Genomic DNA, 53,962 nt, shown 5'->3' with positions numbered 1-53,962 from the left:
TCATCCTCGGCCAGAACATCCCGCACCTGGACCAGCTGGGCTTGGACTTTTCCATCGTCGCCACCTTCGTTGCGCTGATCGCGCCGCTGCTGCGCAACCTGCCCACCGTGGTGTGCGTGGCAGTGTCGCTGTTCTGCTCGGTGCTGTTCAGCTATTGGCACTGGGAAACCGCCCTGGTGGCCGCCGGCCTGCTGGGCATGGCCGCCGGGTTCATCTGCCAGAAATGCTCCGGAGGCCGCTCATGATCTGGCTGCTGATCTTCGCCATGGGTGCGGTGGTGTTCCTCAACCGCTACGCCTTCCTCGAACCGCGCCTGCCCCTGCGCCTGAGCTCGAACGCCCGGCAGTTTCTCGGCTTTGCCGTGCCGGGCATGCTCACGGCGATCTGCGGGCCGATCATCTTCCTGCCCGGCCACCAACTGGAGCTGAGCCCGCTCAACCCCTACCTGCTCGGCTCGCTGGTGGCCATCACCCTGGTGCTGTTGACCCGCAGCGTATTGCTGAGCATGCTGGCGAGCATGTTGATCTTCTTCCTCCTGCGCAGCTGGCTGGCATGACCACGCCCCTGCGCGAGCAGACCCACTTGTGGCAGGCACCGGCGCTCGGTGATGTCGAGATGCTGCATGCCCGCTACCTGCAGCAGCGTTTCGCCCCGCATGTGCACGAAGGGTATGTGTTCACCGTGATCGAGTCCGGTGCCCAGCGCTTCTGGCACCGGGGCAGCGAGCACCTGGCCCCGGTGGGCAGCATGGTGCTGATCAACCCGGATGAATTGCACACGGGCGCTACCGCCCACGAAGCCGGCTGGCGCTATCGGGGCTTCTACCCCGAGCATGAACGGGTCACCCGGGTGCTCGACGAGCTGGAACTGGGCCGCCACGGCCTGCCGCGCTTTGCCGACAGCGTGATCCAGGATCCGGCGCTGGCGGCCGCGTTCAGCCAATTGCACCGGCTTTGCGAAAGCGGCGCCAGCGCGCTGGAGCAGCAGACCGCCTGGCGCCAGGCGGTACTGGCCCTGGTGCAGCGCCACGGCCACTGCGCCGAACCCGCAGCGCCAGGCAACGAGCCGCTGGCCGTGGCCCGTGCCCGCGAGCTGCTGGAAAGCCAGCTGGCCGACCCTCCGTCGCTGGAAGCGCTGGCAGCTGCGGTGAATCTCTCGCCGTTCCACTTCGCTCGGGTGTTCCGCCAGGCTACCGGCCTGCCGCCTCATGCCTGGCTCAAGCAGCGGCGCCTGGCACGGGCCCGGGAACTGCTGCGCAGCGGCCTGTCGGCGGTGGATGTCGCCCTGACGCTTGGCTTCGCCGACCAGAGCCACCTCAACCGGCAGTTCAAGCAAGCCTACGGGATTACGCCGGGGGTGTATCGCCAGGCCTGCCTGAACCTGTAGCGACAACATGCCTCAGGCAGCCCCCCAGGCCACTGCTACACTCAAGGGGCTGAACGGAGGATCCCACCATGTCCGAACGTGAAATCACCACCCTCCTGTCGCTGATGAGCCAGCGTCAGGCCTGCCTGAGCAGTGCCTGCAAGGAGATCGCCGACTGGATCGACCGCCAGGGCGATGTGCCCGCCGCCGGCAAGATACGCGCAACACTCAAGGCGCTGGAGGCCGAGGATGCGCAGGTGCGCAAGACCTTGACCTCGTTGAACATCGAACGGCCACTGCCCAAGTTTCGCAGTTGACCTCGATGGAGCGTCCGCAGCTGCGGTGCGACCCTATCGCTGGCAAGCCAGCTCCCACAGGGTCGAGCGCTATCGATGGGCAGATGCGCAGGAGACTGCGCGCGCTGTGCAAGCAGGTTGCCGGCATCAACGGCACCTAACGCGCCGCCCCATCGATCAATGGTTCATGTGCATATGGTCGTGCCCGCCGCCGGCTTCGGCGTTGAGCGCACGTACCTGCGCCTGGACCTGCAGCACTTCCTTCGCGCCCTTGGCATCCTCGAGGGTGAGCGTGAGCGGCACTTGCTCACCTTCTTTCACCTGCTGGTTCAAGCCCATCAGCATCACATGCAGGCCATTGGGGTCCAGCTTGACCGGCTTGCCAGCCGGCAGCTCGACGGCCTTGACTTCGCGCATGCCCATCACGTCGCCGTTCATGGTCATCTCGTGCACCTGCACGGTCTTGGCCACCGGTGAGGCCACGCCGACCAGCTTGCTGTCGCTGCTGGCGGTCAGGGTCATGAAGGCCCCGGTGGACTGCTGGTGCGGCACGCTGGCGCGCACCCAGGCGTCGCTCACCACGGTCTGGGCGAAGGCCGGCAGGGCCAGGCCCAACAGGGCCACGGCGGCCAGGGTGCGTTTGATCGGTTGCATCGACATTCAGCAGATCTCCATCAGGGTGAGCAGGTCTTCGGCACATTCCTTGGCGTTCAGCGAATGGCCCAGGCTCAGGCGCAGGGTGCCACGGGTATCGTAGACGTAGCTGGTGGACGAGTGAGAGATGGTGTAGGTGTCGCCGGCCGGGACCTTTTCGTAGAACACCTTGAATTCCCGGGCCACCTCGGCGATTTCCTCGGGGGTGCCGGTCAGCGCGATGATCGACGGGTCGAACGCCTTGACGTAGGCATCGAGCACTTCGGGGGTGTCGCGCTCCGGGTCCAGGGTAATGAGCACCGGCTGGAACAGCTCGAGGTCACGGCCGCGCAGCAGCTTGCGGATCTGTACCACACGTGCCAGCGCGGTCGGGCAGACTGCCGGGCACTGGGTGAAACCGAAGAAGATCATCGGCATGCTGCCGTAGAAGCTCGACAGGCTGCGTTCGTTGCCTTGAGTATCCTTGAGCTTGAACTTGCGCCCGAGGATCTCGTTGCTCATGTTCTTGCCGTACTTGAAGTCCAGGCCACGGGCCGGGTTGCAACCCGCCAGCAGGCCAAGCCCCAGTACGCCCATCCCGGCGACTACCGCGCGCCGGGTCAACAGATCAGTCATGGAACCATCCTTTACAGGGAAGGTGCCGGCCCTTGGGGTGGGTCGGCCAGAAAACCGGGGCATTCTGGCATGACACCCCCAGGCCATCCACCCGACCTAGGGCGGATCGGGCTGCAGCCCTTTGAATACGGGGCGCGACCGGTTGTCGCAGGGGTTGAATCCGTAACACTTTGTTGCTAGGGCTCAATAAAAATCTTGCCATGCCTACAAACGCCATCGCCGGCAAGCCGGCTCCCACATGTGCAACCCTGTGGGAGCCGGCTTGCCGGCGATGAGGTCGGAACAAACGCCAGCTACCTGTCAGTAGTAAGCGTTTTCCTTCTGGCTGTGGTCGGTCACGTCACGCACGCCCTTGAGCTCCGGAATGCGCTCGAGCAGGGTGCGCTCGATACCTTCCTTGAGCGTAACGTCGGCTTGGCCGCAGCCCTGGCAACCACCGCCGAACTGCAGCACGGCGATGCCGTCGTCGACCACGTCCACCAGGCTCACGGCGCCGCCGTGGCTGGCCAGGCCCGGGTTGATCTCGGTCTGCAGGTAGTAGTTGATCCGCTCGTTGATCGGGCTGTCCTCGTTGACCATCGGCACCTTGGCGTTAGGGGCCTTGATGGTCAGCTGGCCGCCCATGCGGTCGGTGGCGTAGTCGACCAGCGCGTCTTCGAGAAACGGCACGCTGACGGCGTCCAGATACGCGGTGAAGCTCTTCAGGCCTACGGGCTCGTCGTCGGGTTTCTCTTCACCCGGCTTGCAGTAGGCGATGCAGGTCTCGGCATACTGAGTACCCGGTTGAGTGATGAAAATACGGATGCCGATCCCGGGCGTGTTCTGCTTGGAGAGCAGATCGGCCAGGTAATCATGGGCGGCGTCGGTAATAGTTATAGCGCTCATGGAAGTTCCTCACAGACTTGCCGGCAGTGTACGCCAACCCGTGCCTTGAACAAAGTCCTAGCATTTGACTCGGGATAACACCAACCCAGGTTCCGCGCCCGCAGGCGGCGCAATCCAGGCCTTGAGCCGCCAGTACAGGCCGCGTTCCAGCCATTGGTAGCTGAACCACGACATTAGTCCGATTGACGGCACGCAGATCGCGAACACGAGGTAAGGGTTCAGGCGCAGCCGTTCGCTGGCGAACAGGCCGGCATAGAGCACCAGCACGTGAATCAGGTACACCGAGTATGAGCAGTCGCCCAGCGTCTTGAGCAACTGGTTGCCCTTGAAGTACGGCTCCAGCGCGATGAACGCCAGCACCACCAGCGCGCTGGGCACGCCCCAATGCAGCAACCGCACCGAGGCGTCCAGGTGATACAGCGCAAAGCCCGCCAGCATCAGCAACCCCAGCGGTAGCCACCCCCCTTCGCGGATCAGCCCGCGACGGTAGAGCACGCCCAAGCCGATGCCCAGCAGGAACTCGTAGACGATGTCGTTGTTGTAGAAGCGACTGAGCACGCCCAGGCGGCCAAGCACTTCGCTGACCAGCAACAACGCCGCCGTCACCAGCAACAGGTGATGGCGTTGGCGTACCAGGAAGGCCAGGCCGAACAGCAGGTAGAAGAACATCTCGAAATTCAGCGTCCAGCCTACGTTGAGCGTGGGGTACAGCCCGTAGCCGCCCGGGTTCTCGGCTGGTATGAACAGTAGCGACAGCAGCAGGTGCTGCCACGCGAACACCTGGTGCGGCATCCAGCGGCTGGCGATCAGCATCAGCACCGCCATCAACAGGGTGTAGAACCAGTAGGCGGGGATGATGCGCAGGGCGCGGTTGAGCAGGAACTGTCCAGGGGCGATTTCCTTGTCGCGGGTCGACAGGTAGATCACCAGGCCGCTGATGACGAAGAAGATGTCCACCCCCACCGCGCCGCGGTCGGCGAGCAGTTGGCCAATGGGGCCGGTGGCGTGGAAGTCGAAGAAGATCTGCATGAAGTGGTGGCAGACCACCAGCCAGGCGGCGAAGGCCCGGAGAGCCTGAAGCGAATACAGCATGAAATACCCTGCGCTTGCGGTGCATTGAGGCTCTTGCTCATGCCCATCGCGGGGCAAGCCCGCTCCCACGCACTTGTGGGAGCGGGCTTGCCCCGCGATGGGCACACGCGGAACCACCTGCATGTCCGACCGCAGGATGCCGGGAAAGTCCCGGCCAATCGATCAGAGGTTCTCGTAGCGGTTCATGTCCAGTACGCCCGCCTCTTTCGGATCGGTCTCCTTGATGTAGCTGTTCAGGTCATGGAAGTAACGCCAGAACTCGGGATGGCTGCGGCGCACGCCCCAACGCATGACAACGCGCTCGAACTTGCCGGTGTCGTCGCGGGCCGCCTCCAGGTCCTCGACGAACTCCGGTACATCCTTGGCCGGCACGTTGAAGATGAAGTTGGGGTAGCTGCTCAGTACCCCCGGGTACAGCGTGAGGGTGTCCAGCCCCGGCTGGTAGCGATAAGCCTCGCCGAGCAGGAACGCCACGTTGCTGTGGGCACGGTTGCGCAGCAGGCTGTAGACCTGGCGCTGACCGCCCTGCCCTTCGATGCGCAGCATGGTCGCCTCGGGGAGCTGGCCGATCACCTTGAGGCCCGCGGCCGGGCGCGAGACCAGGCGGCTGAGGGACTGCTCGACATCGCGGAACTCTTCGCTCATCTGCGGCCGCGAGCAGTAGGCGCCCTGGCAACGGTTGATCGGGTCGGGGGCCGCATTCAGGCTGCCGGTACGCTGCAACAGCTTGAGGCCGAAGTCACGCTTGGGGTGGTGCTTGTCGAGCTTGAGCGCGCTGGGGGTATCGGTGTCGATGTCGGTGTAGTCCAGCCACATCTTCACCTTGCCGCTGTTCTGGTACCAACTGCCGAGTATCTCGCCGCGCTTGTCGGCCGGCATCAGGCGCAGGAAGTTCACTTCGGCGCCGTTGCGGATCAGGTCGAAGTACAGGCGGGTCTGCAACTGGTGCGAAACGTTGCCGTACACGTCGAAGTTCACCGCCAGCTGGTAGTAGGTGCGCTCGAACAGCGGGTAGTCGAACAGCCACATCGTCAGCGGCACATCGCCGATCAGGCCCTTGGTTACCGAGGCGCTGTCGAAGTGGCGGAAGATGCTCAGCAACGCGTTGTCATTGCCGGCCCATAGCGTCGACCAGCTCGGGGCCGGCTGCTCGGCGTAGGCTTCGCGGCGCAGCGCCTCATAGTCGTTGCGCTTGTCGCGATAGGCGTGCCACAGGCTCAGGACACTGCCGACGTCATCGATCTGCCCGGGCATGGCCAGCAAGGGCGTGGCCTCGCCCCGGTAATTGGCATCGGTGATGTAGAGGTCGTGAGCCGGCTCCTGGAACAGCGCCCAGAAGTTGTCGCGGATCACGTCGGTGGCGATCTGCCCGCGGCATACCGGGCCACGGATGAAGGTACGCACGAAGTATTCGGCGTTATCCAGCATGAACTGGTAGCGCGCCACCGCCGGGATCGCCTCGAAGGTCTCGAACGGGTTGGCGCGGTGGCGCGGGCCATAGCCGGGCAACGCGCTGGCGTGCCAGTCGCCGCTGTAGAACAGCTGCTTGACGCGCTTGAGCTTCTGCGGGCCCATCGGGTAGGTGATGTGGGTCTTGTGCACGATCACGCCCTGCACCGGGATCAGCCGGTAATAGAAGTCGGTACCGGGCGGGTCGTTGGGGCGGCGCGTGGCGATCAGGTCGACCGGCTGGCCACTCGGTGTGCGCGAGCGCACCCACTGGAAGAAGTGGCCCTGCTCGCCCCCTTTGAAATAGATGTGCGCGAGGAACAGGTGCTCGTACAACCAGCGGCCCACCAGGGCTTCGGTCGAACCCGGGCGATTGAGCAGCTCCTCCCAGTCGGCGATCTGCTGCGCTTCCACCGCACTGGGCTGGATGGCCGTCTTCTCCACCGGCGCGCCGGCCGCCAGCCAGCGCTGCAGGGTCTGGTACTCCTGGTCGGTCAACCCGGTGACCGCCAGCGGCATGCCTTCTTTGGGGTGGGCGCCGGCGTAGGCGTCGAACTCGTGGGGCATGGGGCACATGTTGTTGCGGTTGAGCCCCAGTACGATTTCTTCGGGCAATTTGGCGTTGGGTGTGAGTGGGGTCTTGTGGCCCAGCTCGAGCATGCGCGCCATCAGCGCGGCCTGGCTGCCCTGCTTGTCGAGCACCGAGTAGAAGCCCTGCTTGCGCCAGCCGGCCTCGTCACGGGCATCGTAGAACAGCCGCGTGGTGGGCACCGCCTTGCTGCGCTCGCCCTGGTAGACCGGCACTTTGGAGCCGCCGCGCTCGGCGCCCTCGGCGCTCCCCAGGTTGAGCTGGCAGGCGGCGTCGTTGCAGGCGTGGCAGGCCACGCACTTCTCGGTGAAGATCGGTTGGATGTCCCGGGTGTAGGAAACCGTCGGGCTCGATTGGGGGGGCTGCGCGAACGCGACGCCGCTGACGAGCAGGGCGAAAGCGCTGGCAAGAATGCGATACAGCATGTGCCGAATGTCCTGGTTACTTGAAGCCATCACGATGTGCCTGGCGGGTCCTGAGGTGTTGGGAGCGCGGCAGCAACATGAGCGTAATTCATGCAAATGGCTGGCACGCCTAAAATCCATGCAGCTTTGTTATTATTCGGCACCTTCTGATATTCGCCCGACCAGGTAGTCCTATGTCCGACCGCAGCGCTCGTTTAAAAGCACTCCAGAAAGCACTCAAAGAGCGCATCCTGATCCTCGACGGCGGCATGGGTACTATGATCCAGAGCTACCGCCTCGAGGAACACGACTATCGTGGCACGCGCTTCGCCGATTGGCCAAGCGATGTGAAGGGCAACAACGACTTGCTGCTGCTCAGCCGCCCGGACGTGATCGCCGCCATCGAGAAAGCGTACCTGGACGCCGGCGCCGACATTCTCGAAACCAACACCTTCAACGCCACGCAAATCTCCCAGGCCGACTATGGCATGGAAGCGCTGGTGTACGAGCTGAACGTCGAGGGCGCGCGCATCGCCCGCCAGGTGGCCGACGCCAAGACCCTGGAAACGCCCGACAAACCACGCTTCGTCGCCGGCGTGCTCGGCCCGACCAGCCGCACCTGCTCGATCTCCCCCGACGTCAACGACCCAGGCTACCGCAACGTCACCTTCGACGAACTGGTGGAGAACTACATCGAGGCCACCCGCGGCCTGATCGAGGGCGGCGCTGACCTGATCCTGATCGAGACCATCTTCGACACCCTCAACGCCAAGGCGGCGATCTTCGCCGTGCAGCAGGTGTTCGAGGAAGACGACGTCGAACTGCCGATCATGATCTCCGGCACCATCACCGACGCCTCCGGCCGCACCCTGTCCGGGCAGACCACCGAAGCGTTCTGGAACTCGGTGCGCCACGCCAAGCCGATCTCCATCGGCCTGAACTGCGCCCTGGGCGCCAAAGACCTGCGCCCGTACCTGGAAGAGTTGTCTGGCAAGGCCGACACCTTCGTTTCGGCGCACCCCAACGCCGGCCTGCCCAACGCCTTTGGCGAGTACGACGAAACCCCGGCGGAGATGGCCGCGGTGGTCGAGGAGTTCGCCGCCAGCGGTTTCCTCAACATCATCGGCGGCTGCTGCGGCACTACCCCGCCGCACATCCAGGCCATCGCCGAAGCGGTGGCCAAGCACAAGCCGCGGGCGATCCCCGAAATCCCCAAGGCCTGCCGCCTGTCAGGCCTGGAGCCGTTCACCATCGATCGGCAGTCGCTGTTCGTCAACGTCGGCGAGCGCACCAACATCACCGGTTCCGCCAAGTTCGCCCGGCTGATCCGTGAAGAGAACTACACCGAAGCGCTGGAAGTCGCCCTGCAGCAGGTCGAGGCCGGCGCCCAGGTGATCGACATCAACATGGACGAAGGGATGCTCGACTCCCAGGCCGCCATGGTGCGCTTCCTCAACCTGATCGCCGGTGAGCCGGACATCTCCCGCGTGCCGATCATGATCGACTCCTCCAAGTGGGAAGTGATCGAGGCGGGCCTCAAGTGCATCCAGGGCAAGGGCATCGTCAACTCGATCTCCATGAAGGAAGGCGTCGAGCAGTTCAAGCACCACGCCCGCCTGTGCAAGCGCTACGGCGCCGCCGTGGTGGTAATGGCCTTCGACGAGGTCGGCCAGGCCGACACCGCCGCGCGCAAGAAAGAAATCTGCCAACGCAGCTACGACATCCTGGTCAACGAAGTGGGCTTCCCGCCGGAAGACATCATCTTCGACCCGAACATCTTCGCCGTCGCCACGGGTATCGAGGAGCACAACAACTACGCCGTCGACTTCATCGAAGCCTGTGCTTTCATCCGCGATCACCTGCCCCATGCCCTGAGCTCGGGCGGTGTATCCAACGTGTCGTTCTCGTTCCGGGGCAACAACCCGGTGCGCGAGGCGATCCACTCGGTGTTCCTGTACCACGCGATCCAGAACGGCCTGACCATGGGTATCGTCAACGCCGGCCAACTGGAGATCTACGACGAGATCCCGGCCGCGCTGCGCGAGAAGGTCGAGGACGTGGTGCTCAACCGCACCCCGCACGGCACCGACGCCCTGCTGGCCATCGCCGACGACTACAAAGGCGGCGGTGCAACCAAGGAAGTGGAAAACGAAGAGTGGCGCTCGTTGCCGGTTGAAAAACGCCTGGAGCATGCACTGGTCAAGGGCATCACCGCGCACATCGTCGAGGACACCGAGGAGTGCCGCCAGCAGTGCGCGCGCCCGATCGAGGTCATCGAAGGCCCACTGATGAACGGCATGAACGTGGTCGGCGACCTGTTCGGCGCCGGCAAGATGTTCCTGCCCCAGGTGGTCAAGTCGGCCCGGGTGATGAAGCAGGCCGTGGCCCACCTGATCCCGTTCATCGAGGAAGAAAAGGGCGACAAACCCGAGGCCAAGGGCAAGATCCTCATGGCCACGGTCAAGGGCGACGTGCACGACATCGGCAAGAACATCGTCGGCGTGGTGCTCGGTTGCAACGGCTACGACATCGTCGACCTCGGCGTGATGGTGCCGGCCGAGAAGATCCTGCAGACTGCCCGCGAGCAGAAGTGCGACATCATCGGCCTGTCCGGGCTGATCACCCCGTCGCTGGACGAGATGGTCCACGTCGCCCGCGAGATGCAGCGCCAGGACTTCCACCTGCCGCTGATGATCGGCGGCGCCACCACCTCCAAGGCGCACACCGCGGTGAAGATCGAACCCAAGTACTCGAACGATGCCGTGGTCTACGTCACCGATGCCTCGCGCGCGGTGGGCGTGGCCACGCAACTGCTGTCCAAGGAACTCAAGGCCGGTTTCGTCGAGAAGACCCGCCAGGACTACGTGGAAGTGCGCGAGCGCACCGCCAACCGCAGCGCCCGCACCGAGCGCCTGAGCTACACCCAGGCCATCGCCGCCAAACCGCAGTACGACTGGGCCGGCTACCAGGCTGCCACGCCGTCCTTCACCGGCGTGAAGGTGCTGGACAACATCGACCTGCGCACCCTGGCCGAATACATCGACTGGACGCCGTTCTTCATTTCCTGGGACCTGGCCGGCAAGTTCCCGCGCATCCTCACCGATGAAGTGGTCGGCGAGGCGGCGACGGCGCTGTACCAGGACGCTCGCGAAATGCTCGACAAGCTGATCGACGAGCAGCTGATCAGCGCCCGCGCGGTGTTCGGCTTCTGGCCGGCCAACCAGGTCAACCATGACGACATCGAGGTGTATGGCGCCAACGGCGAAGCGCTGGCCACCCTGCACCACCTGCGCCAGCAGACCATCAAGCCCGACGGCAAGCCGAACTGGTCGCTGGCCGACTTCGTCGCCCCCAAGGACAGCGGCGTGACCGACTACGTAGGTGGTTTCATCACCACCGCCGGCATCGGCGCAGAAGAGGTGGCCAAGGCCTACCAGGACAAGGGTGACGACTACAGCTCGATCATGGTCAAGGCCCTGGCCGACCGCCTGGCCGAGGCCTGCGCCGAATGGTTGCACGAGCAGGTGCGCAAAGAGCACTGGGGTTACGCCAAGGATGAGCACCTGGACAACGAGGCGCTGATCAAGGAGCAGTACAGCGGCATCCGCCCTGCCCCGGGTTACCCGGCCTGCCCCGATCACACCGAGAAGGCCACGCTGTTCCGCCTGCTCGACGGCAGCGCCATCGGCGAGACCGGCCCGAGCGGCGTGTTCCTCACCGAGCACTTCGCCATGTTCCCGGCGGCGGCGGTCAGCGGCTGGTACTTCGCCCACCCGCAGGCGCAATACTTCGCGGTGGGCAAGGTGGACAAGGACCAGATCGAGCAGTACAGCGTGCGCAAGGGCCAGGACATCGCCGTGAGCGAGCGCTGGCTGGCGCCGAACCTGGGTTACGACAACTAAGCCTGTTTCGGCCCCATCGCCGGCAAGCCGGCTCCTACGAAAAGCGCGTGCGCCGTAGGAGCCGGCTTGCCGGCGAACACTCGCCTACACTGTCCCTGACTGCCTCTGACCCAAGGAGCCGTTCATGGACGACCGCACCCCAGGCAAACCACCCACCTTCTGGCAGATGCTGCAAAGCATCCTCGCCGCCGCCTTTGGCGTGCAAAGCGGCAAGAACCGCGCGCGCGACTTCACCTATGGCAAGGCCAGCCATTTCATCGTGATGGGGACGGTGTTCACGCTGATCTTCATCTTCGTGCTGATCGGGCTGGTGCAGCTGGCGATGCACTTCACTGCGCGCTAGCGACGAAGACCTTGCAGCCTTGATCGCCGGCAAGCCGGCGCCCACAGGGGCAGTGCACGCGGTCCCGGTGGGAGCAACTGACTTGCACCGCTTTTTTGTAGGAGCGGCCTTGTGTCGCGAATGGGGTGCGCAGCGCCCCCAGGATCTCGATTACACCGCAAGATCGCTGGGGCCGCTTTGCGGCCCTTTCGCGACACAAGGCCGCTCCTACAGGATTTATGCGAGCCACCAGGTGGTGGCCTTGCCGGCGATCAAGGCGACGCTGAACGCAAGCCGCCCGCGGATATCCCTTCCGCGGGCGGTTCAGGTGTGTTCACGGTCTCAGGTGGGACGGTCGCTACTGATGGCTGACCCAATACACTGCGGTGACCACCACCAGCACGATCAGGCACAGGATCGCCCAGGCGTCGACACTGCTGTCAGCTTTGCGGACCTTGGTAGAGTTTCCCATTGCATTGCCTCTTGTAGTGGTTATGGGAATGCACTTCACAAGGCAGTTAAGTCGAGCAATGTCCTTCTCTCAAGCAAGGTTTTTCAGTAGTCGACGGGTGACGTGAGGAAGGGGTAGCGGTAACTCGAGGGTTGGCCTTCGGCGCTGTAGCGCTGAAAGTCGATGCCATGGTCGTCCTGCTCCAGCAGCTTGAGCCAGTGCCGGGCCTTGGCCGGGTCGATCTGTTGCAGCACCGGGACCTGGTGTTCGCGCTGGCCATCGCGGTCCAGCGCCAGGCCTTCGGCGTCATCGTGCAGCATCACCATGGCCCAGCCACCCAAGGTGAAATGCCCGCCCATCAGCACGCTCAAACGCCCTTCGATACGTGCGCGCAGCGCCTCCGGGGAGCTGTTGACCGCACTGAACAGCACCTCGCGCCCCGGTACCTTGCCGGCCTCTTCAAAGGCCCGCATGGCGCCAAAAGCCATCTGGTCATTGGCCGACCACACCAGCCTGGTCTCGGGGTAGCGCTCCAGCAGCACCTGCGCCTGTTCGTAGGCCCGCTGGCGGCTCCAGCCGCCATACACCACCTGGCGCAGGCGCACCTGGGGGAAGTCCGCCAGCGCACGGCGCATGCCCTGTTCGCGCAACTGCGAGGCCGGGGTGGTCTTGACCCCGGCGAAGGCCAGCAGGTCGACCGGCCCGGATGTGCGTGGCAGCTGCCCTACCATCGCCTTGAGCATCTGGAAGCCAGCTTCTTCATCATTGCTGGTGAGGGTGCCGAGCACCGGCGCGTACTTGTCCGGCTGCGCCTGGATGCTGCGGGCCTGGCTCGCGGTCAAGCCGTTGTTGACCAGGAACAGCTTGACCCCCGTGCCGCGGGTCAGGCGAATGATCTCCGGGGCGACGTACTGCTCGTTGACCAGCACCAGGTAGTCCGGCCGCTGCGGCCCGTGCAGCACGGCGCGGGCCTGGGTCAGCGCCAGGTCGGCGCGACGCTCGGTGTACTCCACGCGCAATTGCATGCCCAGGTCCGTGGCGGCGGCCTGCATCAGGCGTGAATAGTCGAGCCAGAAGGTCTCGTCGGAATGCCCCGGGTTGAGAAACACCACCGAGGCGGCCTGTGCGCCCGCTGCCAGTGGCAGGCTCAGGCACAGGCCCTGGCACAAGGCCTTGAGCATGCGGATACATCCCTGCGAAGCAAACGCCGGAGTATACCCCGGTGCAGGGTACATGCGGACAAATGGCAGTCAGTCTCACTTAGTCCAAATGGTTCTTTTCATATGCAAAAACATCACTTTAGCGCATAAACCCACTCTGCTATCGTGCCTTCGCTCCGACCCGGAGTGCGCGGCCGTGCGCGCGATTAGCTGCATGCAGCCTGAGACAGGACTTTTATGTACGTATACGACGAGTACGATCAGCGGATCATCGAGGACCGCGTCAAGCAGTTCCGTGATCAGACCCGCCGCTACCTGGCCGGTGAGCTGAGCGAAGAAGAATTCCGCCCTCTGCGCCTGCAGAACGGCCTCTATGTCCAACGCTTCGCCCCGATGCTGCGCGTCGCCGTGCCCTACGGCCAGCTGAACGCCACGCAGACCCGTATGCTGGCGAAGATCGCCCGCGACTACGACAAGGGCTACGCGCACATCAGTACCCGCCAGAACGTGCAGTACAACTGGCCGGCGCTGGAAGACATCCCGGAGATTCTCGCCGAGCTGGCCACCGTGCAGATGCACGCCATCCAGACCAGCGGCAACTGCCTGCGCAACGTCACCACCGACCAGTTCGCCGGTGTCGCCGCCGACGAGCTGGTGGACCCACGCCCGTGGTGCGAAATCGTCCGCCAGTGGACCACCTTCCACCCGGAATTCGCCTACCTGCCGCGCAAGTTCAAGATTGCCGTCAACGGTTCGAGCGACGACCGCGCCGCCATCGAAGTGCACGACATCGGCCTGGAGCCGGTGCGCAACGCCGCTGGCGAGCTGGGCTTCCGCGTGCTGGTCGGTGGCGGCCTGGGCCGTACCCCGGTGATCGGTGCGTTCATCAACGAGTTCCTTCCCTGGCAGGACCTGCTCAGCTACCTCGACGCCATCCTGCGCGTGTACAACCGTTACGGTCGCCGTGACAACAAGTACAAGGCTCGGATCAAGATCCTGGTCAAGGCCCTCACCCCCGAGGTGTTCGCCGAGAAGGTCGAAGCCGAGATGGCCCACCTGCGCGGCGGCAGCACCACGCTGACCGAGGCCGAAGTGCAGCGCGTGGCACGCCACTTCATCGACCCCGAGTACCTGGCGCTGGACAACGTCGACTACAGCGCGCTGGATGCCGAGCACCCAGGCTTCGCCCGCTGGCGTTCGCGCAACACCCGTGCACACAAGAAGCCTGGCTATGTTGCCGTGACGCTGTCGCTCAAGCCCACCGGCGTCGCCCCGGGCGACCTGACCGACAAGCAGCTCGACGCCGTCGCCGACTTCGCCGAGCGCTACAGCTTCGGCTACCTGCGCACCTCCCACGAGCAGAACATCATCCTCGCCGACGTCGAGCAGCGTCAGTTGCACGCCCTGTGGCTGGAACTGCGCGAGCAAGGCTTCGCCACCCCGAACATCGGCCTGCTGACCGACATCATCTGCTGCCCGGGCGGTGATTTCTGCTCGCTGGCCAACGCCAAGTCGATCCCGATCGCCGAGTCCATCCAGCGCCGTTTCGATGACCTGGACTACCTGTTCGACATCGGCGAGCTCGACCTGAACATCTCCGGTTGCATGAACGCCTGTGGTCACCACCATGTCGGCCACATCGGCATTCTCGGCGTGGACAAGAAGGGCGAGGAGTTCTACCAGGTGTCGCTGGGCGGCAACGCCGCGCGCGATGCCTCCCTCGGCAAGATCCTCGGCCCCTCGTTCGCCCAGGACGACATGGCCGACGTCATCGAGAAGCTGATCAGCGTGTATGTCGAGCGGCGCACCGAAGACGAGCGCTTCATCGACACCTACCAGCGGATCGGTATCGACCCCTTCAAGGAACGCGTCTATGCAGCGAATCATTAAGAACAACCAGATCGTCGACGAAACCTGGCACCTGCTGCCCAAGGACGTCTCGATCGACGAGTTGACCAACTGCGACGACTACATCGTGCCGCTGCAACTGTGGCGCGATCACCCCAGCCTGCTCAAGGCCCGCGACGGCGGCCTGGGCATCTGGCTGGACAGCGATGAGGAAGCCGAGGAAATCGGCGAGGACATCGAGCACTTCCAGGTCATCGCCCTGAACTTCCCGGCCTTCACCGACGGGCGCAACTACTCCAATGCGCGCCTGTTGCGTGACCGCTACCAGTTCAAGGGTGAGCTGCGCGCCATCGGCGACGTATTGCGCGACCAGCTGTTCTACATGGCCCGCTGCGGCTTCGACGCCTTCGCCATCCGTGCCGACAAGGACCCGGAAGACGCGCTGCAAAGCCTGAAGGACTTCTCGGTTACCTACCAAGGTGCCACCGACGAGCCGCTGCCGCTGTTCCGCCGCCGCTGATCGTCCCTGCTGCATCGACCGGCCCGCCCTTTGGCGGGCCGTTTCGTTTCTGGCTTTCGCCAGGCTCCTGCGCAACCCCGTGATCTTTTTGCTCAGGTTTCATGCTGGCACGCCGATAGCATTGGTGTACTCATTACTGCGCAAAGGACCGCGATGATGAACCCGATTACCTCCGCGCTGCGATTCACTCCCGCGTACAGCAACCCCTCCCCTCTGCAGGGCGTCAGCCTGCGTCAGGCGCCAGGCGTCGTCGCCCCCCAGAGCACCCAGGTCAATCTCGGCCTGGACACCCGTGTCGCCGATGCCGAGACCTACTCCGCCAGGGGTACGCTGGGCTCACCGCAGGCCCGCTATCTGTGGCAGCAGGAAAACACCGACAAGTTGAGCATGCACATGCTCGGCAGCATCAAGGGCAGCACGATCGGCGCACGCTTCCAGGGGCTCGGCGCGGCCTTGATGGAGCAGTTGGTGGCCAATGGCGGCCAGCGCGTGTCGCAATCGGCGCTGCTGGTTGGCGAGAACAGCCAGCCCGACGCCCTGATGCTGGGCTTGCATCAGTCGCGGCTGCGCGAGTTCGCCAGCAACAGCGTGACCCTGAACCTCACCACCGCCTCCGGCGCCACCGTCACCCTCGGCCTGTACAGTGGCGAACAGGGGATGGCGGTCGATGCCCAAGTGCAAAACGGCACCCTGGACGCCGCCCAACTCAAGGGCCTGGCCGACCTGGCCGATGGTTTCCAGGCGGTCATCAACGGCCTGAACCAGGATACGCCGCGCCTGCAGTTGGACGGCCTGCTCAAGCTCGACCAGAGCCTGTTCAGTGGCATGCAGATGACGGCCAAGCTCGACCAGATCAGCGGCGGCCAACAGACCTTCGACCTGCGCCTGGACGAAACCACCCGCGCCGTCAGCCTGCAAGGCCCCAATGGCGACCTGCGCCTGGACCTCGACACCCAGGGCGGCGCCCTGCTCGGCAGCACGGCCCAACGCCAGGCAGCACTCAGCAACTACCTGGCCCAGTTCGACGCCGCACAGGAGCGCGGCAAGGGCGACGCGCAGATGATGACGCTGTTCAAGGATGCCTTCAGCCAGCTCAACCGAGTGGACGACACCAGCCCGCGCCCGGCCGGGCACGGCACGCTGGTCAATACCTTCAGCCGCTCGTTGCTCACCGGGCTGGCCGACTTCAACGCCTCGCTCACCCAGACCACCTCGCGCCCGAACGCGCAGAAGCCCGAGGAAGAGGACCGCTTCGCCTACCAGGTGTCGCAGTCGACCAGCAGCCAGGGCCAGGGCAACTCCATCGCCCGCGAGCAACGCCAGCAGGCTAGCCTCGACGCTGCCTGGCACAGCCGCCTCGACTCGTCGGCGCGGCTCACGGGGGGCGTGGATACCGACAACTACCGCTACCACGTGCTGCGCGAGCAGGCCAGCAGCACCACGCGGCTGGCGATCGTCGAGGGCGACCTGACCGAAGCGAAGGTCAGCCAGGAAGCCAGCAGCACCAAGCGCGTGCTGACGGTCCGCGACGGCGTCTTGCAGTCCGATGTCAGCACCCCGCGCTCGGCCAGCAAGTCCCGCGACCTGATGAACCTGCTCGACCAGTTGCTCAAGCAGGAAGAGAAGGCCCGCCGCGATGGCCGCGAATCGACCCTCGAACAGCAACTGGCCGGCCACCGCCAACAGTGGCTGCTACAGACCGATCCTGCGCTGATCTAATGCTAGGGCTGCCTGCTGGCGCAGGCAGCCCCGCATTCAACCGCCAGTCCCTTGCCCCACCAACACCCCCTCGACCTGCTGCCCGTAGAGGTTGACGCCGTCATTGGCATGGAACTTCAACCGGGTCTTCTCGATCGAGCCCTCCACCAGCCGCGGATCCTGCGGTCGCTCGTGCCGGTTGATCCACGCGGCCACGTCCCAGGCCTGCTGGTCGCTGAGGCTGCCAGGCTTGCCCAGGGGCATGTTGTACTTGATGAACGAGGCCGCGGTGTTGATGCGGTGCATGCCAGCGCCCCAGTTGTACGAATCCTTGCCCCACAGTGGCGGCATCACGTATTCGCCGGCGACCTGCTGCCCTTCGCCATTGTCGCCGTGGCAGATCGCGCACTGCTCGCGGTACACCTGCTGGCCACGCTTGAAGTCATAGCCACCGGCCGGCTGGGCGACCTCGGGGTAGCCGCGCCCGGCGATCTCCACACCTGTCGGGGCCTGGGTCGACAGCCAGTAGGCGTAAACGCTGAGCGCAGTCATCTGCGGGCTGTCGGCCGCTGGCGGCTTGCCGTTCATGCTGAACTGGAAACAGCCCTGGATGCGCTCGGCGAAGGTATTCACCTTGTCATTCTTCTTGCGATAGGCCGGGTACATTGGGTAGGCGCCCCACAGTGGCGCGGAGTGGGCCATACGGCCCTGGTCGAGGTGGCAGTTGCTGCAGTTCAGGCCGTTGCCCACGGCGTCTGGCATCAACCGGCGGGTATCGACGAACAGCGCATGCCCCTCGCGGACCATCCTGCCGTAGGCGTTGTCGGGGATGGCGCTCTCGGCGGGTGGCGCGAACTGCGGCGCGGCCTGGGCGCCCGGCACCTTGAGTTGAGACTGGTCTTCCATGGCGATCGGCGCGGCCTGGGCATTGCCCAAGGTCAGTAACAGCAGGGTCGGGATCAGGGTGTTCATGGCTTGGCCTCCTGGCTGCCCTGCTGGGCGAAGTATTCGGCAATCGCCTTGACCTCGGCGTCGGTCATGGCCTTGGCCACGTTGACCATCAGCTGGTTGGGGTCATTGCGCCGGCTGCCATCGCGCCAGGCATTGAGCTGGGCTGCCAGATAGGTGGCTGGCTGGCCAGCCAGGGGTGGGAAGTGCTCACCGACACCGCTACCGCCCGGGCCATGGCACTGCACGCAACCTGGGATCTGCCGGCTCCAGTCGCCGTACAGTGCCAGGCGTGTCGTTGCGTCCGGGGCGATCTGCTGCCGGCGCAGGTCGGGCGCGCCATCGGCGGCAAGCGTGGCCAGGTAGTGGCTGACGGCGTCGATTTCCGCATCGTCCAATGCCTTGGCCAGCGGCTCCATCACCGCCTGGCGACGGTCGCCCTCGCGGAAATCCCGTAGCTGCTTGGCGAGATAGCCGGCGGGCAAACCGGCCAGCCGCGGAAAACCGGCGGCGGCAATGCCTTTGCCATCCGGCCCATGGCAGCCCAGGCAAGCCATGGCGGCGGGGTTCTGCCCGCCCTGGGTGAAGATCTTCTGACCGTCGACGGCATGCGCCGAGGGCCAGGCCAGGATCAGCAGGCCGCCGATCAAGACACGACTCAAGGGTTTCATCACGGATGCTCCATTTCCTTGTTATAAGCTTAGGCTCAAACGACATAAGCCCCAGAAATACTAGGGCCAATCCCCGGTATGCGACAACGTGCCGCCGGGAAGGAAACAGGCAATCCGCCCGCTAATCGCTCATTTACTGCGCTGGATCAAGCACCGGAGATGCACTCGGTCGCAGCCGTGCGCACATCGCCCAGGCGCAACGGGAAGTTGTTCAGCCGCTCGTAGACCTTGATCGAGCTGCCACTGCCGCGCTTGTCGATATCCAGTAACGCTGCGGGGCCGGCGCCGGCCGACAGCTTCTGTGGCACGATCAGGCGCAGGCCATGGTCGCCCAGGGCTTGTTCCTGCAAGGGATCGCGGCTGTCGTCGAGCCTGTGCTTGACGCAATCGGCGTACTCACGCGGCGACTTGCCGGACATCACATCCATCGTTGCATGGGATTGCTCCAGCTCCGTCACGCTGACGCAGCCCCCCAACACCAGCGGCAACGCCGCTACCAGCCATTTCATGCCCGCCATCTCCTCACTGCAAAGTCATCCTCTGACCACAGCCGGGCGGATTTGCTCCGCGCTCTGGCAGAAATATCACCACCCGCCGCCGCCGGTGCTCAAGTCCAAGACCACATCGTGATATCGTTCGCCTTTGCTGAACCAATCCTTGCGGAGCACCCCATGAAATTCGTACACCAGCGCGAGCACCTGAACGAGGACGACATCGTCGTCATCGAGTGCTCCCAGCGCTGCAACATCCGCCTGATGAACGACGCCAACTTCCGCAGCTTCAAGAATGGCGGCCGGCACACCTACCACGGTGGCCACTTCGAGCGTTTCCCAGCCAAGATCACCGTGCCCAGCACCGGTTTCTGGAACATCACCATCGACACGGTGACCACGCGCCCGATCTCGGTGACGCGCAAGCCGACCCTGACCCACAAGATCAAGATCATTCGCCGCTCCTCGTCGAAACTCGGATAACAGCATGACCCAGACCATCAAGTACGTGATCAAGTACAAGCTCGACGGCCAGCGCCGCTGGGATTTCGCCCAACTGCCCGACGACTCGCTGGAGCAAGCCCAGCAAGCGCTGCGCAAGATCCACGGCGATGACGCCGACAAGATCAGCGATATCCAGGTCAGCAAGGCCCTGTAAACCCGCCGCACTCAAGGAGTCGCCCATGAGCACCTGGCAAGACCGCCGCATCCTCGATCTGCTGAACATCGACGTGCCGATTCTGCAGGCGCCCATGGCCGGCGCCAGCGGCTCGGCCATGGCCATTGCCGTAGGCAATGCCGGCGGCCTGGGCGCCCTGCCCTGCGCCATGCTCACCGGCGAACAGCTGCGCGCCGAGATCGCGGCCTTTCGCGCCGATTGCCAAGGCCCGCTCAACCTGAACTTCTTCTGCCACCAGCCACCCGCGCCCGACCCCGAGCGCGATAACCGCTGGAAGCAGGCGCTCAAACCCTACTACGACGAAGTCGGTGCCGACTTCCACGCGCCCACGCCGGTGTCCAATCGCGCGCCGTTCGACGAGCTCAGCTGCCAGCTGGTGGAGGAACTGCGCCCGGAAGTGGTCAGTTTCCACTTCGGCCTGCCTGCGCCGCACTTGCAGCAGCGGGTCAAGGCCAGCGGCGCCAAGGTACTGTCCAGCGCCACCACGGTCGAAGAAGCGGTGTGGCTGGAGCAGCATGGCTGCGACGCGATCATCGCCATGGGCTATGAAGCCGGCGGTCATCGCGGCATGTTCCTCAGCGACGATATCACCAGCCAGATCGGCACCTTCGCCCTGGTGCCGCAGATTGCCGACGCCGTGAAAGTGCCGGTGATCGCCGCCGGCGGCATCGCCGACCACCGCGGCCTGGTCGCCGCGCTCGCCCTGGGCGCCTCGGCGGTGCAGATTGGCACCGCCTACCTGTTCTGCCCAGAGGCGAAAGTCTCCGCCGCCCACCGCCACGCCCTGGACAGCGCCCCGGCCAGCGATACCGCGCTGACCAACCTGTTCACCGGGCGCCCGGCCCGCGGCATCAACAACCGCATCATGCGCGAGCTGGGGCCGATGAGCGCCCTTGCCCCGCGCTTCCCCCTGGCCGGCGGTGCCTTGATGCCGCTGCGGGCGATCACCGAGGCACAAGGCCGCCCTGACTTCAGCAACCTGTGGTCGGGCCAAGCGCTGCGCCTTGGACGACCAATGCCAGCCGGCGAGTTGACGCGGGCCATCGCCGACAAGGCATTGAAAAAGTTGACTTAACGTTCAAGAAATTGTCCTATCCGCTCTTCCCGACGGATGGCTTATCGCTATATAGTCAACCACATAACGATAACCCACTCTCCGTAGGAGCCGTCTGCATGCGTATTCGTCTGTCCCACCTGGCCGTCAGCGCCCTGGCCAGCCTGATTTTCGTCAACAGTGCCCTGGCCGATGAAGTCCAGGTCGCCGTGGCGGCCAACTTCACCGCACCTATCCAGGCCATTGCCAAGGACTTCGAGAAGGACACCGGCCACAAGCTGGTGGCCGCCTACGGTGCCACCGGCCAGTTCTACGCGCAGATCAAGAACGGTGCGCCATTCGAAGTGTTCCTCGCCGCCGACGACAGCACCCCGGCCAAGCTGGAGCAGGAAAAGCAGATCGTCCCCGGCTCGCGCTTCACCTACGCCATCGGCACCCTGGCGCTGTGGTCGGCCAAGCCTGGGTATGTCGACGCCAAGGGCGAGGTGTTGAAGAATAACGACTTCAAGCACCTGTCCATCGCCAACCCGAAAGCCGCGCCCTACGGCCTGGCCGCCACACAGGTGCTGGACAAGCTGAAGCTGACCGAAGCCACCAAGGCCAAGATCGTCGAAGGCCAGAACATCACCCAGGCCTTCCAGTTCGTCTCCACCGGCAATGCCGAACTGGGCTTCGTCGCCCTGTCGCAGATCTACAAGGATGGCAAGGTCAGCGAAGGCTCGGCGTGGATCGTGCCGGCCGAGCTGCACGAGCCGATTCGCCAGGACGCGGTCATCCTCGAAAAAGGCAAGGACAACCCGGCAGCCAAGGCACTGGTTGACTACCTCAAAGGCCCGAAGGCTGCTGCGGTGATCAAGTCCTACGGTTATGAAATCTGATGCCGCTGGACGCCAGTGACCTGGGTGCGATCTGGCTGACCTTCAAACTGGCCAGCCTGACCACCGTCATCCTCCTGCTGGTGGGCACGCCCATCGCCTGGTGGCTGGCGCGCACCCGCTCCTGGCTGCGTGGGCCGATTGGCGCGGTGGTGGCCTTGCCATTGGTGCTGCCACCGACGGTGATCGGTTTCTACCTGTTGCTGGCCCTCGGCCCGCACGGCTGGATCGGCCAGGCCACCCAGGCCCTGGGCCTGGGCAGCGTGGTGTTCAGCTTCACCGGCCTGGTGATCGGCTCGGTGGTGTATTCCATGCCGTTCGTGGTGCAGCCGCTGCAGAACGCCTTCAGCGCCATCGGCCAGCGCCCGCTGGAGGTGGCCGCGACATTGCGCGCCAGCCCTTGGGACACCTTCGTGCATGTGGTGCTGCCCTTGGCCAGGCCTGGCTTCATCACCGCCAGCATCCTTGGCTTTGCCCACACCGTGGGCGAGTTCGGCGTGGTGCTGATGATCGGTGGCAATATCCCCGACAAGACCCGCGTGGTTTCAGTACAGATCTTCGATCACGTCGAGGCCATGGAATACGCGCAGGCCCACTGGCTGGCCGGGGCCATGCTGGTGTTCTCCTTCCTGGTGCTGCTGATGCTCTACGCCGGCCGCCGCGACAAAGGTGGCTGGAGCTGAGATGAGCCGATCGATTCAAGCGCGCCTGAAGCTCAAACGCGACGACTTCACCCTGGATGTCGACCTGCAATTGCCAGGGCGTGGCATCAGTGCGTTGTTCGGCCACTCCGGCTCCGGCAAGACCTCCTGCCTGCGTTGCCTTGCCGGGCTGGAGCGTGCCGACAGCGCCTATATCGAGGTCAATGGCGAGGTCTGGGAGGACAGCGCGCGCGGTCACTTCATCGCCCCGCACAAACGTCCGGTGGGGTATGTGTTCCAGGAGGCCAGCCTGTTCCCGCACTTGTCGGTACGCGGCAACCTGGAATTCGGCTGGCGCCGCATCGCCCCCAGCCAGCGCAAGATCGGCCAGGAGCAAGCCTGCCAGTTGCTGGGTATCGGCCACCTGCTCGAGCGCAAGCCCACCACCTTGTCCGGCGGCGAGGCGCAGCGGGTCGGCATCGCCCGGGCATTGCTCAGCAGCCCGCGCCTGCTGTTGATGGACGAACCGCTGGCGGCACTGGACAGCGCGCGCAAGCGCGAGATTCTGCCCTACCTCGAACGCCTGCACGACGAACTGGACATCCCGCTGATCTACGTCAGCCATGCACAGGACGAAGTGGCGCGCCTGGCTGACCACCTGGTACTGCTGGAACAGGGCAAAGCCCTGGCCAGCGGGCCGATCGGCCAGACCCTGGCCCGCCTGGACCTGTCCCTGGCCCAGAGCGAGGATGCCGGCGTGGTGCTCGAAGGCGTGGTGGTCGGCCACGACCCGCACTACCAACTGTTCGACCTGCGCCTGCCCGGCGGCGAAGGTCCGTTGCTGCGCATCGCCCACCCTGCCCTGCACATGGGCAGCACCCTGCGGCTCAAGGTACAGGCCAGGGATGTGAGCCTGGCAGCGGGCATCGACAGCGCCTCGAGCATCCTCAATCGCCTGCCGGTGCAGGTGCGCGAGTGCCGCCCGGCGGACAACCCGGCACACATGCTGGTCAGCCTGGATGCCGGCGGCAACGCCTTGCTGGCGCGTATCACCCGCTACTCGGCGGAGCAGCTCGACGTGCGCCCTGGGCAGCAGTTGTGGGCGCAGATCAAGGCGGTGGCGCTGCTCGGCTGAGCAACCTGCGGCTGTCAGCTGTCCATAGCAGCATGACCGCCCGTTGGAGCGTGCCGATGTCCGACTGCCCACTGCCTGAGTCGCTGCATTATGTCGACGACACCCAGCCCGGCCTGAGCCGACGCCGTCGGGGCGAACGTTTCCATTACTACGATGCCCAGGGCCTGCGGGTGCGCGATGCCGAGACCTTGGCGCGTATCAAAGCCCTGGTGATCCCCCCGGCCTACACCGAGGTGTGGATCTGCGCTGATCCGCACGGCCACCTGCAAGCCACCGGCCGCGATGCCCGGGGGCGCAAGCAGTATCGCTATCACGCGCAATGGCGCGAGCTGCGCGATGGGCACAAGTACGGGCGCATGCTGGCCTTCGCCGAAACCCTGCCGCGCTTGCGTCGGCAACTGGAGGCGCACCTGGCACGGCCGGGGCTGGACCGGGAAAAAGTCATGGCGCTGGTGATAAGCCTGCTCGACCATACGCTGATTCGTATCGGCAACCGCCAGTACCTGCGCGACAACCGCTCCTACGGGTTGACCACGCTGAGGAACCGCCATGTGCACGTCCGCGGGAGCAGCATCCGCTTTCAGTTTCGCGGCAAGCGTGGCGTGGAACATGACGTGACCGTGCGCGACAGGCGCTTGGCCAATCTGCTCAAGCGCTGCATGGAGTTGCCCGGCCAGGCGCTGTTCCAGTACCTCGACGCCGACGGCCAGCGCCACGGCATCGGCTCAACCGAAATCAACCAGTTCCTCCAGCAGTTGACCGGCGCCGACTTCACCGCCAAGGACTATCGCACCTGGGCCGGCAGCAGCCTGGCGCTGAGCCTGCTCAGGCCGCTGCCCTGGGAGCCGGACCACGAGGCCCGGCGCCAGCTCGCCGGCATCGTGCGCCAGGTCGCCACGCGCTTGGGCAATACCCCGGCCGTGTGCCGGCGCTGCTATATCCACCCGGCCTTGCTGGAGCATTTCCAGTGCGGGCGCTTGGCCGAACTACCTCGCGCACGCCAGCGCAAGGGGCTGGAAGCCGAGGAAGTGGCCTTGCTCAACTTCCTGCGCACCCTGGACGATCATTGAGATGAACTATTTCACTTATCAAACAAGGAAATTTCCCATATCGCGCCAACCACCCTATCCTTGCCACCGAGCACCTTCGCCAGCACCGACAGCACGTGGCTGCAGGCACCTGCAACTAGAGATACAGAGAAATTTCCGCCAAGGGAATTACTCTGCGCCGAAAGCGTCTTTAATGAGAAGGAAGAGGGACAAGCTCCCACCGTTGTGGTAAATGACCCGGCGGTTTTTTCTATACCAAGGAGAACTACATGCTGATACTCACCCGCAAGGTCGGCGAAAGCATCGTGATCAACGATGACATCAAAGTCACCATTCTGGGCGTCAAGGGGATGCAAGTGAGGATCGGCATCGATGCACCGAAGGATGTCCAGGTGCACCGTGAAGAGATTTTCAAACGGATCCAGGCAGGCAACCCGGCCCCGGAGAAAGACAACGAGCAACACTGACGACACACGCATCAAGCCGCACGGACGCGCCTGATCGACTGCCCGCCGACGCGGGGTGCCCTCATTGGCCTCAAGTGCCCAGCAGTTCGCGCACCTTGGCGATCATTCTGTCCATGTCGAACGGTTTGTCGAATACCGCAGCGAACAGCTCCGGACGGCCTTGGCTGGCCTGCGCTCCACTCATGAGGATCACCGGCAGGTCCGGTAACAGCAGTTCTTCGCGGATCGCCCGCACCAGCTCTTCGCCGTTCTTCAGCGGCATCATGTAGTCGGTGATCACCAGTTCCACGCGTTTTTCTTTCAGGGCTTCCAACGCCTTGACCCCGTTGCTGGCCTTCTCCACCAGGTACCCTTCGTCTTCCAGGGCAAAACCCAGGATATCGGCTATGAGGTACTCGTCATCGACGATCAGGATAGTGTTCATCGCTTAGCCCGTCAGCGATCCCCCGGCGTGGTGGCCGTCCCACTGAGCACGCCGCTGGCGCCGTCGAACGCCCGCCTCAGGGTGATGCCACCCGGCCCAAGGCGCAATGCCTGCAAGGCGGGGTCATGGTCGCTGTCACGCACCTTGACGATTGACAGCACACGGTGCAACTGGGCATCGAGTTCGGCGAAGCGCAGCAGCACCAGGTTGTCGACGATGCCCGACAGATCAGGTGCCGGCGCCGTGATCTCCGCCCCGAAGATGTCACGCATCTCCCAACTCAACAGCGCCGTCACGCCGCGCGCGCGCAACTCGCCAGTCAGGGCGCGGAAAAATGCATTCAGGCGTGCAGGTTCCAGCGCCAGCCGCCCGAACGCCCCCAGGCTGTCGATCACCACGCGTTTGGCGTCCAGCGCCCGCACTTGCTCCAGCAAACGTGCGCCTACCTGATCGAGCAGGCCCTCGGTGGTCGGCTGCCAGCTCAGTTGCAGCACTTCGCAATGCTCTCGCCCGGCCAGGTCATAGCCCAGCGCAGCCGCTTTCACGCGCAGGCGCGCCGGGGTCTCGTAGAAACCAAAGTGCAAGCCAGGCGCGCTGGCATCGGCGGCGGTCAGAAATGCAATGCCCAGCGACGTCTTGCCAACCCCCGAAGGGCCCATCAACAGGGTTGTGGAACCTTCGGCCAGGCCACCGCCAAGCAATGCGTCCAATTCGGCAACGCCGGTCGTAACCTTGCCCAGCACCTGGGGCCCCGCCTGACTGGGGTGGCCATAGAGCGACTCCAGGCGCGGGAAAACCTGCAACCCGGCCTCGCTGATCAGGCATTCGTGACGCCCCGACAGCGCGCCGCTGCCACGCGTCTTGCACAGCTGCACGTGGCGTACCGCCACACTGCCCACCAGTTGTTCGCTCAACTCGAGCACACCATCGACCATGGTGTGCTCGGGGCTGCCCTCCTCCAGCCGCGCGCTGGTCAGCAACAGCACGGTGCACCCGGCGAAAGCAGCATGGCCCTGCAATTCAGAGACGAACTTCTTGGTGTCGAGGCTGGTTTCAGCCCGTGAGCGCGCGTTGAGCAGGCCGTCGACGATCAGCAGGCTGGCCTGCTGGCGGCCGATTTCCTGGCGCAACAGGCGTACCACGGCATCGAGCCCTTCCTGCTCGAGGGTGTCGAAGGCGCTGACGAACTGGATACTGTCGCCCACCAGCGAGGGGTCGAAGAAGGTCAGCGTCGACAAGTACTGGAACAGCCGCTCATGGGACTCGCTGAGCAGCGTCGCCACCAGCACCCGACCGCCATCACGCACATGGTTGCAGGCCAATTGATTGGCCAGGATGGTCTTGCCCGCCCCCGGGTGCCCCTGGACGATGTAGGAGGCGCCCGCCACCAGCCCGCCCTTGAGCAGGGCATCCAGCCCGTCAATACCGGTGGCCAGTCGCTTGAGTTGCTCAGCCATGATGCATTACCTGTCTGTCAACGGTTGGTCTTCGGGGCAGGCCGGCAGGTACAGGCTGATGCAGGTCCCTTTGCCCGACGCACTGGCGACGCGAATGGCACCATTGCTCTGCCGGGCGAAACCATAGGCCTGGCTGAGCCCAAGGCCAGTGCCCTTGCCGAACGGCTTGGTGGTGAAGAATGGCTCGAAGATGCGTGGCATCACCTGCGGATCGATACCCTGCCCATCATCCTGGACATCGAAGCGCACGAAACGGCCTTGCAAGCCCTCGATCTCACCGACCAGTTGCATGCATTCGATCACCAGGCTGATACGCCCTTGCCCCTCGATGGCATCGCGGGCATTGAACATGAGGTTGAGCAGGACCATTTGCAGCTGTCCGGCATCCACCTCGATCGCCGGCAGGTTTGCCTGTAGCTGTTCGACCAACTCGATACCCTGGGGCAGCGCATGCTCCATCAGGCTGCGGGTCGAGGCGACCACGTCCACCGGGGCGATGCGGGCGACATTCAACTGCCGATGCCGGGCAAAGCTGAGCAATTGCTGGGTCAGTTGCGTACCTCGCTGGCCGGCATCGACGATATGCTCGAGCATGCGCCGGATGCGTTCCGGGTCCTGGCTGGTGAGGGCCAGCCGCGCGGAACTGAGGATGATGGTCAGCAGATTGTTGAAATCATGGGCCAGGCCGCCGGAGAGTTGCCCCAGCGCCTCGAGCTTTTGCGCCTGGAACAGTTGCGCGCGCATGGCATCGAGCTGCAGCGCGGAATCGCGCCGGTCCGTGATGTCGCGAGTCACCTTGGCCAAGCCGATTATCCGGCCTTGCTCGTCGCGAATCACATCCAGCGCCGCCAGTGCCCAGAACTGCGTGCCGTCCTTGCGTACCCGCCACCCCTCATCCTGCGCCACGCCTTGCTCGAGGGCTTGAAGCAACAGGCGTTCGGGCCTCCCTTGGGCGCAGTCTTCGGCGGTGAAGAACAGGGAAAAATGCCGCCCTATGACCTCGTCGGCGCGATACCCCTTGATCCGCTGGGCTCCCGCGTTCCACGACACCACATGCCCCGTCGGATCGAGCATGTAGATGGCGTAGTCGACCACCGCCTGAACCAGCTGTTCATAGCGTGCTTCGGGCATCACGGAAGTGGCGGGCTGGTCCGTTGCAATCATGCGAACTCCACGAGCACCGCGAAAGGACATATTGAGCGTAGCCAAAACTGCTGACGGCACCCGAACTTATGCGACGACCGTCAGTGATCGCCCGCTGGCAAGCTCGGCGTCAGCCGTCGGGGGATTGCCGCTTTAAACAGCCACAGGCTCACCAGCAGGATCAGCGCTCCACCTCCCAACGCCGTGTACCGTTGCGGCTCGGGCCGCAGTTCGTCCAGCCCCAGCATCAGCAGATAACCGCCCAAGGCCAGCAGACTGACATAGAGGAACGCCCCCAGCAGGCACACCTGCAGCAATATCAGGCGCCAGAACAGCTTAGGGCGCACAGTACGCCCAGGCGCGGCGGGCAAGTCCGAAGTAGACCGAGGCATGGCAAGCTCACAGGGTTGGATCCAATGGCGCCAAGGTGGCCCAATGACATGGGTCTGTCAATTGGCCTATAGTTCGCTGCTTCTCGCCACCCCTCATGGATGACACCTCATGGTAGTGAATCATCGCTTGCAAAGCCTGCAAGATGACCTGCTGCGCAATGCCACGGACATCGACACACTGTGCCAGGCACTCGACGGCCACACGCTGTTCCTGCGCCACTCGATCCATCACGCCGATGCACAGGCCATGGACAGCCATGTCGAGGAGCTGCGCGGCTCAGCGTGCGAAATGCGCGACATAGCCCGTACGATCTCGCCATAAACCCTTGAACTGGTTGACGTTTCTATAACAGCGGGTTATAAAGCGCGCTTGATTGCCCGACCGCTGCCCGGTCCAGCACGGCGATCAAGCGTGCGAGTGTGGTGGAATTGGTATACACAGCAGACTTAAAATCTGTCGGCGTGAGCCTTGCGGGTTCGAGTCCCGCCACTCGCACCATCTTCTATCGATGAAGGCGCCCTTGCGGCGCCTTTTTCATGCCCGCCGGAAATCCGCCACGCAGCTGCTAGAGTGGGAACTGTCACCGTCCATCGGAACGCCCACCATGCGCTATTCCCTGCTCGAAGGCCAACGCGATTTCATCCTCCTGCTGGCCCGCATCCTGCTGATGATCCTGTTCGTGCTGTCCGGCTGGAGCAAGCTGACCGGCTTCGACGGCACGGTCGGCTACATGACCTCGCTCGGCGCCCCCGCCCCGATGCTGGCAGCGGCCATCGCGGTGTTGATGGAGTTCGTCGTCGCCATCCTGCTGATCCTGGGCTTCTACACGCGGCCACTGGCCCTGCTGTTCGCCCTGTTCGTGCTGGGCACCGCCCTGCTCGGCCACCCGTTCTGGAACATGGTCGACCCCGAGCGCAGTGCCAACATGACCCAGTTCCTGAAGAACCTGAGCATCGTCGGCGGGCTGCTGGCGCTGGCAGTTTCCGGCCCCGGGCGGTTCTCTGTCGATCGACGTTGACTAGGGGCTCGCCACCACAGCTCAATCGTCGGGGTCGTCGAGCCAGGCGGGGGGATCGTCCTCATCATCGAGATCGTCCAGCGTCGCTTCGTCTTCCTCGACTTCATCCAGCGCCCCGTAGGCATCCGCCTCGGGGTCGTAGTCATCGAGGAATTCACGGTCGAGCAGATGATCGTGTTCCGGTTCGGGCAGATCGTCTTCTTCGTGCATCACAGGCTCCAATAGCGGCAGGCCGCCTGTATAGGCTGATCGACGGCAGTGGTCAATGCCGCTGGCCGTTAACCCTGACTTAACCGACAAGGGACAAGCTAGACGCTCTCCCTTCAAGACGTCCTTGCCCGCCCCACTGGCGGGCTTTTTTTCGCACCCTCGTTCATCCGATCAATTGGCTGGAACTTTGCGCGCCGCTGCGTGATTCCACAGGGGGAGGACCGATGAGTAGGCTTGAGAAAAATTCAGTAACGCTTACGCGTTCAGGATCAGCATGGCCTTCACGAAATTCTGACATTCACGAGGGCAAACTGGCCTGGCTTCGATACGTTCTGTTCAACCCGCCACCTCGGCGGGTTTTCTTTTGCCTGCATGTTCGAGGCAGCGGCAAACGACACCCGCCGCACGGCGATTCACTGCATCAATCGAGGCACTCTCTGGCCGCTTTGCGCAATTGGTCGGTGGTGAGGAAGCTGCCCTTGTAGAACGTCGCTCGGCTGCCATCACCAGACTTCACAACCTCCAGCACATCATCGGAGGCGACCGCACTGGGCGCAGTGAGGCGATAACCGTTGGATATGGACTTTTGCGTGGCGAGCGGCGCCAGCGCCTGCCATTTGGGCAGCACACACGCCGCGTAGGCATCTGGCGACTTGCTGGTCAGCTTGCTGCCGGTAGGTTGGCCAGGTGATGCGCAACCCGCCAGGGCTGCAACCATCAGCAGCCCGATGAAAATGGGAAGTTTAGGCATTTGCAATTGATCCATGGGAGCTGACGAATTCTAGCAATCGCCACGTCAGGGCAACAATCCACAAAAGTAGAACAACCCATGCGCCTGGCATTTCCCCATTTCAGGGGTAAGGCCCAACCCAGAGCCGGGGTCAGGCACCAGACTGCAAGAAAACGAAAACGGCCATCACATCCACAGCCAGCACAGCAACCAGGACGATGCTCATGAAGTAGAGGTCATTCTGAAACATGTCTGCGTACCCCGCATGATCAGTGTTACAGGGTCACAGCAAATCCCGTTCCATTCAGCCGCCCTGCTTGTCTCATGCCCACTGGTCGGGCCCGCTACGCCTGTTGCGCAAACAAGCGCCTACTGAGGGTCTTGCCCCCTGGCTTTAGGAAGAAGTCGCCAATCCAGGTATGCCCCATGAGACGTATCCAGAAAATCACCCAGCAACGTCGCCGGCAGTTGCATGTTCACTTGCCGGTAAGTGGGCTGCTGGCGATGCCTTGCAGTGATGACATGGCAAGCGCACGGCTGACACCGAAACGAGAGCCCGTCGAACTGGCTGAAGTGAAACTGCGCTTGAAGGCGTGATCAACAGCTGGCCGGGCCGAGCTGGAGCTTAGGGCCACTTGAGGGTCAGTCCGTGAGTACAGGCGCTTCGACGCCATCGCCAAGCCTTCCAAATGACGAAGTTTTGGGACTGCGGTCTTTTCAGCGCACAAAGAAAAAGCCCCGCAGACGTTAATCTGCGGGGCTTTCGAATGGTGGAGGCCGAGGTCGGAATCGAACCGGCGTAGACGGATTTGCAATCCGGAGCATAACCACTTTGCTACTCGGCCTCAAAGTCGGAGTCAGCTTTCGCTATCTCCTTGAAACCGCTGGGCTTTTTCAAGTCAGCTGCGTTTCGATGGACGCCATTATGTCGGCATTCGATTCACCTTGCAACCCCCTGCAAGAAAAAAATCTTCAAGGGGTTCAAGGTGTTAGCGCAAGCGGCCGAGTTTGCTCCACAGGCCCACCAAGGTATTCTCCACCGCCCCACTGGCCGCCACGCCGATGCGTTCCTGCAAGCTCTTGCGTTCGGCATAGCGCAGGTGGAACACATTGGCCTCGCGGGCGCGTTGGCTGAGGTACTCGTCACTGGTACCCAGCTCGTCCACCAGATGACGATTCAGCGCAGCGATACCCAACCACACTTCGCCAGTGGCGACTTCGTCGATATGCAGCTGTGGCCGATAGCGAGCGACGAAGTCCTTGAACAGTTGGTGGGTGATGTCCAGGTCCTCCTGGAACTTCTCCCGGCCCTTGTCGGTGTTCTCGCCGAACACGGTCAGGGTGCGCTTGTACTCGCCGGCGGTGAGCACCTCGAAGTCGATGTCGTGCTTTTTCAACAGGCGATTGACGTTGGGCATCTGCGCCACCACGCCGATCGAGCCGAGCACGGCGAACGGTGCGCTGACGATCTTCTCGCCAATGCAGGCCATCATGTAGCCGCCACTGGCGGCAACCTTGTCGATGCAGATGGTCAGCGGGATACCCGCTTCACGAATGCGTGCCAGCTGCGACGCTGCCAGACCATAGCTGTGCACCAGGCCGCCACCGCTTTCCAGGCGCAGCACCACTTCGTCACGCGGGGTCGCCAGGGTCAGCAACGCGGTAATCTCGTTGCGCAGGCTCTCGGTGGCCGACGCTTTGATGTCGCCGTCGAAATCGAGCACGAACACCCGGCCCTTCTCTTCCGGCTTTTTCTTCTTCTGCTGCTTCTCGCTTTTGGCCTGCTGCTTGCGCAGGGCCTTGAGCTCGCCTTTGTCGAGCAGCCCAGCTTCCAGGCGCTCACGCAGTTCCTTGTAGAACTCGTTGAGGCGGGTGACCTGCAACTGCCCGCCCGGCTTGCGCCGCCCCTTGCCGCGCAGACCGGCGATAGCCGACAGCACCACCAGCACGGCGATCACCAGCGTGGCGGTTTTGGCGAGAAAGCTTGCGTATTCGGCAAGAAACTCCATAAGACATCCATAAGGCTCAAAAAAGGCATTCTAGGGGTATCTCGCAGGTCGTGTCTAACGCTGCTCCTGCAGAGTTCTAACACGTTGTAACAGCAGATCGCCGCCTCCTTACCCAACGTCCAAAATGGCGAGAGAGACCAGGAGCCGGCAAGGCGCCAAACCAGGCCCCCATGAAAAACACGCAGACCCAACAAGAAAGGTAGAGCCATGAAATTCAGCATTATGGGAGTCCCAAAGGGAAAAGATTTTGCGACCTTTGAACAAAGCATTCGTGCTGTGTTGTCGGACCTTGGGCCGATCATGGGGTGGGCAGATGACGGCCAGTACCTTTACGACTATCGACTCACACGGGAGCAAATCAGTGCTATCGAGCAAACCTATTCGCTGGCACTACCCAAGGATCTAGAGCTTTACCTGACCTGCATTGACTGAATTATCAGGCTCTGTAAGGGGGGGTGAAGTCGGCGCGCCCCAAGAGACTGCGCTCGCAACACAGCGAGGATAAACGCCCACTGCTCGGTTCAAACAACCTTTTCAAACGCTTGTATGTTTTTTCGTTGACAGCCCCCACGGGGCATCCTAACCTCGCAGCAACCTTCAACCGGGCCGGACTTCCTCGTGGGCAACCTCTACCTGATCCGACATGGCCAAGCCTCCTTCGGTGCCGCCGACTACGACGTGCTTTCGCCCGTTGGCGAACGTCAGAGCCAGGCGCTGGGCGAGCATCTGGCCCAGCTGGGGCTGCGCCTGGACCGCTGCGTGGCCGGCACCTTGCGCCGCCAACAAGACACCGCCCGGCTGGCATTGCAAGCGCTGCACGCCAGCGGCAGCCCGATCCCAGCCATCGAGACCGACGCCGCGTTCAACGAATTCGACGCCGACGGTGTGATCCGCGCCCTGCTCCCTGGCCTGCTGCCCGACGAACCCGAAGCCCGGCACATCCTGCGCAATGGTGCGCAGCACCGCAGTGAGTTCCAGCGCCTGTTCGCGCTGATGGTGCAGCGCTGGCACGACGGCGAGCACGCCCACGACGACAACCTGGAAACCTGGCAGTCGTTCACCGGCCGGGTTGCCGATGGCTTGCGTCGATTGCTCGACAGCGCCGCCAGCGGCGAGAACATCGCCCTGTTCACCTCCGGCGGCACCATCGCCGCCCTGCTCCACCTGGTCAGCGGAATCACACCGGCGCAGGCCTTCACCCTGAACTGGCAAATCATCAACACGTCGCTCAGCCACCTGAAGTTTCGAGGCCGCGACGTGACACTGGCTTCCTTCAACAGCCAAGCCCATGTGCGGCTGTTGCGGTTGCCGGAGCTCGTCACCTACCGATGAGCCCGGTCTGTTGTGTCCTCGCGGACGCGAATATCTCTAAATAAGGAATACTCCATGAGCGATGTAGCAAAAGCCGTCGAGGCGATGAAAGCGAAATTCAACCCAGCCGCTGCCGAAGGCCTGGACCTGGTGTTCGGCTTCAACATCACCGACGAAGACAAGCAATACGCGCTGCTGGTCAAGGATGGCACCTGCGAAATCCAGGAAGGCGAAAACGCTGACGCCAACTGCACCCTGGTGCTGGACAGCGAGACGCTGAAAGGCATCGTCAGCGGTGACACCGATGGCATGCAGGCCTTCATGGGCGGCAAGCTGCGCGTCGAAGGCGACATGATGCTGTCGATGAAGCTCAGCGAGCTGTTCCCGGCCTGATTGGCGCGGCGCAATTGCCAATGAAAAAACCGAAGCCTGATGCGCTTCGGTTTTTTTTTGCCGTCGGCCCGGCCGAGCATGCATTGGGGGCCTGCGCTGCAGCCCATCGCCGGCAAGCCGGCTCCCACAGGGTGGTGGCACGGCCGCAGATGAGAGGGGCCATCAGGGCCAGTGATCGTGCGGCAACACTCCGGCCAATAAGCGCCTGGCACACTTGTACCAAGTGTTATGGGAAATTAGATTAGCCAATAGTCCTTGCTATCGATCATAAGGAAATCGCATGACGCTCACCGATCAGTCCACCCAGGTCCGCCCCGGCGAAGAACTCGATGCCGCCGTCATCGATCCCTACCTCAAGGATCATATCCCCGGCCTGGAAGGCCACCCGACCATCAGCCAGTTCCCTGGCGGCGCCTCCAACCTGACCTACCTGCTGGCCTACCCACAGCAGGAGTTCGTCCTGCGCCGCCCGCCGTTCGGCCACAAGGCCAAGTCGGCCCACGACATGGGACGCGAATTCCGCATCCTCAACCAGCTCAACGCCGGTTTCCCCTACTGCCCGAAAGCCTACGTGCACTGCACCGACGAGTCGCTGATCGGCGGCGAGTTCTACGTGATGGAGCGGGTCAAGGGCATCATCCTGCGCTCGGACATTCCGGCGGATCTCGGTCTCGATGCCAGCCGCACCGAAGCCCTGTGCAAGAGCTTCATCGACCGCCTGGTCGAACTGCACCAGGTCGACTACAGCGCCTGCGGCCTGGCCGACCTGGGCAAGCCGGAAGGCTACGTGCAGCGGCAGATCGAGGGCTGGGCCAGCCGCTATGAAAAAGCCCTGACACCCGACGCGCCACGCTGGGAAAAAGTGATCGCCTGGCTGCGTGAAAAAATGCCCGCCGACCACCCGCGCCCGGGCATCGTGCACAACGACTACCGCTTCGACAACGTCATCCTCGACAGCGACAACCCCATGCGCATCATCGGTGTGCTGGACTGGGAGATGACCACCATCGGCGACCCGCTGATGGACCTGGGCAACAGCCTGGCCTACTGGATCCAGGCCGACGACCCGGCACCGGTGCAACTGATGCGCCGCCAACCCAGCAACGCCCCCGGCATGCTGACTCGCCAGCAGTTCGTCGACTATTACGCCGAGCGCGCCGGCATTCGCATCGACAACTTCGACTTCTATTACTGCTACGGCCTGTTCCGCCTGGCCGGCATCGTCCAGCAGATCTATTACCGCTTCTTCCACGGCCAGACCCAGGATAAGCGCTTCGCCCAGTTCATCCACATGAACAAGCTGCTGGAGCACATGAGCCTGCAACTGATCGAAAAATCCACCCTGTAACCCCGGCAGCGACAGACAACAAGGAATAACAGCATGTCCAAGACCCACCTGTTCGACCTCGACGGCAAAGTCGCCTTCGTCTCCGGCGCCAGCCGCGGTATCGGCGAGGCCATCGCCCACCTGCTGGCCCAGCAGGGCGCCCATGTGATCGTGTCCAGCCGCAAGCTCGACGGCTGCCAGCAGGTCGCCGAAGCGATCATCGCCGCCGGCGGCAAGGCCACCGCGATGGCCTGCCATATCGGCGAGATGGAGCAGATCCAGCAGGTGTTCGCCGGCATCCGCGAACAGTTCGGCCGCCTCGACATCCTGGTCAACAACGCCGCCACCAATCCACAATTCTGCAACGTGCTCGACACTGACCTTGGCGCCTTCCAGAAGACTGTCGACGTGAATATCCGCGGCTACTTCTTCATGTCGGTGGAAGCCGGCAAGCTGATGCGTGACAACGGCGGCGGCAGCATCATCAACGTGGCCTCGATCAACGGCGTGTCGCCGGGGTTGTTCCAGGGCATCTATTCGGTTACCAAGGCCGCAGTGATCAACATGACCAAGGTCTTTGCCAAGGAGTGCGCGCAGTTCGGCATCCGCTGCAATGCCCTGCTGCCAGGCCTGACCGACACCAAGTTCGCCTCGGCGCTGGTGAAGAACGACAGCATTCGCGATGCCGTGCTGCAGCAGGTGCCACTCAAGCGCGTGGCCGACCCGAGCGAAATGGCCGGCGCGGTGCTGTACCTGGCAAGCAGTGCATCGAGCTACACCACCGGCACCGCGCTCAATGTCGATGGCGGTTTCCTGTCCTGAGTGGTCGCCAGCCATTCGGTTCTGCCGTAGTCGCCAGCCCTTTCTGGCGCCTACGGCATGGTTACTCCTTCACCGCCTGCAGCGTATAGCTCAGCGGCAGCCGCCAGGGGGCCTCGAGCAGGCGCCATTCACCGTCGTCGCCCTTGCCCATCTGCCCAGGCAGCGCCTCCCAGGGGATGCTCTGGTGCTCCTCCAGGCCAGTGATACGCAGGCCATTGCGCAACAGCGCACCGATCACTTCGCCCAATCCGTGGTTCCACTCGTGGGTTTCGGTCTGGCTCAGGGCCTGGTCGGTGTCGACGTAGGTCTGATCGCTGTGCCACACCGTCGGCACCTCCCGCTCGAAGTAGGGGTAATCCAGCTGGAGGCGATCCTGAACATCCTCGTTCACCGCCATCAGCATCGGATGGCCATCCCGCAGGAACAGCCGGCCGCCCTCTTTGAGCAATGCCGACACGGTGCTCGCCCAACGGTCGATATCGGGTAACCAGCACAATGCCCCCACGCCGGTGTAGACCAGGTCGAAGCTGCCGACCGGCAGCGCTTGGGCGGCCAGATAGACGTCTGATTCGACATAGTCGATAGCGGCGCCACAACGCGCGGCGAGCTTGCGCGCTTCAGCCAGCGAAGCCGCGGAAAAATCCAGCCCGCAGACATCGGCGCCCAGGCGCGCCAGCGACACGGTATCGGTACCGATATGGCATTGCAGGTGCACTGCACGCAAGCCACGAATGTTGCCCAGGCGCGGCAGGTCGAAGCGCACCACTTCACTGAGGTGCTCGGGATTGGCGACGAAGGTCTCCACCTCATAATCCCTGGAGGCGGCATGCAGTGGCGCCCGCTCATCCCAGCTGGCGCGGTTGAGTTGCAGTGATCGGCTCATGCGGTTCATCCCTGTCCTATGGCGAGAAGCGCCACGTTAACCGCACCCGCAATAAGCGGCAACACCCCGTCAACCCAGGGTTTACGGCTCAGGTATACTGCCTCCTCTCCCGCCCAAGGATCCAGCACCCATGACGGAAAACAGCTTCGCCTTTCGCCTCAAGGAACTGCTCGAACACCACAAGCTGACCCTGCAGGCCGTGGGCACGGCGCTGGGTATTTCGCGCACCGCGGTACATAAATGGACACGCGGCGGTGAAATCGACTATGACAACCTGCGCAAGCTGGCCGACCTGCTCAAGGTCAACTGGATCTGGCTGCGCTACGGCGAAGAGGCCCTGCACAGCGTGCAGCAGGCCGAGGTGGTCGAGCTGCCGATGACCGATGTTCGTCGGCGCTACACCGCCGAGATCATGGAAAGCGAAACGCGCATGAAGCTGGCCCAGGAAGGCGCGCGTATCGTCACCTGGGAGTGGAATCTGGTCAGCGACGAAGTCACCTACTCACCCAACGTGGAGGCGGTCTACGGCTGGCCGGTACGGCGCAATGAGGATTTCTGGGCGCATATCCACCCCGATGACGCCCACCACATGCAAAGCATGTACGCCCAGGCCGTGGCCGACGGCACGGGCTGCGAATGCGATTTTCGCATCACCCGCCCCGACGGCAGCCAACGCTGGATCGCCTCGCGCGCCACGGTACTCAAGGACAGCGTCGGGCGCCCGGTGAAGATGGTCGGCATCAGCATGGACAACACCGAGCGCAAGGTCGCCGAGCAAGAGCTGCGCCAGAGCGAGGAGCGCTTTCGCACCATTTTCGAACTGGCCTGGGGCGCCCTCGCCTACATCGAGCCCGACGGCAGCTGGAGCCGGGTCAACGGCAGCTTCTGCGAACTGCTCGGCTACGGCGAAAGCGAGCTGTACGGTATGACCTTCCAGCAACTGACCCACCCGGACGACCTGCCGCACAACCTGATGCTGCTACAGCGCATGCTGGCCGGCGAGATCGAGCGCTATGAAGTGGAAAAACGCGTGCGCCACCACGATGGCCGCTACATCTGGGTGCGCGCACGTACCTCGTTGCAACGGCACGCCGATGGCCAGCCCGAACACCTGATCAGTGTGTTCGAGGACATCACCGCCGAACGCGCCGAGCATGAGCGCCTGCAGGCGCATATCGCCGGGCTCGAGGCACGTTTGAGCTGACGGCGGTTCGTCTTGCACTGTGTCCTGTAGGAGCGGCCTTGCCGGGGCGCCGGACCGGTCGGAAAGGGCCGCAGAGCGGCCCCGGCGATCTTGGACGTACTCGAGATCCTTTGGGGCGCTGCGCCCCCCTTTCCGACCGGTCCGGCGCCCCGGCAAGGCCGCTCCTACAAAGACCGCGCAAGATGTGGAGGGCTTGCCGGCAATAGCGTCAGCCCAACCGCTGCCAACTCACAGGCAGGTCGCCGCCGCCGCCCGGCGCTGCAACGCCATGCCATCGTTGCGCTGCGCGTAGTAGTCGACCCGTGTGCCACCGGCTTGCGCGTACACATCGACAAACGATTCCGCCTCACGGGTATAGACGGTGAAGCCACCGGCCTTGCGCGCTTCCAGGTAACCGCTGGCGTCCACGCCAAAGGTCTTCTCCTCCTGCCAGCTGAACTGGATGCACTGGGCAACCAGGTCCGGTGTCTTGTGCGAGTCCAGGCGCGCGGTCGGCGCACCGTTGCGCGCCGCCTCCATGGTCGACGACGCACAGCCCACCAGCAGCAGCGCCACAGTCATCGGCAGAATCGCTCGCATGTTCCATCCTCGGGAGTAAAAAAAGAACGCGACTCTAGCATGCCGATGCGCCCTTCGGCGCCTGGCACGCCACCCATCGCCGGCGCCACAAATACTTGCGCGGCAAAGAAACCAAATCGACCGTTCCCGGTCATAGCGAGTGCCCGGTAAACCTTTACCGATCAAGGACCTATATCGTGATGACTCGCTTCGCAAGCCTTTCGCTGATCGCCACCGTCCTGCTGCTGGGCGGCTGCTACAGCCACCACTACCACGACGACGATGACGGCTGGCGCGACCGTGATCGCGACCACCGCCATCACCACCGTCACGATCGCGACAACGATGACGATGACAACCGCCAGTACCGTGACCGCTACTGGCGCTGAAGCGTCTCCCCAACCCTGATCCGCCGCCCGCAACGCGGCACACCACCCTGATGACTCCTCTGAGGTTCACAACATGCGTCTGACTCTGCCTTCCCTCGCCCTCGGCCTGCTGCTCTGCCAGGGTGCTTTCGCCGGTGACGGCACCGCGGCCATCGGCGGCGGCCTGGGCGGCGCCCTGGGCAACGTGGTCGGCAAACAGATCGGCGGCAGCACCGGCGCCGCCATTGGCGCCGGCCTGGGCGGCGCGGCCGGCGGCGCAGTCGGCGCGCGCAAGGGCAACCGCACCGAGGCGGCCATTGGTGGCGGCCTGGGTTCGGCAGGCGGCTCGCTGATCGGCGGCAAGCTCGGCGGCTCCAACGGTTCGACCATCGGTGCCGGCCTGGGCGGCGCGGCCGGTGGCGCCATCGGCAACCACATGGGTGATAACAACCGCAAGCACAAGCACCGCCACTGATCCAAGCCGTTTGATTGTCGCGGGGCAGGTTTGCCCCCACGCCCCAGTTAATGCCGGGATGTGGGGGCGAACCTGCCCCGCGGTCGTTCAGCCCGGCAAAACATTGCAGCACGTCAACGACGCATCCACTTCGAGGTGCCACACTTAGGGCCATCGCCTTTCCGTGCCCTGTGTGAAGGAACACCCCCTCCCCATGAACCAAGAGCTGCTCTGGGTGCTTGGCCTGCTGGCCATCGTCGTCGTGTTGTTCATCATCAATCGCCCGCGCATGGACGTGGTCGCCCTGCTGGTGATCCTGGCCCTGCCACTGTCCGGCATCCTGACCGTGGAGCAGGCGCTGGCGGGCTTCAGTGACCCCAACGTGGTGCTGATCGCGGCGCTGTTCGTGATCGGCGAAGGGCTGGTGCGCACCGGCATCGCCTACCGTATCGGCGAATGGATGAGCGAGCGGGCCGGCAACAGCGAGGCACGCCTGCTGGTGCTGCTGATGGTCGCGGTGGCTGGCCTGGGTTCAGTGATGAGCTCCACCGGCGTGGTGGCGATCTTCATCCCGGTGGTGCTGAGCATCGCCGCGCGCCTGAAGCTTTCGCCCGGCCGGCTGATGATGCCACTGAGCTTCGCCGGCCTGATCAGCGGCATGCTCAGCCTGGTGGCCACCCCGCCCAACGTGGTGGTGCACAGCGAACTGGTGCGTCACGGCCTCGAAGGCTTCGGCTTTTTCAGCTTCACCCCCTTCGGCCTGGTGGTGCTGGTGCTGGGGGTCGGCTACATGCTTGTGGCCCGCCACTGGCTCAACGGTGAAGTGCGCAAGGACGGCCGCCTGGAAAGCCGGCGTACCCTGCTCGACCTGGTGCTGGACTACAAACTGAGTGGTCGCGAGCGGCGCCTGCGCATCCGCCCGCATTCGCCGCTGATTGGCCACACCCTCGGTGAGCTCGAGCTGCGCACCCGCCATGGCGCCAACGTAGTGGGCATCGAGCGCCAGCACAAGTTCACCACCCGGGTGATCACCGCCGACTCCACTACCGTGTTGCAACAGGGCGATATTCTGTTGCTCGATCTGTTCGCCAACCGCGACGACCTGCGCAGCCTGTGCCAGACCATGCAACTGGAACCCCTGCACTTCAAGGCGGCCTATTTCATCGACCAGTCGCAGGAGGTGGGCATGGCAGAGGTGTCGCTACCGCCAGGCTCGCAACTGATCGGCAAGAGCATCCTCGAACTGGCCTTCCGTACCCGCCATGACCTCAACGTGGTCGGTCTGCGTCGCGACCAGGAGGCTATCGAGGGGCAACTGGTGGAAGAAAAACTGCGCCTGGGCGACACACTGCTGGTGATCGGCCCCTGGAAAGCCGTACGCCAGTTGCAAACCAAGCCCCGCGACTTCCTGGTGCTGAGCCTGCCCGCCGAGATCGACCAGGTGGCCCCGGCGCGGGCCCGTGCACCCTACGCGCTGGTCAGCCTGGCGGTGATGGTCGGGCTGATGGTCAGCGGCGTGGTGCCCAATGTCATTGCGGCACTGATTGGCTGCCTGCTGATGGGCGCTGGCCGCTGCATCGATATGAACAGTGCCTACCGTGCAATCCACTGGCAGAGCCTGGTACTGATCGTCGGTATGCTGCCGTTCGCCCTGGCGTTGCAGAAGACCGGCGGCATCGACCTGGCGGTCGGCGCGCTGGTGGGCCTGCTGGGCGATGCCGGGCCTGCGGCGATCCTCGCCTGTTTGTTCGCGGTGACCGCGCTGATCGGTTTGTTCATCAGCAATACCGCCACTGCCGTGCTGATGGCGCCAGTGGCCGTCAGCACGGCGCAGCAACTGGGTTTGTCACCCTACCCGTTCGCGATGACGGTTGCCCTGGCCGCCTCGGCGGCGTTCATGACCCCGGTGTCATCGCCGGTCAACACCCTGGTGCTTGGCCCAGGGCAGTATCGCTTCGCCGATTTCGTCAAGGTTGGGGTGCCTTTCACCCTGCTGGTGATGCTGGTGACCGTGGTGATGGTGCCGTACCTGTTCAAGCTATCGTGAGGAGCCGGATCCACGCGGCTTGCAGTGAATTGACATCAATTCATCAGTTGAAACACACTCACACGACATCAGCCCAGGTGCCTACAGCCGTTTTCCTGGATTCCGTCTTCGCTTGTCGGTCGAGCCTATGGTGACTCCAGCCTCATCGCGCCTGCAGCCTCTGGTCATCCTGTTTGGCCTGACCCTCGCCCTGGCCCTGGGCGGCATCCTGGCCAGGCCGATCGAATCCCTCTCGCTGTTCTGGCCGGTCAACGCGGTGCTGGCCGGGGTGCTGCTACGCAACCCGCGCCAGGCCAGCCTCGGTGGTTTCGCCCTGGTGTACCTGGGCATGCTGGTCGCCGACCTGGTCACAGGCAGCGCCTGGGCGCCAGCGCTCTGGTTCAACCTGTGCAACCTGGGCGCCATCGTCAGTATCTGGTGGCTGATGGCGCGCCTGCCGCGGGCTCACCGCCGGCTGCGTACACCCCACGGTACCCTGTGCCTGTTCGGTGCCTGCGCCGTCGGGGCCATGGTCGCCGCCAGCCTGGCCTGCGTAATGGCCGCGCCGTGGTTCGAACAATCGCTGCGCGCCACCTGGCTGGCCTGGTTCAGCGAGCAATTCTCCACCAGCGTGCTGGTGCTGCCGGTGCTGCTCACCGCCCCCACGCCCCGCGCGTTGACCCGCGGTGGCAGCCAGCGAATCAGCCTCGCACCGCTGCTGGTGCTGCTGGCGTCGCTGGCCTTGAGCATCGCCTTCGGTGGGCCAGGGGCCATCGCTTTCCCGATCGCCGCGCTGCTGTGGTGCGCGCTGAGCTATTCACCCTTCCTCGTTTCGCTGCTGACCCTCACGGCCGGCAGCACCTTGATCGTCGCCGTGGCACAGAACCTCATGCACTTCAGCGTGCCGCAGAGCGAACCGGGGGTGACCACGCTGATGTCGGCGCGCCTGGGGATCGCCATGCTGGTCCTCGGGCCCTTGGTGGTGGCCTGCGTGAGCAATGCCAACCGCAGCCTCATGGCGCGCCTTGCGCACCAGGCGACCATCGACCACCTTACCGGCGCCCTCACCCGCAGTGCCTTCACGCGACGCGCCAATGCCCTGCTCGACAGCCGCCGACAGCACAGCCCGGCCCGGCCGCTGACCTTGATGATGCTCGACATCGATCACTTCAAGGCCATCAACGACCAGCATGGCCACGCAGTGGGCGACCAAGTGCTGCGCGAATTTTCCGTGACCCTGCAGGACCAGCTGCACGAAGGCGAACTGTTCGCCCGCCTGGGTGGCGAGGAGTTCGCCATCGTCATTCCTGGCCTGGCGCCGGAACAGGCCAAGTTCACCGCCGAACGCCTGCGCCGGGCGGTGCAGGACCTGCACCAGGAATACGCTGGGCACCGCCTGCCGATCACGGTCAGCATCGGCCTGGCCGGCTGCTCAGGTGAGTTGCCCGCTCCCAGCCTCGATGTCTTGCTGGCCGAGGCGGATCAGGCGCTGTACCGGGCCAAGGCCCAGGGCCGCAACCGCGTCGAGCAGGCCGAGGGCAAGCGCCAGGCAGTCTGATTCAGCCAGCCAGCAGGTCCCAACTGAGCTTGGCGATCAGCACGCACAGCAGGATCAGGAACAAGCCACGCACGAAGCCCGCCCCCTTGCGCACGGCCAGCCAGGTGCCGGTCAGCGCACCCAGGATATTGAACAGCGCCATTGGCAGGGCAATCGCCCACAACACGTTGCCAGACGGGATGAAGAACACCAGTGCCGCCAGGTTGGTGGCGATGTTCACCAGCTTCGCGGACGCCGAGGCGTGCAGGAAATCAAGGGCGAAGAAGCGGATGAACAGGAAAATCAGGAAGCTGCCGGTACCAGGCCCGAACAGGCCGTCGTAGAAACCGATGGCACCGCCGATCAGCACCGCCAGGCACTGCTCTCGGCGGCCGATCACCGTGGGTTTGTGCAGGGTGCCGAAGTCCTTCTTGCAGAAGGTGTAGACCGCCATCAGCACGATCAGCACCAGCACCATCGGCCGCATCACGCTGGCCGGCACCAGCGACACCGTGGCCGCACCGCAGAACGACATGACGAAGGCACTCAACATCGCCGGCACGATCAGCCCCCAATCGAGCTTCACCTTACGAATGAACGAGCGCGCCGCAAAACTGGTGCCGCACACCGAGGCCAGCTTGTTGCTGCCCAGTAGCGCCGCGGGTTGGGCACCGGGCAGCACGTTGAACAGCGCCGGGATCTGGATCAGCCCACCGCCCCCCACGGCGGCGTCGATCAGGCCAGCGGCGAAGGCGAACAGCGACAGCAGGGCAATATCCATCATGAACGTGGGTCCGGGCAGTAACAGGCAGGCCACCAGACTAATCAAAGCGACGCCGTTGTGTTGAAATACCACGTTGCGAAAACTGCAACGAGGAGTACTTCCATGGCCCTGGACATGCTGCGCGAGATCCAAGCCTTTGTCAGCGTTGCGCACAAGCGCAGCTTCGTCAGCGCAGCCCGCGCCTTGGGCCGTTCACCCAGTGCCGTCACCCGGGCGGTGCAGGCACTGGAGGATAACTGCGGGACCAAGCTGCTCATCCGCAACGCCAGTGCCGTGGCCCTGAGCGAAGCCGGCGAACGCCTGCTGCCTCATGCCGAACGCTTGCTGGATGTGCAACGCGACGCCGCCGACGAACTCGCCGCGCTGACCGGTAGCGCCAAGGGCTGGATCCGCCTGGCCGCGCCCGAGGTACTGGCTCAGCAGGTCTTGCCACAGGTGCTGGCCGAGTTTTCCCGGCGCCATCCGCAGGTCACTCTCGACGTGCAGTTCAGCGACCAGGCCCTCGACCCGCTGCAGGGCAAGCTGGACTTCGTCATCCGCGGCGCCTTTCCCCAGTCCAGCGAGCTGATCGGCTACCCCTTGTGGGCCTACCGTCGCCATCTGTACGCCAGCCCGGGTTACCTGGCACGAGAAGGTACGCCCGAGGGGCTGGAGGACCTGCAGCGCCACGCGCTGATCCTGCATACCGCGCCACGCATCCTCAAAGCCTGGCATTTCTGCCGTGCCGGGCATATCACCAGCCTCCGGCCGCAACCTCGGCTACGCCTGGGCTCTGGCGTTGCGGTGGTGCGAAGCACCCTGGCCGGCGCCGGTATCGCCCGCCTGGCCGACTGGCTGGCCGAGCCCGAAGTGCGTGCCGGGCGCCTGGTACGCGTGTGCCCCGAATACCACCTGACCTCGAGCAGCGGTCAGGACCCGCAAATGCATGCGGTGTACCCCGCAGGCGACGTACCGGCACGGGTACGCGAGCTGCTGCAGGCCCTGCGCGCGGCCCGGCCGGATGAGGGGAAAATGCCCTGAAACCTGCTGCTCAATTTCTGTTCAATCTAACAGAAGCCCCGGTTAACAAGGCCTACAGCGTTTTATCCACAGACCTACCCACGATTTTTGTGGACAGTTTCATCAAGGCTTGAAGGAATTATCGCAAGCGCAGCAACGCCGCGTTGGCCAGCTTGACCAGTTCGATCCATTCGCTTGGGCTGATCACTCCGGAATGCTCCAATTGTTCGGCACGACGCAGTGCCTGATCGTAGTCCTCTTCGTGCAGGATGCCCTCACCGAGAAAACGACCGCGCCACTCCAGCATCGCTGCAGTGCCTTTCTTGCATTCCATAGTGTGTATTGTCTCCAGTGCAGGTGATCGGCCCGAATTCCCGGGCCCTTTGACGGGGGCGGGAGATTACACGAGCACCGTCCACTTGAGAATGACTTGCAGCTACCGCTTGTCCAACCAAGCACGCAGAGTGGGCAGGAACGCCCGGAAGGGACATCGAGCCCGCCTTTGCGTTAGACGGGCCGAAGAGGAGTAGCAGGCGTTTCAGCCGGGCGGAATGGTCCCCAGCAAACCGATCATGATAGTCAGCAGCAGAAAACCACCCAGGAACAGAGCAAGCTTGCCCATCGGAACCTCTACAGTGTAATGACGAAACGGCGGGGCTGGCCGATGCGGGTGCAGAGCAGCGCAGCCTGCCCAGCGCTCACCGGTTCGGAAGGCTGGGCGTTGCGGCTATTGTCGGCGCCCGGCTGATACGGTTACAGATTCAGGTTCGAGGAAAAAAAGCGGATCAGATGGAGTTTGTGACTTGCTTCGATGGCACCCTGCCCTTGCTATGCCCACATGCCGTTGTGCTAGGGTCGGCACACCTTCCCGAGGCCTGCTCACATGACCGCCATCACGCCCCCGGCCGCCTTGCTGATCATCGACATGCAAACCGGCATCAACCATCCACGCCTGGGCCCCCGCAACAACCCCGAGGCCGAGCTACGCATGCTGGAACTGCTTGCCGCCTGGCGCCTTGCAGGGCACCCGGTGGTGCATGTGCGCCACATTTCCCGCGACCCAGGCTCGGTTTTCTGGCCTGGCCAGTCGGGCTGCGAGTTCCAGCCCGCGTTTGCTCCACGCGCAGGCGAGGCACTGTTCGAAAAGCATGTGCCCGACGCGTTCTGCCATACGGGCCTTGAGCAATGGCTGCATGCCAGGGGGATCGGCCGCGTGGTGATTGTGGGTGTGATCACCAACAACTCGGTGGAAGCCAGTGCACGCTCGGCTGGCAACCTGGGCTTCGACACCGTGGTGGTGGCGGACGCCTGCTTTACCTTCGACCAACCTGACCTGCAAGGGCGAGTGTGGTCCGCACAAGACGTGCACACCCTTTCGCTGGCCAACCTGGCCATGGACTATGCCCGCATTCTCGATACCGCCCAGGTGCTCGACGCCAGCTGAGTCAGCTCAGCAAGCGCAGCTTCGACTGCGGTAGCCAGCCCAGCTCGCCATTGCGCAGGCGGCGACACCAGAGCCAGCCATTCAGGGGCCGCAGACCTTCGACCTGCTGGCCCGGGTCGACATCCAGCTCATGGGCACTGTAAGCCTCCAGCGCCCTGCCCCGGCCGACACCAAGCCGCTCGATGACCTGGGCCGGCACCCAGCCCGCCACTTGCCCGGTACAACTGCACAAGTACCAGTCCTCCCAATGCTCCTCGCCCTCGTAACGCTGGCCGATGTCCAGCAAGGTGCCGCGGGCGAAAGTGATTGGCGCAGGGTAGTCACTGCGGTGCGGTTCGATCACGACGTACTTCACTGGCCACTCCCTGGCTGAGAAAAACCATGGATGTTAGTGCAACAGGGTCATGGGTTGCCAGGCGTCGACGGCGACATCGAAAACCCATTTGCTGGCGGAAGGGGAGCGGCCAATTGCAACATCAAGTTTCAGGTAGCAGGGCAACGTCCTACAGCAACCGAAACCTCGCAGCGACCACTGCATCTGTGACGATTCCAGGCCTGCAAAGCCATTCCATAGGCTGGGTGAAAAACCGAGTATCCGAATACGTTGTGGGATGTTTCTGATTCTTTTGTACGCCTACAAGCCATTACCCGGAAACGTGTATGAATAATCAGTATTGAGCACTGGAATGAGCTGATACCTTGCACCGCACCCACAACGGCATGGAGGCCACCAGCGATGAGATCGACATGGAACAGTACCAACCTTCCGCCCTCGCCCTGCAAAAGCACCTGTTGAACCTGCGCCAGGAACGGGCACAGCTCGAAGCGCAGGGTGACCGTCAACGGGCGGATCACCTGACGAAGCTGATCGCGAATATCGAAGAAACCCTGGCCAGCTTCTCCGAACCGTTCAAACCCACGACCTTGCAGTGACGTGCAGCCCTCTCCCTGTGGCCGCTGCGCAGCGGCCTCATGGCTGGCAAGTCGCGGCGGCGAACCGCAGCGCCCACAGATATCCTCAAGTCCTGTGAATCGCGCGGTCGAGGTGGGAGCAACTGTCTTGCGCAGGTCTTCTGTAGGAGCGGCCTTGTGTCGCGAAAGGGCTGCATCGCAGCCCCAGCGATCGTGAATGCCACATAGAAGCCTGGGGCCGCGATGCGGCCCCGGTTTAGCGCCAAAGCTTCAGGCAGAGCGCTCGACCCGTGCAGGCGTGCGGCGCATCAGCACCTTGCCATGCCGCACCGACACCAGCGCATGCCCCTGGCTACGAACCATCTCGTAGTCATCCGGCGCCGACAGCAGCAGCAGGTTTGCCGGCCGCCCGACTTCGATGCCATAGCGCTCGCCCAGGTTGAGGGTGCGGGCACTGTTATCAGTAATCAGGTCCAGGCAGCGCTGCAGGTCTTCATAACCGAGCATGTGGCAGATATGCAGCCCCGCTTCGAGGATGCGCAGGATGTTGCCGTTGCCCAGCGGGTACCACGGATCGACGATCGAGTCCTGGCCAAAACAAACGTTCATCCCGGCCCGGTCGAGCTCGGCCACACGGGTCACGCCACGACGCTTGGGGAAGCTGTCAAAACGCCCCTGCAGGTGAATACTCTCGGTCGGGCACGACACGAAGTTGATGCCGGACAGCTTGAGCAGGCGGAACAGCTTGTAGCAGTAGGCATTGTCATAGGACCCCATGGCCACGGTGTGGCTGGCCGTCACCCGAGCGCCCATGCCACGCACCCGGGCCTCCTCGGCCAGCACCTCGAGGAAGCGCGACTGCGGATCGTCGGTTTCGTCGCAGTGCACATCCACCAGGCAACCACTGCGCTCAGCCAGGTCCATCAGGAATTTCACCGACGACACGCCCTGGTCGCGGGTGTTCTCGAAATGCGGGATACCCCCCACCACGTCGGCACCGATGGCCACGGCCTCGGTCATCAGGGCACGGCCATTGGCGAACGACTCGATGCCTTCCTGGGGGAACGCAACGATCTGCAGGTCGACCAGTTGACGCACCTCATCGCGCACCTCGACCATGGCCTTGAGCGCAGTGAGCGCGGGGTCGGTCACATCGACATGGGTGCGCACGTGCTGGATGCCATGGTCCACCAGCATGTCGAGGGCCTTCCTGGCGCGGGCCTTGATGTCATCGTGGGTGGTGAGCGCCTTGCGCTCGCCCCAGCATTCGATGCCCTCGAACAGCGTACCGCTCATGTTCCAACGGGGTTCACCCGCCGTGAGGGCGGCATCCAGATGGATATGGGGTTCGATGAAGGGCGCCACCACCAGGTTCTGGCTGGCGTCCAGATCTTCAGGGTTGCTCAGCGCCAGCACGCTGGCCTGCGGTTCGATGGCCGCGATGCGGTCACCTTCCAGCCGAATACAAAACAAGCCCGACTTGCCACGCAGCCGTGCGTTGATGATGTTCATGTGGATACTCCTTGCCTTGGGCTTCTCGCTTGCGCCACACCGGCATGGCGACCGGAATGCCCCTACGATACAGCGGGCCGCCACTCAAGCGCCTGCTGATTTGATCAGGCACTGGGCCTGCGCCTTTTCGTCGGTTCTCAGTTGCGCGGCCTTGGGCGGGTCCAGCAGTTTCACATGTAACAGCATGGGCATCTCCTTGAATAGCGCTGGACCACTGGTTGGGCAGGCCCCCTGTAGGAGCGGCTTTAGCCGCGAACACCGGCAGAGCCGGTGCCATCCACCGTGTCGCCTGCTTCGCGGCTAAAGCCGCTCCCACAGGGGGGCGCACAGCTGGAGTCGCAGTTCACCTGCGGCTGGGTGACGATCTCCTCGGCCAGCAACAGTGGCCAGAACAGCTCGGTGCCCGAGGCCAATTGCCGACTGGTCATTACGCACTGGGGCAGCCGCTCCCCTTGGCCAGGCTGGCTCCCACGCTGCAGGTGCTCTACCCGGCCCTGCTGTGCGGACCATGTGTTGGCGCTGTTTGCCAGGCAGGGATTGGAGGTCACGGCTGTGCACTGGGCAAACGCATTACAGGCCGCCATTGGACGGTGGTGCCGGCTTCGGTGCAGCGCCAGCATCATGGGGCTATTGCTTATGCGCCGATTGAGGATAGGGAAGCGGTTTCGCCAATTCTTTTAAGCAACCGGGTTGGGGATTGTTGAGGGTATCGGTCGCCAGGCGTGAAGTAGCTGAACACCTAGAACTGCACCTTGCCCCGACCTGCCTTGACGGTGCTCCGCCTGGATTTCCCCTCGAGGCGGCGGGTCTTCGAGCCGAGGGTCGGCTTGGTGGGGCGGCGTTTCTTCTCGGTCTTGCCGGCAGCAATGATCAACTCGACAAGCCGCGCCAGTGCGTCAGCACGGTTCTGCTCCTGGGTGCGGTACTGCTGGCCCTTGATGATCAACACGCCGTCGCTGGTGATGCGACTGTCACGCAGCGCCAGCAGCCGCTCCTTGTAAAACTCGGGCAGCGACGAGGCCGAAATGTCGAAGCGCAGGTGCACGGCGCTGGACACCTTGTTGACGTTCTGCCCACCCGCGCCTTGCGCGCGGATGTAGGTTAGTTCGATGTCGGCATCCGGCAGATGCACGTTATTGGAGATGATCAGCATGACATGGCCCTTGTGATTGCCCGCATTATCACAGCCTCTGCTGCTCTCCCATAGAACAACACGCAATTCCGCCAAAATCGCGCAGGCACAAAAAAGCCCTGACTAGTCAGGGCTTTGATGAGAATTAGTGGCGGAAGCGTAGAGATTCGAACTCTAGGATAGTTGCCCATCGACGGTTTTCAAGACCGTTGCCTTAAACCACTCGGCCACGCTTCCAGCTGGTTTTGCGGCGGCAATAATACCGTAATGAAACACGCTGTCAAACTCTCTGTGTCGCGGGTTGCATAAGCTCTGGTATGCTCCGCCTCATACGTTTCAATACCCCAGGTCCCAAAGCCCGGGTTCACACCAAAGGAGTGTCGCCATGCGCGAACAGGATTACGCGGTACACCACGGCCAGCAGGTCGAGCAGCAGGAGGTCAGCAAGGTCCTGCGCAACACGTACAGTCTGCTGGCGCTCACCCTCGCCTTCAGCGGCATCATGGCCTTCGTCTCTCAGCAGATGGGCTTCCGCTACCCCAACGTGTTCGTCGTGCTGATCGGCTTCTACGGCCTGTTCTTCCTCACCGCCAAGCTGCGTGACTCGGTCTGGGGCCTGGTATCCACCTTCGCCCTCACCGGCTTCATGGGCTTTATCCTCGGCCCGATCCTCAACCGCTACCTGGGCATGACTGGCGGCGCCGAAGTGGTCAGTTCCGCCTTCGCCATGACCGCGCTGGTATTCGGTGGCCTGTCCGCCTATGTGCTGATCACCCGCAAGGACATGAGCTTCCTCAGCGGCTTCATCACCGCCGGCTTCTTCGTCCTGCTGGGCGCCGTCGTGGCCAGCTTCTTCTTCCAGATCAGCGGCCTGCAACTGGCGATCAGCGCGGGCTTCGTGCTGTTCTCGTCGGTCTGCATCCTGTTCCAGACCAGCGCCATCATCCATGGCGGCGAGCGTAACTACATCATGGCGACCATCAGCCTGTATGTATCGATCTACAACCTGTTCGTCAGCCTGCTGCAGCTGTTCGGCATCATGGGTCGCGACGACTGATCCCATTCAGTAGAACGCACTACGAAAAGCCCGCTTCGGCGGGCTTTTTCGTGCCTACACGAAATCAGCCAACACCACTGAGCTACTGACCTGAAAGTCAGCTTCATCTGCGATTGTGCCGCGATCTGCACAACCCCTACCCCTATCCGGATTCTGCCCGTAGAATGCGCTCCTTTTTTCTTCCGGGGCGGCATTTTCCCATGAGTTCACACGAACACGGGCCGGGCGCGGCGGCGCCTGCCAACGAACTGGTCCTTGGCCTCGAGGACAAGCCTCGGCTGCTGATCGGGCTGCTGGCGGCGTTGCAGCACCTGCTGGCGATCATCGTGCCGATCGTTACGCCAGGGCTACTGATCTGCCAGGCCCTGGGTGTTTCGTCGCGCGACACCAACCTGATCGTCTCGATGTCGCTGGTAATCTCGGGTATCGCCACCTTTGTCCAGTGCAAGCGCTTCGGGCCGTTCGGCGCCGGGTTGCTGATTGTCCAGGGCACCAGCTTCAACTTCGTCGGCCCGCTGATCGCCGGTGGCGCGCTGATGGTCAAGCAGGGCACGCCGGTGGAAAGCGTGATGGCGGCCATCTTCGGTGTGGTGATCGCTGGCTCGTTCGTGGAAATGGGTGTGTCGCGCATCCTGCCCTTCGTCAAACGCCTGATTACCCCGCTGGTGACCGGCATCGTCGTGCTGATGATCGGCCTGACCCTGATCAAGGTCGGCCTGATCAGCATGGGTGGCGGCTTCGGCGCCATGGCCAACGGCACCTTCGCCAACGGCGAAAACCTGCTGCTGTCGGGCGTGGTGCTGGCGATCATCGTCATCCTTAACCGTATCCCGGTGGTGTGGATGCGCAGCTGTGCCATCGTCATCGCCCTGGGCGTGGGCTATGCCCTGGCCGGCTACCTGGGCCGCCTGGACTTCACCGGCATGCACCAGGCCGCGCTGTTCCAGGTGCCGACGCCGCTGCATTTCGGCCTGGGCTTCTCCTGGGCATTGTTCATCCCAATGCTGGTGATCTACCTGGTCACTTCGCTGGAAGCGATCGGTGACGTCACCGCCACCAGCAAGGTCTCGCGCCAGCCGGTCGAAGGCCCGCTGTGGATGCAGCGCATCAAGGGCGGCGTGCTGGTCAACGGCGCCAACTCGCTGCTGGCCGGCCTGTTCAACACCTTCCCCAGCTCGATCTTCGCCCAGAACAACGGCGTGATTCAGCTGACCGGCATCGCCAGCCGTCATATCGGCATGTGGATCGCCGTGATGCTGATCCTGCTGGGCCTGTTCCCCAGCGTCGCCGGGGTGATCCAGGCCGTGCCAGAGCCCGTATTGGGTGGTGCGGCCATGGTGATGTTCGGGGCAGTCGCCGCATCGGGCATCAACATCCTCGCCAGCACTCGCCTCGACCGCCGCGCCCTGCTGATCATCTCGATCTCGCTGGCCCTGGGGCTGGGCGTGGCGCAGGTACCGGAGTTCCTCGCCCACATGCCGTCGGCACTGCGCCATGTACTGGAGTCGGGTGTCGCCACCGGGGGCATCTGCGCCCTGGTGCTCAACTGGTTCCTGCCGGAGAGCAAGGAACAGGCCTAAGTCATCAGCGCCTCGCACACAGAGCCCGCGCCCACCAGCGCGGGCTTTTTGCTTTATCATGGCCGCATTCCTTTGCACGAGCCTCCAATGAAATTCGCCATTGCGGTCTTCTCCCCGGCCCATGCGCCCTCCTCGCGCCGCGCCCTGCGTTTCGCCGAGGCGGTGCTGGCCGGCGGGCATGAAATTGCCCGGCTGTTCTTCTATCAGGACGGGGTACACAGTGCCTCGGCCAATATCGTCGCCCCCCAAGACGAACTGGACGTGGCCGCCGCGTGGCGAGCCTTCGTCAGCGAGCAGCGGCTCGATGCCGTGGTGTGCATTGCCGCCGCACTACGCCGGGGCGTGCTCAATGACGAAGAAGCCAATCGCTACCAGCGTCCGGCGGTGAACCTGCCAATACCGTGGGAGCTTTCCGGCCTGGGCCAACTGCACGAAGCAGCACAAATTGCCGACCGCCTGGTCTGCTTCGGAGGCGACTGAGATGGCCAAGTCATTGCTGATTATCAGCCGCCAGGCACCGTGGAACGGCCCGTCCGCCCGCGAAGCGCTGGACATCGCCCTGGCCGGTGGCGCCTTCGACCTGCCACTGGGCATGCTGTTCCTCGATGACGGCGTATTCCAGCTCACCGCCAACCAGCAACCGGCGGCCGTGCAACAGAAGAATCTCGCTGCCAACTTGCAGGCCCTGCCGATGTTTGGTGTAGAAGAGCTGTTCGCCTGCAGCCATAGCCTGGCCCGACGCGGCTTGGACGCCAAGGCGCTGGACCTCCCGGTCGAGGTACTCGACGATGCCGCACTGACTGCGCTGATTGCCCGTTTCGACCAGGTGGTGACACTCTGATGACGACCCTGCATTTACTCACCCACTCCCCCTTCGGCGATGAGCGCCTGAGCAGCTGCTTGCGCCTGCTCGGCCCCCAGGACGCAATCCTGCTGTGTGGCGACGCCACCTACGCGCTCAAGGCCGGCAGCGAGCCGCAGAATGCACTTGAAGCCGCCAACCTCGGCGGTCGCC

62 protein-coding genes and 3 tRNA genes (2 of these 65 only partly in view) are annotated in these 53,962 nt (G+C 63.7%); 39 read left to right on the top strand and 26 right to left on the bottom strand.

Going from position 1 to position 53,962, the window contains the following annotated elements; translation table 11 throughout:
• From IX761_RS04835 to IX761_RS04820, 4 genes are all read left to right on the top strand, one after another.
• Window positions 1-245 carry the 3' portion of an AzlC family ABC transporter permease gene (locus tag IX761_RS04835; RefSeq protein WP_194788493.1) on the top strand. 454 nt of this gene lie to the left of the window's left edge, so only the last 245 of its 699 coding nucleotides appear in the window; its start codon lies off the left edge, out of view; its stop codon occupies window positions 243-245.
• Window positions 242-556 carry an AzlD domain-containing protein gene (locus IX761_RS04830; protein WP_194788492.1) on the top strand — a complete coding sequence of 105 codons (315 nt, stop codon included), beginning with the start codon at window positions 242-244 and terminating at the stop codon, window positions 554-556. Before IX761_RS04835 ends, IX761_RS04830 begins: the two co-directional genes overlap by 4 nt.
• Complete coding sequence (locus IX761_RS04825) at window positions 553-1,386, top strand: AraC family transcriptional regulator (protein WP_194788491.1); 834 nt, start codon at window positions 553-555, stop codon at window positions 1,384-1,386. The genes IX761_RS04830 and IX761_RS04825 overlap by 4 nt, the downstream gene beginning before the upstream one ends.
• Window positions 1,387-1,454: 68 nt before the next feature.
• A complete protein-coding gene (locus IX761_RS04820) occupies window positions 1,455-1,682 on the top strand; it encodes a hypothetical protein (protein WP_194788490.1) in 228 nt (75 codons plus the stop codon).
• A gap of 156 nt (window positions 1,683-1,838) precedes the next feature.
• Here IX761_RS04820 and IX761_RS04815 read toward each other — a convergent pair whose 3' ends face one another.
• The 5 genes from IX761_RS04815 to IX761_RS04795 form a co-directional block, all read right to left on the bottom strand.
• The gene (locus IX761_RS04815) at window positions 1,839-2,321 is read right to left on the bottom strand and encodes a copper chaperone PCu(A)C (protein WP_194788489.1); all 483 of its coding nucleotides are present in this window, start codon (window positions 2,319-2,321) and stop codon (window positions 1,839-1,841) included.
• Complete coding sequence (locus IX761_RS04810; RefSeq protein ID WP_194788488.1) at window positions 2,322-2,930, bottom strand: SCO family protein; 609 nt, start codon at window positions 2,928-2,930, stop codon at window positions 2,322-2,324. It abuts the gene before it with no gap.
• A gap of 300 nt (window positions 2,931-3,230) precedes the next feature.
• Complete coding sequence (gene nfuA / locus IX761_RS04805) at window positions 3,231-3,815, bottom strand: Fe-S biogenesis protein NfuA (protein WP_110996563.1); 585 nt, start codon at window positions 3,813-3,815, stop codon at window positions 3,231-3,233.
• 57 nt (window positions 3,816-3,872) lie between these two features.
• Complete coding sequence (locus IX761_RS04800) at window positions 3,873-4,907, bottom strand: acyltransferase family protein (RefSeq protein WP_194788487.1); 1,035 nt, start codon at window positions 4,905-4,907, stop codon at window positions 3,873-3,875.
• A gap of 162 nt (window positions 4,908-5,069) precedes the next feature.
• Window positions 5,070-7,370, bottom strand: a complete 2,301-nt coding sequence (locus tag IX761_RS04795) for a fatty acid cis/trans isomerase (RefSeq protein ID WP_194788486.1) — start codon at window positions 7,368-7,370, stop codon at window positions 5,070-5,072.
• Window positions 7,371-7,543: 173 nt separating this feature from the next.
• Between IX761_RS04795 and metH the strand changes: the two genes are divergently transcribed.
• Together metH and IX761_RS04785 are read left to right on the top strand one after the other, a co-directional pair.
• Entirely contained in the window at window positions 7,544-11,251 is a 3,708-nt protein-coding gene (gene metH, locus IX761_RS04790) for a methionine synthase (RefSeq protein WP_194788485.1), read from the top strand.
• 124 nt (window positions 11,252-11,375) lie between these two features.
• On the top strand, window positions 11,376-11,594 hold the full coding sequence (locus IX761_RS04785; protein WP_194788484.1) for a DUF2970 domain-containing protein: 219 nt from the start codon (window positions 11,376-11,378) through the stop codon (window positions 11,592-11,594).
• Between the two features lie 534 nt (window positions 11,595-12,128).
• On the opposite strand, the gene IX761_RS04780 is transcribed toward IX761_RS04785, so the two are convergent.
• Window positions 12,129-13,205 carry an ABC transporter substrate-binding protein gene (locus tag IX761_RS04780; RefSeq protein WP_194788483.1) on the bottom strand — a complete coding sequence of 359 codons (1,077 nt, stop codon included), beginning with the start codon at window positions 13,203-13,205 and terminating at the stop codon, window positions 12,129-12,131.
• 216 nt (window positions 13,206-13,421) lie between these two features.
• On the opposite strand from IX761_RS04780, the gene IX761_RS04775 reads away from it, so the two are divergent.
• The 3 genes from IX761_RS04775 (at window position 13,422) to IX761_RS04765 (ending at window position 17,271) form a co-directional block, all read left to right on the top strand.
• A complete protein-coding gene (locus tag IX761_RS04775; protein ID WP_194788482.1) occupies window positions 13,422-15,074 on the top strand; it encodes a nitrite/sulfite reductase in 1,653 nt (550 codons plus the stop codon).
• Window positions 15,058-15,552, top strand: coding sequence for a DUF934 domain-containing protein (locus tag IX761_RS04770; RefSeq protein ID WP_194788481.1), 495 nt, complete (start codon window positions 15,058-15,060; stop codon window positions 15,550-15,552). The genes IX761_RS04775 and IX761_RS04770 overlap by 17 nt, the downstream gene beginning before the upstream one ends.
• A 156-nt stretch (window positions 15,553-15,708) precedes the next feature.
• On the top strand, window positions 15,709-17,271 hold the full coding sequence (locus IX761_RS04765) for a hypothetical protein (RefSeq protein ID WP_194788480.1): 1,563 nt from the start codon (window positions 15,709-15,711) through the stop codon (window positions 17,269-17,271).
• Between the two features lie 36 nt (window positions 17,272-17,307).
• Here the strand turns inward: IX761_RS04765 and IX761_RS04760 are convergent, their stop codons facing one another.
• From IX761_RS04760 to IX761_RS04750, 3 genes are all read right to left on the bottom strand, one after another.
• Entirely contained in the window at window positions 17,308-18,222 is a 915-nt protein-coding gene (locus tag IX761_RS04760) for a c-type cytochrome (RefSeq protein WP_194788479.1), read from the bottom strand.
• On the bottom strand, window positions 18,219-18,869 hold the full coding sequence (locus IX761_RS04755; RefSeq protein ID WP_194788478.1) for a c-type cytochrome: 651 nt from the start codon (window positions 18,867-18,869) through the stop codon (window positions 18,219-18,221). The genes IX761_RS04760 and IX761_RS04755 overlap by 4 nt, the downstream gene beginning before the upstream one ends.
• A gap of 146 nt (window positions 18,870-19,015) precedes the next feature.
• Complete coding sequence (locus tag IX761_RS04750; RefSeq protein ID WP_194788477.1) at window positions 19,016-19,378, bottom strand: hypothetical protein; 363 nt, start codon at window positions 19,376-19,378, stop codon at window positions 19,016-19,018.
• 162 nt (window positions 19,379-19,540) lie between these two features.
• Between IX761_RS04750 and IX761_RS04745 the strand changes: the two genes are divergently transcribed.
• The 8 genes from IX761_RS04745 (at window position 19,541) to csrA (ending at window position 25,260) form a co-directional block, all read left to right on the top strand.
• The gene (locus IX761_RS04745) at window positions 19,541-19,843 is read left to right on the top strand and encodes a DUF1883 domain-containing protein (RefSeq protein ID WP_008090281.1); all 303 of its coding nucleotides are present in this window, start codon (window positions 19,541-19,543) and stop codon (window positions 19,841-19,843) included.
• Between the two features lie 4 nt (window positions 19,844-19,847).
• Window positions 19,848-20,018, top strand: coding sequence for a hypothetical protein (locus IX761_RS04740; RefSeq protein ID WP_194788476.1), 171 nt, complete (start codon window positions 19,848-19,850; stop codon window positions 20,016-20,018).
• Between the two features lie 25 nt (window positions 20,019-20,043).
• A complete protein-coding gene (locus IX761_RS04735; protein ID WP_194788475.1) occupies window positions 20,044-21,114 on the top strand; it encodes an NAD(P)H-dependent flavin oxidoreductase in 1,071 nt (356 codons plus the stop codon).
• A gap of 98 nt (window positions 21,115-21,212) precedes the next feature.
• Window positions 21,213-21,971: a molybdate ABC transporter substrate-binding protein gene (gene modA / locus IX761_RS04730; protein ID WP_194788474.1), complete on the top strand. Its 759-nt coding sequence runs from the start codon at window positions 21,213-21,215 to the stop codon at window positions 21,969-21,971.
• Window positions 21,971-22,651, top strand: coding sequence for a molybdate ABC transporter permease subunit (modB, locus tag IX761_RS04725; RefSeq protein WP_194788473.1), 681 nt, complete (start codon window positions 21,971-21,973; stop codon window positions 22,649-22,651). The genes modA and modB overlap by 1 nt, the downstream gene beginning before the upstream one ends.
• 1 nt (window position 22,652) lies before the next feature.
• Window positions 22,653-23,744, top strand: a complete 1,092-nt coding sequence (gene modC / locus IX761_RS04720) for a molybdenum ABC transporter ATP-binding protein (RefSeq protein WP_194788472.1) — start codon at window positions 22,653-22,655, stop codon at window positions 23,742-23,744.
• Between the two features lie 56 nt (window positions 23,745-23,800).
• Window positions 23,801-24,814 carry a DNA topoisomerase IB gene (locus tag IX761_RS04715; protein ID WP_194788471.1) on the top strand — a complete coding sequence of 338 codons (1,014 nt, stop codon included), beginning with the start codon at window positions 23,801-23,803 and terminating at the stop codon, window positions 24,812-24,814.
• A 248-nt stretch (window positions 24,815-25,062) separates the two neighbouring features.
• Window positions 25,063-25,260 carry a carbon storage regulator CsrA gene (csrA, locus tag IX761_RS04710; RefSeq protein WP_194788470.1) on the top strand — a complete coding sequence of 66 codons (198 nt, stop codon included), beginning with the start codon at window positions 25,063-25,065 and terminating at the stop codon, window positions 25,258-25,260.
• Window positions 25,261-25,330: 70 nt separating this feature from the next.
• On the opposite strand, the gene IX761_RS04705 is transcribed toward csrA, so the two are convergent.
• The 4 genes from IX761_RS04705 to IX761_RS04690 all read right to left on the bottom strand — a co-directional run bounded on the left by IX761_RS04705 (window position 25,331) and on the right by IX761_RS04690 (window position 28,676).
• Window positions 25,331-25,684, bottom strand: coding sequence for a response regulator (locus IX761_RS04705; RefSeq protein WP_194788469.1), 354 nt, complete (start codon window positions 25,682-25,684; stop codon window positions 25,331-25,333).
• Between the two features lie 11 nt (window positions 25,685-25,695).
• Window positions 25,696-27,141: an ATPase domain-containing protein gene (locus tag IX761_RS04700; protein WP_194788468.1), complete on the bottom strand. Its 1,446-nt coding sequence runs from the start codon at window positions 27,139-27,141 to the stop codon at window positions 25,696-25,698.
• 6 nt (window positions 27,142-27,147) lie between these two features.
• The gene (locus IX761_RS04695; protein ID WP_228533230.1) at window positions 27,148-28,305 is read right to left on the bottom strand and encodes a two-component system sensor histidine kinase NtrB; all 1,158 of its coding nucleotides are present in this window, start codon (window positions 28,303-28,305) and stop codon (window positions 27,148-27,150) included.
• Window positions 28,306-28,385: 80 nt separating this feature from the next.
• Window positions 28,386-28,676, bottom strand: a complete 291-nt coding sequence (locus IX761_RS04690; protein ID WP_194788467.1) for a hypothetical protein — start codon at window positions 28,674-28,676, stop codon at window positions 28,386-28,388.
• A 109-nt stretch (window positions 28,677-28,785) separates the two neighbouring features.
• On the opposite strand from IX761_RS04690, the gene IX761_RS04685 reads away from it, so the two are divergent.
• The 3 genes from IX761_RS04685 to IX761_RS04675 all read left to right on the top strand — a co-directional run bounded on the left by IX761_RS04685 (window position 28,786) and on the right by IX761_RS04675 (window position 29,695).
• On the top strand, window positions 28,786-28,998 hold the full coding sequence (locus IX761_RS04685; RefSeq protein ID WP_194788466.1) for a hypothetical protein: 213 nt from the start codon (window positions 28,786-28,788) through the stop codon (window positions 28,996-28,998).
• A gap of 92 nt (window positions 28,999-29,090) precedes the next feature.
• Window positions 29,091-29,175, top strand: a tRNA-Leu gene (locus tag IX761_RS04680).
• A 106-nt stretch (window positions 29,176-29,281) separates the two neighbouring features.
• Window positions 29,282-29,695: a DoxX family protein gene (locus IX761_RS04675; RefSeq protein ID WP_194788465.1), complete on the top strand. Its 414-nt coding sequence runs from the start codon at window positions 29,282-29,284 to the stop codon at window positions 29,693-29,695.
• A gap of 21 nt (window positions 29,696-29,716) precedes the next feature.
• Here the strand turns inward: IX761_RS04675 and IX761_RS04670 are convergent, their stop codons facing one another.
• Together IX761_RS04670 and IX761_RS04665 are read right to left on the bottom strand one after the other, a co-directional pair.
• Window positions 29,717-29,905 carry a hypothetical protein gene (locus IX761_RS04670; RefSeq protein WP_194788464.1) on the bottom strand — a complete coding sequence of 63 codons (189 nt, stop codon included), beginning with the start codon at window positions 29,903-29,905 and terminating at the stop codon, window positions 29,717-29,719.
• 421 nt (window positions 29,906-30,326) lie between these two features.
• Window positions 30,327-30,656 (bottom strand): hypothetical protein, encoded by a 330-nt coding sequence (locus tag IX761_RS04665; protein ID WP_194788463.1) that lies wholly within the window; start codon window positions 30,654-30,656, stop codon window positions 30,327-30,329.
• Between the two features lie 405 nt (window positions 30,657-31,061).
• On the opposite strand from IX761_RS04665, the gene IX761_RS04660 reads away from it, so the two are divergent.
• Window positions 31,062-31,232, top strand: coding sequence for a hypothetical protein (locus IX761_RS04660; protein WP_194788462.1), 171 nt, complete (start codon window positions 31,062-31,064; stop codon window positions 31,230-31,232).
• A 174-nt stretch (window positions 31,233-31,406) separates the two neighbouring features.
• On the opposite strand, the gene IX761_RS04655 is transcribed toward IX761_RS04660, so the two are convergent.
• Together IX761_RS04655 and sohB are read right to left on the bottom strand one after the other, a co-directional pair.
• Window positions 31,407-31,480, bottom strand: a tRNA-Cys gene (locus IX761_RS04655).
• Between the two features lie 144 nt (window positions 31,481-31,624).
• The gene (sohB, locus tag IX761_RS04650) at window positions 31,625-32,644 is read right to left on the bottom strand and encodes a protease SohB (protein WP_194788461.1); all 1,020 of its coding nucleotides are present in this window, start codon (window positions 32,642-32,644) and stop codon (window positions 31,625-31,627) included.
• A 207-nt stretch (window positions 32,645-32,851) separates the two neighbouring features.
• On the opposite strand from sohB, the gene IX761_RS04645 reads away from it, so the two are divergent.
• The 5 genes from IX761_RS04645 (at window position 32,852) to IX761_RS04625 (ending at window position 36,497) form a co-directional block, all read left to right on the top strand.
• Window positions 32,852-33,076: a hypothetical protein gene (locus IX761_RS04645; RefSeq protein WP_194788460.1), complete on the top strand. Its 225-nt coding sequence runs from the start codon at window positions 32,852-32,854 to the stop codon at window positions 33,074-33,076.
• Window positions 33,077-33,262: 186 nt separating this feature from the next.
• Window positions 33,263-33,976: a histidine phosphatase family protein gene (locus tag IX761_RS04640; protein WP_194788459.1), complete on the top strand. Its 714-nt coding sequence runs from the start codon at window positions 33,263-33,265 to the stop codon at window positions 33,974-33,976.
• Window positions 33,977-34,030: 54 nt separating this feature from the next.
• Window positions 34,031-34,348 (top strand): SCP2 sterol-binding domain-containing protein, encoded by a 318-nt coding sequence (locus IX761_RS04635; protein ID WP_194788458.1) that lies wholly within the window; start codon window positions 34,031-34,033, stop codon window positions 34,346-34,348.
• A 280-nt stretch (window positions 34,349-34,628) separates the two neighbouring features.
• Entirely contained in the window at window positions 34,629-35,696 is a 1,068-nt protein-coding gene (locus IX761_RS04630) for a phosphotransferase family protein (protein ID WP_194788457.1), read from the top strand.
• Window positions 35,697-35,729: 33 nt separating this feature from the next.
• Complete coding sequence (locus IX761_RS04625) at window positions 35,730-36,497, top strand: SDR family oxidoreductase (RefSeq protein WP_194788456.1); 768 nt, start codon at window positions 35,730-35,732, stop codon at window positions 36,495-36,497.
• 61 nt (window positions 36,498-36,558) lie between these two features.
• Here the strand turns inward: IX761_RS04625 and IX761_RS04620 are convergent, their stop codons facing one another.
• Window positions 36,559-37,380, bottom strand: a complete 822-nt coding sequence (locus IX761_RS04620) for a class I SAM-dependent methyltransferase (RefSeq protein ID WP_194788455.1) — start codon at window positions 37,378-37,380, stop codon at window positions 36,559-36,561.
• Window positions 37,381-37,510: 130 nt separating this feature from the next.
• On the opposite strand from IX761_RS04620, the gene IX761_RS04615 reads away from it, so the two are divergent.
• Window positions 37,511-38,584 (top strand): helix-turn-helix domain-containing protein, encoded by a 1,074-nt coding sequence (locus IX761_RS04615; RefSeq protein WP_194788454.1) that lies wholly within the window; start codon window positions 37,511-37,513, stop codon window positions 38,582-38,584.
• A 228-nt stretch (window positions 38,585-38,812) separates the two neighbouring features.
• Here IX761_RS04615 and IX761_RS04610 read toward each other — a convergent pair whose 3' ends face one another.
• Entirely contained in the window at window positions 38,813-39,163 is a 351-nt protein-coding gene (locus tag IX761_RS04610; protein WP_194788453.1) for a hypothetical protein, read from the bottom strand.
• 179 nt (window positions 39,164-39,342) lie between these two features.
• On the opposite strand from IX761_RS04610, the gene IX761_RS04605 reads away from it, so the two are divergent.
• The 4 genes from IX761_RS04605 (at window position 39,343) to IX761_RS04590 (ending at window position 43,548) form a co-directional block, all read left to right on the top strand.
• Window positions 39,343-39,531: a hypothetical protein gene (locus IX761_RS04605; protein WP_194788452.1), complete on the top strand. Its 189-nt coding sequence runs from the start codon at window positions 39,343-39,345 to the stop codon at window positions 39,529-39,531.
• A gap of 73 nt (window positions 39,532-39,604) precedes the next feature.
• Window positions 39,605-39,985, top strand: a complete 381-nt coding sequence (locus IX761_RS04600) for a glycine zipper domain-containing protein (protein ID WP_194788451.1) — start codon at window positions 39,605-39,607, stop codon at window positions 39,983-39,985.
• Window positions 39,986-40,178: 193 nt separating this feature from the next.
• The gene (locus IX761_RS04595) at window positions 40,179-42,011 is read left to right on the top strand and encodes an SLC13 family permease (protein ID WP_194788450.1); all 1,833 of its coding nucleotides are present in this window, start codon (window positions 40,179-40,181) and stop codon (window positions 42,009-42,011) included.
• Between the two features lie 112 nt (window positions 42,012-42,123).
• A complete protein-coding gene (locus IX761_RS04590; protein ID WP_194788449.1) occupies window positions 42,124-43,548 on the top strand; it encodes a GGDEF domain-containing protein in 1,425 nt (474 codons plus the stop codon).
• A 1-nt stretch (window position 43,549) separates the two neighbouring features.
• On the opposite strand, the gene IX761_RS04585 is transcribed toward IX761_RS04590, so the two are convergent.
• Entirely contained in the window at window positions 43,550-44,311 is a 762-nt protein-coding gene (locus IX761_RS04585; RefSeq protein ID WP_194788448.1) for a sulfite exporter TauE/SafE family protein, read from the bottom strand.
• Window positions 44,312-44,413: 102 nt separating this feature from the next.
• On the opposite strand from IX761_RS04585, the gene IX761_RS04580 reads away from it, so the two are divergent.
• On the top strand, window positions 44,414-45,331 hold the full coding sequence (locus tag IX761_RS04580) for a LysR family transcriptional regulator (RefSeq protein ID WP_194788447.1): 918 nt from the start codon (window positions 44,414-44,416) through the stop codon (window positions 45,329-45,331).
• Between the two features lie 118 nt (window positions 45,332-45,449).
• Here IX761_RS04580 and IX761_RS04575 read toward each other — a convergent pair whose 3' ends face one another.
• The gene (locus tag IX761_RS04575; RefSeq protein WP_194788446.1) at window positions 45,450-45,644 is read right to left on the bottom strand and encodes a hypothetical protein; all 195 of its coding nucleotides are present in this window, start codon (window positions 45,642-45,644) and stop codon (window positions 45,450-45,452) included.
• A 549-nt stretch (window positions 45,645-46,193) separates the two neighbouring features.
• Between IX761_RS04575 and IX761_RS04570 the strand changes: the two genes are divergently transcribed.
• Window positions 46,194-46,754, top strand: coding sequence for a cysteine hydrolase family protein (locus IX761_RS04570; protein ID WP_194788445.1), 561 nt, complete (start codon window positions 46,194-46,196; stop codon window positions 46,752-46,754).
• A gap of 1 nt (window position 46,755) precedes the next feature.
• Here IX761_RS04570 and IX761_RS04565 read toward each other — a convergent pair whose 3' ends face one another.
• Window positions 46,756-47,109, bottom strand: coding sequence for an SH3 domain-containing protein (locus tag IX761_RS04565; RefSeq protein WP_194788444.1), 354 nt, complete (start codon window positions 47,107-47,109; stop codon window positions 46,756-46,758).
• 344 nt (window positions 47,110-47,453) lie between these two features.
• Here IX761_RS04565 and IX761_RS04560 point away from each other — a divergent pair, with 344 nt between their 5' ends.
• A complete protein-coding gene (locus IX761_RS04560; RefSeq protein WP_194788443.1) occupies window positions 47,454-47,687 on the top strand; it encodes a hypothetical protein in 234 nt (77 codons plus the stop codon).
• Between the two features lie 249 nt (window positions 47,688-47,936).
• On the opposite strand, the gene codA is transcribed toward IX761_RS04560, so the two are convergent.
• From codA to IX761_RS04540, 4 genes are all read right to left on the bottom strand, one after another.
• Window positions 47,937-49,178, bottom strand: coding sequence for a cytosine deaminase (gene codA / locus IX761_RS04555; protein WP_194788442.1), 1,242 nt, complete (start codon window positions 49,176-49,178; stop codon window positions 47,937-47,939).
• 245 nt (window positions 49,179-49,423) lie between these two features.
• Entirely contained in the window at window positions 49,424-49,606 is a 183-nt protein-coding gene (locus tag IX761_RS04550; protein ID WP_194788441.1) for a hypothetical protein, read from the bottom strand.
• 311 nt (window positions 49,607-49,917) lie between these two features.
• Complete coding sequence (gene arfB, locus IX761_RS04545; RefSeq protein WP_194788440.1) at window positions 49,918-50,331, bottom strand: alternative ribosome rescue aminoacyl-tRNA hydrolase ArfB; 414 nt, start codon at window positions 50,329-50,331, stop codon at window positions 49,918-49,920.
• A 128-nt stretch (window positions 50,332-50,459) separates the two neighbouring features.
• Window positions 50,460-50,547, bottom strand: a tRNA-Ser gene (locus IX761_RS04540).
• Between the two features lie 148 nt (window positions 50,548-50,695).
• Here IX761_RS04540 and IX761_RS04535 point away from each other — a divergent pair.
• The 5 genes from IX761_RS04535 to tusB all read left to right on the top strand — a co-directional run.
• The gene (locus IX761_RS04535) at window positions 50,696-51,367 is read left to right on the top strand and encodes a Bax inhibitor-1/YccA family protein (RefSeq protein ID WP_194788439.1); all 672 of its coding nucleotides are present in this window, start codon (window positions 50,696-50,698) and stop codon (window positions 51,365-51,367) included.
• 200 nt (window positions 51,368-51,567) lie between these two features.
• The gene (locus IX761_RS04530; RefSeq protein WP_194788438.1) at window positions 51,568-52,947 is read left to right on the top strand and encodes a nucleobase:cation symporter-2 family protein; all 1,380 of its coding nucleotides are present in this window, start codon (window positions 51,568-51,570) and stop codon (window positions 52,945-52,947) included.
• Window positions 52,948-53,034: 87 nt separating this feature from the next.
• Window positions 53,035-53,427, top strand: coding sequence for a sulfurtransferase complex subunit TusD (gene tusD / locus IX761_RS04525; protein WP_194788437.1), 393 nt, complete (start codon window positions 53,035-53,037; stop codon window positions 53,425-53,427).
• 1 nt (window position 53,428) lies between these two features.
• Complete coding sequence (gene tusC / locus IX761_RS04520) at window positions 53,429-53,788, top strand: sulfurtransferase complex subunit TusC (RefSeq protein ID WP_194788436.1); 360 nt, start codon at window positions 53,429-53,431, stop codon at window positions 53,786-53,788.
• On the top strand, window positions 53,788-53,962 hold the 5' portion of the coding sequence (tusB, locus tag IX761_RS04515; protein WP_194788435.1) for a sulfurtransferase complex subunit TusB. 122 nt of this gene lie beyond the right edge of the window; only the first 175 of its 297 coding nucleotides appear in the window; its start codon is at window positions 53,788-53,790; its stop codon lies beyond the right edge, outside the window. The genes tusC and tusB overlap by 1 nt, the downstream gene beginning before the upstream one ends.

The organism is Pseudomonas sp. UFMG81, from assembly GCF_015354575.1.
GTDB lineage: Bacteria > Pseudomonadota > Gammaproteobacteria > Pseudomonadales > Pseudomonadaceae > Aquipseudomonas.
The sequence above is the reverse complement of the archived record's forward strand: the minus strand, read 5'-3'. Positions and strand labels throughout refer to the sequence as shown.

Bases quoted from the DNA above. Each gene is read 5' to 3' on its own strand.
- IX761_RS04685 (WP_194788466.1), top strand. From the start codon at position 28,786: ATGGTAGTGAATCATCGCTTGCAAAGCCTGCAAGATGACCTGCTGCGC.
- IX761_RS04795 (WP_194788486.1), bottom strand. From the start codon at position 7,370: ATGCTGTATCGCATTCTTGCCAGCGCTTTCGCCCTGCTCGTCAGCGGC.
- IX761_RS04670 (WP_194788464.1), bottom strand. From the start codon at position 29,905: ATGCACGAAGAAGACGATCTGCCCGAACCGGAACACGATCATCTGCTC.
- sohB (WP_194788461.1), bottom strand. From the start codon at position 32,644: ATGGAGTTTCTTGCCGAATACGCAAGCTTTCTCGCCAAAACCGCCACG.
- IX761_RS04570 (WP_194788445.1), top strand. From the start codon at position 46,194: ATGACCGCCATCACGCCCCCGGCCGCCTTGCTGATCATCGACATGCAA.
- IX761_RS04735 (WP_194788475.1), top strand. From the start codon at position 20,044: ATGAGCACCTGGCAAGACCGCCGCATCCTCGATCTGCTGAACATCGAC.
- IX761_RS04715 (WP_194788471.1), top strand. From the start codon at position 23,801: ATGTCCGACTGCCCACTGCCTGAGTCGCTGCATTATGTCGACGACACC.
- IX761_RS04620 (WP_194788455.1), bottom strand. From the start codon at position 37,380: ATGAGCCGATCACTGCAACTCAACCGCGCCAGCTGGGATGAGCGGGCG.
- IX761_RS04550 (WP_194788441.1), bottom strand. From the start codon at position 49,606: ATGACCAGTCGGCAATTGGCCTCGGGCACCGAGCTGTTCTGGCCACTG.
- IX761_RS04750 (WP_194788477.1), bottom strand. From the start codon at position 19,378: ATGAAATGGCTGGTAGCGGCGTTGCCGCTGGTGTTGGGGGGCTGCGTC.
- metH (WP_194788485.1), top strand. From the start codon at position 7,544: ATGTCCGACCGCAGCGCTCGTTTAAAAGCACTCCAGAAAGCACTCAAA.
- arfB (WP_194788440.1), bottom strand. From the start codon at position 50,331: ATGCTGATCATCTCCAATAACGTGCATCTGCCGGATGCCGACATCGAA.
- IX761_RS04605 (WP_194788452.1), top strand. From the start codon at position 39,343: ATGACTCGCTTCGCAAGCCTTTCGCTGATCGCCACCGTCCTGCTGCTG.
- IX761_RS04815 (WP_194788489.1), bottom strand. From the start codon at position 2,321: ATGTCGATGCAACCGATCAAACGCACCCTGGCCGCCGTGGCCCTGTTG.
- IX761_RS04600 (WP_194788451.1), top strand. From the start codon at position 39,605: ATGCGTCTGACTCTGCCTTCCCTCGCCCTCGGCCTGCTGCTCTGCCAG.
- IX761_RS04530 (WP_194788438.1), top strand. From the start codon at position 51,568: ATGAGTTCACACGAACACGGGCCGGGCGCGGCGGCGCCTGCCAACGAA.
- IX761_RS04575 (WP_194788446.1), bottom strand. From the start codon at position 45,644: ATGGAATGCAAGAAAGGCACTGCAGCGATGCTGGAGTGGCGCGGTCGT.
- IX761_RS04615 (WP_194788454.1), top strand. From the start codon at position 37,511: ATGACGGAAAACAGCTTCGCCTTTCGCCTCAAGGAACTGCTCGAACAC.
- IX761_RS04635 (WP_194788458.1), top strand. From the start codon at position 34,031: ATGAGCGATGTAGCAAAAGCCGTCGAGGCGATGAAAGCGAAATTCAAC.
- IX761_RS04770 (WP_194788481.1), top strand. From the start codon at position 15,058: ATGCAGCGAATCATTAAGAACAACCAGATCGTCGACGAAACCTGGCAC.
- IX761_RS04535 (WP_194788439.1), top strand. From the start codon at position 50,696: ATGCGCGAACAGGATTACGCGGTACACCACGGCCAGCAGGTCGAGCAG.
- IX761_RS04780 (WP_194788483.1), bottom strand. From the start codon at position 13,205: ATGCTCAAGGCCTTGTGCCAGGGCCTGTGCCTGAGCCTGCCACTGGCA.
- IX761_RS04585 (WP_194788448.1), bottom strand. From the start codon at position 44,311: ATGATGGATATTGCCCTGCTGTCGCTGTTCGCCTTCGCCGCTGGCCTG.
- IX761_RS04810 (WP_194788488.1), bottom strand. From the start codon at position 2,930: ATGACTGATCTGTTGACCCGGCGCGCGGTAGTCGCCGGGATGGGCGTA.
- nfuA (WP_110996563.1), bottom strand. From the start codon at position 3,815: ATGAGCGCTATAACTATTACCGACGCCGCCCATGATTACCTGGCCGAT.
- IX761_RS04660 (WP_194788462.1), top strand. From the start codon at position 31,062: ATGAGACGTATCCAGAAAATCACCCAGCAACGTCGCCGGCAGTTGCAT.
- csrA (WP_194788470.1), top strand. From the start codon at position 25,063: ATGCTGATACTCACCCGCAAGGTCGGCGAAAGCATCGTGATCAACGAT.
- tusC (WP_194788436.1), top strand. From the start codon at position 53,429: ATGGCCAAGTCATTGCTGATTATCAGCCGCCAGGCACCGTGGAACGGC.
- modC (WP_194788472.1), top strand. From the start codon at position 22,653: ATGAGCCGATCGATTCAAGCGCGCCTGAAGCTCAAACGCGACGACTTC.
- IX761_RS04760 (WP_194788479.1), bottom strand. From the start codon at position 18,222: ATGAACACCCTGATCCCGACCCTGCTGTTACTGACCTTGGGCAATGCC.
- IX761_RS04580 (WP_194788447.1), top strand. From the start codon at position 44,414: ATGGCCCTGGACATGCTGCGCGAGATCCAAGCCTTTGTCAGCGTTGCG.
- IX761_RS04625 (WP_194788456.1), top strand. From the start codon at position 35,730: ATGTCCAAGACCCACCTGTTCGACCTCGACGGCAAAGTCGCCTTCGTC.
- IX761_RS04830 (WP_194788492.1), top strand. From the start codon at position 242: ATGATCTGGCTGCTGATCTTCGCCATGGGTGCGGTGGTGTTCCTCAAC.
- modB (WP_194788473.1), top strand. From the start codon at position 21,971: ATGCCGCTGGACGCCAGTGACCTGGGTGCGATCTGGCTGACCTTCAAA.
- IX761_RS04820 (WP_194788490.1), top strand. From the start codon at position 1,455: ATGTCCGAACGTGAAATCACCACCCTCCTGTCGCTGATGAGCCAGCGT.
- IX761_RS04595 (WP_194788450.1), top strand. From the start codon at position 40,179: ATGAACCAAGAGCTGCTCTGGGTGCTTGGCCTGCTGGCCATCGTCGTC.
- codA (WP_194788442.1), bottom strand. From the start codon at position 49,178: ATGAACATCATCAACGCACGGCTGCGTGGCAAGTCGGGCTTGTTTTGT.
- IX761_RS04690 (WP_194788467.1), bottom strand. From the start codon at position 28,676: ATGCCTCGGTCTACTTCGGACTTGCCCGCCGCGCCTGGGCGTACTGTG.
- IX761_RS04765 (WP_194788480.1), top strand. From the start codon at position 15,709: ATGAACCCGATTACCTCCGCGCTGCGATTCACTCCCGCGTACAGCAAC.
- IX761_RS04645 (WP_194788460.1), top strand. From the start codon at position 32,852: ATGAAATTCAGCATTATGGGAGTCCCAAAGGGAAAAGATTTTGCGACC.
- IX761_RS04825 (WP_194788491.1), top strand. From the start codon at position 553: ATGACCACGCCCCTGCGCGAGCAGACCCACTTGTGGCAGGCACCGGCG.
- IX761_RS04755 (WP_194788478.1), bottom strand. From the start codon at position 18,869: ATGAAACCCTTGAGTCGTGTCTTGATCGGCGGCCTGCTGATCCTGGCC.
- IX761_RS04610 (WP_194788453.1), bottom strand. From the start codon at position 39,163: ATGCGAGCGATTCTGCCGATGACTGTGGCGCTGCTGCTGGTGGGCTGT.
- tusD (WP_194788437.1), top strand. From the start codon at position 53,035: ATGAAATTCGCCATTGCGGTCTTCTCCCCGGCCCATGCGCCCTCCTCG.
- modA (WP_194788474.1), top strand. From the start codon at position 21,213: ATGCGTATTCGTCTGTCCCACCTGGCCGTCAGCGCCCTGGCCAGCCTG.
- IX761_RS04675 (WP_194788465.1), top strand. From the start codon at position 29,282: ATGCGCTATTCCCTGCTCGAAGGCCAACGCGATTTCATCCTCCTGCTG.
- IX761_RS04630 (WP_194788457.1), top strand. From the start codon at position 34,629: ATGACGCTCACCGATCAGTCCACCCAGGTCCGCCCCGGCGAAGAACTC.
- IX761_RS04775 (WP_194788482.1), top strand. From the start codon at position 13,422: ATGTACGTATACGACGAGTACGATCAGCGGATCATCGAGGACCGCGTC.
- IX761_RS04700 (WP_194788468.1), bottom strand. From the start codon at position 27,141: ATGGCTGAGCAACTCAAGCGACTGGCCACCGGTATTGACGGGCTGGAT.
- IX761_RS04695 (WP_228533230.1), bottom strand. From the start codon at position 28,305: ATGATTGCAACGGACCAGCCCGCCACTTCCGTGATGCCCGAAGCACGC.
- IX761_RS04740 (WP_194788476.1), top strand. From the start codon at position 19,848: ATGACCCAGACCATCAAGTACGTGATCAAGTACAAGCTCGACGGCCAG.
- IX761_RS04665 (WP_194788463.1), bottom strand. From the start codon at position 30,656: ATGCCTAAACTTCCCATTTTCATCGGGCTGCTGATGGTTGCAGCCCTG.
- IX761_RS04800 (WP_194788487.1), bottom strand. From the start codon at position 4,907: ATGCTGTATTCGCTTCAGGCTCTCCGGGCCTTCGCCGCCTGGCTGGTG.
- IX761_RS04785 (WP_194788484.1), top strand. From the start codon at position 11,376: ATGGACGACCGCACCCCAGGCAAACCACCCACCTTCTGGCAGATGCTG.
- IX761_RS04745 (WP_008090281.1), top strand. From the start codon at position 19,541: ATGAAATTCGTACACCAGCGCGAGCACCTGAACGAGGACGACATCGTC.
- IX761_RS04705 (WP_194788469.1), bottom strand. From the start codon at position 25,684: ATGAACACTATCCTGATCGTCGATGACGAGTACCTCATAGCCGATATC.